At 65.7% G+C, this 55,649-nt stretch carries 55 protein-coding genes and 2 pseudogenes (2 of these 57 cut by a window edge); 19 read left to right on the top strand and 38 right to left on the bottom strand.

What is annotated here, in order from left to right:
* Both OH686_RS17370 and OH686_RS17365 read right to left on the bottom strand, forming a co-directional pair.
* On the bottom strand, positions 1-935 hold the 5' portion of the coding sequence (locus OH686_RS17370) for an amino acid ABC transporter permease (protein WP_289534151.1). It extends 250 nt beyond the left edge of the window; the window shows 935 of its 1,185 coding nt (coding positions 1-935); its start codon is at positions 933-935; the stop codon falls past the left edge of the window.
* Between the two features lie 97 nt (positions 936-1,032).
* On the bottom strand, positions 1,033-2,061 hold the full coding sequence (locus OH686_RS17365) for an amino acid ABC transporter substrate-binding protein (protein WP_137971158.1): 1,029 nt from the start codon (positions 2,059-2,061) through the stop codon (positions 1,033-1,035).
* 391 nt (positions 2,062-2,452) lie between these two features.
* Between OH686_RS17365 and OH686_RS17360 the strand changes: the two genes are divergently transcribed.
* The 4 genes from OH686_RS17360 to rhlB all read left to right on the top strand — a co-directional run bounded on the left by OH686_RS17360 (position 2,453) and on the right by rhlB (position 7,068).
* Entirely contained in the window at positions 2,453-3,115 is a 663-nt protein-coding gene (locus OH686_RS17360) for an alpha/beta hydrolase (protein WP_289534150.1), read from the top strand.
* Positions 3,116-3,354: 239 nt separating this feature from the next.
* A complete protein-coding gene (locus OH686_RS17355) occupies positions 3,355-4,293 on the top strand; it encodes a GGDEF domain-containing protein (RefSeq protein ID WP_137971156.1) in 939 nt (312 codons plus the stop codon).
* A 102-nt stretch (positions 4,294-4,395) separates the two neighbouring features.
* Positions 4,396-5,556, top strand: coding sequence for a dipeptidase (locus tag OH686_RS17350; protein WP_289534149.1), 1,161 nt, complete (start codon positions 4,396-4,398; stop codon positions 5,554-5,556).
* 87 nt (positions 5,557-5,643) lie between these two features.
* Positions 5,644-7,068, top strand: coding sequence for an ATP-dependent RNA helicase RhlB (rhlB, locus tag OH686_RS17345; RefSeq protein ID WP_289534148.1), 1,425 nt, complete (start codon positions 5,644-5,646; stop codon positions 7,066-7,068).
* Between the two features lie 54 nt (positions 7,069-7,122).
* On the opposite strand, the gene OH686_RS17340 is transcribed toward rhlB, so the two are convergent.
* The 12 genes from OH686_RS17340 to ffh all read right to left on the bottom strand — a co-directional run bounded on the left by OH686_RS17340 (position 7,123) and on the right by ffh (position 16,942).
* Positions 7,123-7,425, bottom strand: a complete 303-nt coding sequence (locus tag OH686_RS17340; protein ID WP_289534147.1) for a ribbon-helix-helix domain-containing protein — start codon at positions 7,423-7,425, stop codon at positions 7,123-7,125.
* A 16-nt stretch (positions 7,426-7,441) separates the two neighbouring features.
* Positions 7,442-8,008, bottom strand: a complete 567-nt coding sequence (locus OH686_RS17335; RefSeq protein ID WP_289534146.1) for a DJ-1/PfpI family protein — start codon at positions 8,006-8,008, stop codon at positions 7,442-7,444.
* A 141-nt stretch (positions 8,009-8,149) separates the two neighbouring features.
* Positions 8,150-9,559 (bottom strand): threonine synthase, encoded by a 1,410-nt coding sequence (gene thrC / locus OH686_RS17330; protein WP_289534145.1) that lies wholly within the window; start codon positions 9,557-9,559, stop codon positions 8,150-8,152.
* 11 nt (positions 9,560-9,570) lie between these two features.
* Complete coding sequence (locus OH686_RS17325; RefSeq protein WP_289534144.1) at positions 9,571-10,875, bottom strand: homoserine dehydrogenase; 1,305 nt, start codon at positions 10,873-10,875, stop codon at positions 9,571-9,573.
* A gap of 110 nt (positions 10,876-10,985) precedes the next feature.
* A complete protein-coding gene (locus OH686_RS17320; protein WP_289534143.1) occupies positions 10,986-11,714 on the bottom strand; it encodes a thioredoxin fold domain-containing protein in 729 nt (242 codons plus the stop codon).
* A 190-nt stretch (positions 11,715-11,904) separates the two neighbouring features.
* Complete coding sequence (gene xerD, locus OH686_RS17315) at positions 11,905-12,801, bottom strand: site-specific tyrosine recombinase XerD (protein ID WP_289534142.1); 897 nt, start codon at positions 12,799-12,801, stop codon at positions 11,905-11,907.
* Between the two features lie 106 nt (positions 12,802-12,907).
* Positions 12,908-13,318, bottom strand: coding sequence for an acyl-CoA thioesterase (locus OH686_RS17310; protein ID WP_137971132.1), 411 nt, complete (start codon positions 13,316-13,318; stop codon positions 12,908-12,910).
* Between the two features lie 162 nt (positions 13,319-13,480).
* Entirely contained in the window at positions 13,481-13,831 is a 351-nt protein-coding gene (gene rplS / locus OH686_RS17305; protein WP_137971131.1) for a 50S ribosomal protein L19, read from the bottom strand.
* Positions 13,832-13,871: 40 nt separating this feature from the next.
* Positions 13,872-14,615 (bottom strand): tRNA (guanosine(37)-N1)-methyltransferase TrmD, encoded by a 744-nt coding sequence (gene trmD / locus OH686_RS17300; protein ID WP_289534141.1) that lies wholly within the window; start codon positions 14,613-14,615, stop codon positions 13,872-13,874.
* 28 nt (positions 14,616-14,643) lie between these two features.
* On the bottom strand, positions 14,644-15,177 hold the full coding sequence (rimM, locus tag OH686_RS17295; protein WP_289534140.1) for a ribosome maturation factor RimM: 534 nt from the start codon (positions 15,175-15,177) through the stop codon (positions 14,644-14,646).
* A gap of 5 nt (positions 15,178-15,182) precedes the next feature.
* Complete coding sequence (gene rpsP, locus OH686_RS17290) at positions 15,183-15,434, bottom strand: 30S ribosomal protein S16 (protein WP_111263569.1); 252 nt, start codon at positions 15,432-15,434, stop codon at positions 15,183-15,185.
* Between the two features lie 134 nt (positions 15,435-15,568).
* Positions 15,569-16,942: a signal recognition particle protein gene (gene ffh, locus OH686_RS17285; RefSeq protein ID WP_289534139.1), complete on the bottom strand. Its 1,374-nt coding sequence runs from the start codon at positions 16,940-16,942 to the stop codon at positions 15,569-15,571.
* Between the two features lie 142 nt (positions 16,943-17,084).
* On the opposite strand from ffh, the gene OH686_RS17280 reads away from it, so the two are divergent.
* Both OH686_RS17280 and OH686_RS17275 read left to right on the top strand, forming a co-directional pair.
* On the top strand, positions 17,085-17,885 hold the full coding sequence (locus OH686_RS17280) for a cytochrome C assembly family protein (RefSeq protein WP_289534138.1): 801 nt from the start codon (positions 17,085-17,087) through the stop codon (positions 17,883-17,885).
* Positions 17,886-18,084: 199 nt separating this feature from the next.
* A pseudogene (locus OH686_RS17275) lies at positions 18,085-18,792 on the top strand (transporter associated domain-containing protein); the annotation flags it as partial.
* Here OH686_RS17275 and OH686_RS17270 read toward each other — a convergent pair.
* From OH686_RS17270 to OH686_RS17250, 5 genes are read right to left on the bottom strand one after another with little or no spacing between them, the layout of a single operon-like run.
* The gene (locus OH686_RS17270) at positions 18,776-19,504 is read right to left on the bottom strand and encodes an SGNH/GDSL hydrolase family protein (RefSeq protein ID WP_289534137.1); all 729 of its coding nucleotides are present in this window, start codon (positions 19,502-19,504) and stop codon (positions 18,776-18,778) included. The pseudogene OH686_RS17275 and the gene OH686_RS17270 overlap by 17 nt on opposite strands.
* Positions 19,501-20,682: a formate-dependent phosphoribosylglycinamide formyltransferase gene (gene purT / locus OH686_RS17265; RefSeq protein ID WP_289534136.1), complete on the bottom strand. Its 1,182-nt coding sequence runs from the start codon at positions 20,680-20,682 to the stop codon at positions 19,501-19,503. Before purT ends, OH686_RS17270 begins: the two co-directional genes overlap by 4 nt.
* Before the next feature lie 32 nt (positions 20,683-20,714).
* Positions 20,715-20,921, bottom strand: a complete 207-nt coding sequence (locus tag OH686_RS17260) for a DUF1289 domain-containing protein (protein ID WP_289534135.1) — start codon at positions 20,919-20,921, stop codon at positions 20,715-20,717.
* Positions 20,918-21,442 (bottom strand): gamma carbonic anhydrase family protein, encoded by a 525-nt coding sequence (locus OH686_RS17255; RefSeq protein WP_137971124.1) that lies wholly within the window; start codon positions 21,440-21,442, stop codon positions 20,918-20,920. Before OH686_RS17255 ends, OH686_RS17260 begins: the two co-directional genes overlap by 4 nt.
* Positions 21,443-21,452: 10 nt before the next feature.
* The gene (locus OH686_RS17250) at positions 21,453-22,061 is read right to left on the bottom strand and encodes a CoA pyrophosphatase (RefSeq protein WP_289534134.1); all 609 of its coding nucleotides are present in this window, start codon (positions 22,059-22,061) and stop codon (positions 21,453-21,455) included.
* A gap of 127 nt (positions 22,062-22,188) precedes the next feature.
* Here OH686_RS17250 and OH686_RS17245 point away from each other — a divergent pair, with 127 nt between their 5' ends.
* Positions 22,189-22,734, top strand: coding sequence for an NUDIX hydrolase (locus OH686_RS17245; protein ID WP_289534133.1), 546 nt, complete (start codon positions 22,189-22,191; stop codon positions 22,732-22,734).
* 25 nt (positions 22,735-22,759) lie between these two features.
* Positions 22,760-22,999, top strand: coding sequence for a DUF2789 domain-containing protein (locus OH686_RS17240; RefSeq protein ID WP_289534132.1), 240 nt, complete (start codon positions 22,760-22,762; stop codon positions 22,997-22,999).
* On the opposite strand, the gene OH686_RS17235 is transcribed toward OH686_RS17240, so the two are convergent.
* Positions 22,979-23,884: a DUF6929 family protein gene (locus OH686_RS17235; RefSeq protein WP_289534131.1), complete on the bottom strand. Its 906-nt coding sequence runs from the start codon at positions 23,882-23,884 to the stop codon at positions 22,979-22,981. The genes OH686_RS17240 and OH686_RS17235 overlap by 21 nt on opposite strands.
* Positions 23,885-24,038: 154 nt before the next feature.
* On the opposite strand from OH686_RS17235, the gene OH686_RS17230 reads away from it, so the two are divergent.
* The 5 genes from OH686_RS17230 (at position 24,039) to OH686_RS17210 (ending at position 27,117) form a co-directional block, all read left to right on the top strand.
* A complete protein-coding gene (locus tag OH686_RS17230; protein WP_289534130.1) occupies positions 24,039-24,542 on the top strand; it encodes a L,D-transpeptidase family protein in 504 nt (167 codons plus the stop codon).
* Positions 24,543-24,684: 142 nt separating this feature from the next.
* The gene (locus OH686_RS17225; protein WP_289534129.1) at positions 24,685-25,134 is read left to right on the top strand and encodes a MarR family winged helix-turn-helix transcriptional regulator; all 450 of its coding nucleotides are present in this window, start codon (positions 24,685-24,687) and stop codon (positions 25,132-25,134) included.
* A gap of 208 nt (positions 25,135-25,342) precedes the next feature.
* Positions 25,343-25,768: an organic hydroperoxide resistance protein gene (locus OH686_RS17220; RefSeq protein WP_289534128.1), complete on the top strand. Its 426-nt coding sequence runs from the start codon at positions 25,343-25,345 to the stop codon at positions 25,766-25,768.
* Positions 25,769-25,795: 27 nt separating this feature from the next.
* On the top strand, positions 25,796-26,056 hold the full coding sequence (locus OH686_RS17215; RefSeq protein WP_137971117.1) for a DUF2790 domain-containing protein: 261 nt from the start codon (positions 25,796-25,798) through the stop codon (positions 26,054-26,056).
* Between the two features lie 41 nt (positions 26,057-26,097).
* The gene (locus tag OH686_RS17210; protein WP_502942748.1) at positions 26,098-27,117 is read left to right on the top strand and encodes an alpha/beta hydrolase; all 1,020 of its coding nucleotides are present in this window, start codon (positions 26,098-26,100) and stop codon (positions 27,115-27,117) included.
* Positions 27,118-27,177: 60 nt separating this feature from the next.
* Here the strand turns inward: OH686_RS17210 and OH686_RS17205 are convergent, their stop codons facing one another.
* The 3 genes from OH686_RS17205 to purL form a co-directional block, all read right to left on the bottom strand.
* Positions 27,178-27,495: a YqfO family protein gene (locus tag OH686_RS17205; RefSeq protein WP_192399366.1), complete on the bottom strand. Its 318-nt coding sequence runs from the start codon at positions 27,493-27,495 to the stop codon at positions 27,178-27,180.
* A gap of 174 nt (positions 27,496-27,669) precedes the next feature.
* Positions 27,670-27,939 (bottom strand): CDGSH iron-sulfur domain-containing protein, encoded by a 270-nt coding sequence (locus OH686_RS17200; protein ID WP_289534126.1) that lies wholly within the window; start codon positions 27,937-27,939, stop codon positions 27,670-27,672.
* Between the two features lie 59 nt (positions 27,940-27,998).
* Positions 27,999-31,895 carry a phosphoribosylformylglycinamidine synthase gene (gene purL, locus OH686_RS17195; RefSeq protein WP_289534125.1) on the bottom strand — a complete coding sequence of 1,299 codons (3,897 nt, stop codon included), beginning with the start codon at positions 31,893-31,895 and terminating at the stop codon, positions 27,999-28,001.
* A 194-nt stretch (positions 31,896-32,089) separates the two neighbouring features.
* Between purL and mltF the strand changes: the two genes are divergently transcribed.
* The gene (gene mltF / locus OH686_RS17190; RefSeq protein WP_289534124.1) at positions 32,090-33,562 is read left to right on the top strand and encodes a membrane-bound lytic murein transglycosylase MltF; all 1,473 of its coding nucleotides are present in this window, start codon (positions 32,090-32,092) and stop codon (positions 33,560-33,562) included.
* Positions 33,563-33,654: 92 nt separating this feature from the next.
* On the opposite strand, the gene tadA is transcribed toward mltF, so the two are convergent.
* Both tadA and OH686_RS17180 read right to left on the bottom strand, forming a co-directional pair.
* Entirely contained in the window at positions 33,655-34,140 is a 486-nt protein-coding gene (gene tadA, locus OH686_RS17185) for a tRNA adenosine(34) deaminase TadA (protein ID WP_289534123.1), read from the bottom strand.
* On the bottom strand, positions 34,140-35,510 hold the full coding sequence (locus OH686_RS17180) for a multicopper oxidase family protein (protein ID WP_289534122.1): 1,371 nt from the start codon (positions 35,508-35,510) through the stop codon (positions 34,140-34,142). The genes tadA and OH686_RS17180 overlap by 1 nt, the downstream gene beginning before the upstream one ends.
* A gap of 170 nt (positions 35,511-35,680) precedes the next feature.
* Here OH686_RS17180 and OH686_RS17175 point away from each other — a divergent pair, with 170 nt between their 5' ends.
* Positions 35,681-36,412, top strand: a complete 732-nt coding sequence (locus OH686_RS17175) for a DNA-formamidopyrimidine glycosylase family protein (protein WP_289534121.1) — start codon at positions 35,681-35,683, stop codon at positions 36,410-36,412.
* On the opposite strand, the gene OH686_RS17170 is transcribed toward OH686_RS17175, so the two are convergent.
* From OH686_RS17170 to OH686_RS17150, 5 genes are all read right to left on the bottom strand, one after another.
* Positions 36,403-37,158: a DUF2182 domain-containing protein gene (locus tag OH686_RS17170; protein ID WP_289534120.1), complete on the bottom strand. Its 756-nt coding sequence runs from the start codon at positions 37,156-37,158 to the stop codon at positions 36,403-36,405. The two genes, OH686_RS17175 and OH686_RS17170, sit on opposite strands and share 10 nt — an antisense overlap.
* Positions 37,139-37,774, bottom strand: coding sequence for a DUF1326 domain-containing protein (locus OH686_RS17165; protein ID WP_289534119.1), 636 nt, complete (start codon positions 37,772-37,774; stop codon positions 37,139-37,141). The genes OH686_RS17170 and OH686_RS17165 overlap by 20 nt, the downstream gene beginning before the upstream one ends.
* A 155-nt stretch (positions 37,775-37,929) precedes the next feature.
* On the bottom strand, positions 37,930-39,507 hold the full coding sequence (gene guaA, locus OH686_RS17160; protein ID WP_289534118.1) for a glutamine-hydrolyzing GMP synthase: 1,578 nt from the start codon (positions 39,505-39,507) through the stop codon (positions 37,930-37,932).
* Positions 39,508-39,584: 77 nt separating this feature from the next.
* The gene (gene guaB / locus OH686_RS17155; RefSeq protein ID WP_289534117.1) at positions 39,585-41,054 is read right to left on the bottom strand and encodes an IMP dehydrogenase; all 1,470 of its coding nucleotides are present in this window, start codon (positions 41,052-41,054) and stop codon (positions 39,585-39,587) included.
* An 83-nt stretch (positions 41,055-41,137) separates the two neighbouring features.
* Entirely contained in the window at positions 41,138-41,686 is a 549-nt protein-coding gene (locus OH686_RS17150) for a sugar ABC transporter ATPase (protein WP_289534116.1), read from the bottom strand.
* Positions 41,687-41,785: 99 nt separating this feature from the next.
* On the opposite strand from OH686_RS17150, the gene xseA reads away from it, so the two are divergent.
* The 4 genes and pseudogenes from xseA to OH686_RS17130 form a co-directional block, all read left to right on the top strand.
* On the top strand, positions 41,786-43,165 hold the full coding sequence (gene xseA, locus OH686_RS17145) for an exodeoxyribonuclease VII large subunit (RefSeq protein ID WP_289534115.1): 1,380 nt from the start codon (positions 41,786-41,788) through the stop codon (positions 43,163-43,165).
* Between the two features lie 4 nt (positions 43,166-43,169).
* Positions 43,170-43,988 carry a M23 family metallopeptidase gene (locus tag OH686_RS17140; RefSeq protein WP_289534114.1) on the top strand — a complete coding sequence of 273 codons (819 nt, stop codon included), beginning with the start codon at positions 43,170-43,172 and terminating at the stop codon, positions 43,986-43,988.
* Between the two features lie 281 nt (positions 43,989-44,269).
* Complete coding sequence (leuA, locus tag OH686_RS17135; RefSeq protein WP_289534113.1) at positions 44,270-45,940, top strand: 2-isopropylmalate synthase; 1,671 nt, start codon at positions 44,270-44,272, stop codon at positions 45,938-45,940.
* Between the two features lie 76 nt (positions 45,941-46,016).
* Positions 46,017-46,700: pseudogene (locus OH686_RS17130) on the top strand (NAD(P)-dependent alcohol dehydrogenase); the annotation flags it as partial.
* 48 nt (positions 46,701-46,748) lie between these two features.
* Here OH686_RS17130 and OH686_RS17125 read toward each other — a convergent pair.
* The 8 genes from OH686_RS17125 to OH686_RS17090 all read right to left on the bottom strand — a co-directional run.
* Complete coding sequence (locus tag OH686_RS17125) at positions 46,749-47,540, bottom strand: amidohydrolase (RefSeq protein ID WP_289534112.1); 792 nt, start codon at positions 47,538-47,540, stop codon at positions 46,749-46,751.
* Complete coding sequence (locus OH686_RS17120) at positions 47,528-48,676, bottom strand: pyridoxal phosphate-dependent aminotransferase (protein WP_289534111.1); 1,149 nt, start codon at positions 48,674-48,676, stop codon at positions 47,528-47,530. The genes OH686_RS17125 and OH686_RS17120 overlap by 13 nt, the downstream gene beginning before the upstream one ends.
* 127 nt (positions 48,677-48,803) lie before the next feature.
* A complete protein-coding gene (der, locus tag OH686_RS17115) occupies positions 48,804-50,270 on the bottom strand; it encodes a ribosome biogenesis GTPase Der (RefSeq protein WP_289534110.1) in 1,467 nt (488 codons plus the stop codon).
* 79 nt (positions 50,271-50,349) lie between these two features.
* Complete coding sequence (gene bamB / locus OH686_RS17110) at positions 50,350-51,501, bottom strand: outer membrane protein assembly factor BamB (RefSeq protein WP_289534109.1); 1,152 nt, start codon at positions 51,499-51,501, stop codon at positions 50,350-50,352.
* Positions 51,494-52,135, bottom strand: coding sequence for a YfgM family protein (locus OH686_RS17105; protein WP_289534108.1), 642 nt, complete (start codon positions 52,133-52,135; stop codon positions 51,494-51,496). The genes bamB and OH686_RS17105 overlap by 8 nt, the downstream gene beginning before the upstream one ends.
* Before the next feature lie 28 nt (positions 52,136-52,163).
* The gene (gene hisS / locus OH686_RS17100; RefSeq protein ID WP_289534107.1) at positions 52,164-53,450 is read right to left on the bottom strand and encodes a histidine--tRNA ligase; all 1,287 of its coding nucleotides are present in this window, start codon (positions 53,448-53,450) and stop codon (positions 52,164-52,166) included.
* Between the two features lie 155 nt (positions 53,451-53,605).
* Positions 53,606-54,718 carry a flavodoxin-dependent (E)-4-hydroxy-3-methylbut-2-enyl-diphosphate synthase gene (gene ispG, locus OH686_RS17095; protein ID WP_289534106.1) on the bottom strand — a complete coding sequence of 371 codons (1,113 nt, stop codon included), beginning with the start codon at positions 54,716-54,718 and terminating at the stop codon, positions 53,606-53,608.
* An 8-nt stretch (positions 54,719-54,726) separates the two neighbouring features.
* Positions 54,727-55,649, bottom strand: the 3' portion of a protein-coding gene (locus OH686_RS17090) for a RodZ domain-containing protein (RefSeq protein ID WP_289534105.1). It continues 139 nt past the right edge of the window; 923 of the gene's 1,062 nt are visible here — the last part of the coding sequence; its start codon lies beyond the right edge, outside the window — the gene reads right to left on this strand; its stop codon occupies positions 54,727-54,729.

The following is a 55,649-nucleotide window of genomic DNA, read 5'->3' as shown; positions in this document are numbered from 1 at the left end:
ATGATCACCAGACGCAGGGTCTTGCCGGCCGGCAGGCCGAGGGAGCGGGCCGCCTCGGTCTGACCATGGCTCACTGCCTTGATCCCGGAGCGCACGATCTCGGCGATGAAGGCCGCGGTGTACACGGTCAGCGCCAGGGTCAGGGCCATCAGCTCGGGGATCAGCACCCAGCCACCACGGAAGTTGAAGCCCTTGAGCTCCGGCACTGTCCAGTGGAAGGGATCGCCGAACACCAGCGCGGCCAGACTCGGCAGCCCCACTATCAGCACCAGGCTGGTGATCAGGGTCGGGAAGCCCTGGCCGGTGGCCTCGAAGCGCTGGCGCGCCCAGCGGGCCAGGAACCAGATCGCGACGAGCGCCAGTACTACGGCGATAAGGAACGGCCAGAAGCCCTCGGCCATCGCGGGCGACGGCATGTTCAGACCGCGGTTGCTGAGGAAGAACGTATCGCCGAGGCTGACGCTCTGCCGCGGGCCGGGCAACGGCAGGAACACGGCGAAGTACCAGAAGAAGATCTGCAGCAGCGGCGGGATGTTACGGAAGGTCTCGATATAGATGGTGGCCAGCTTGCTGATCATCCAGTTGGGCGACAGTCGCGCCACGCCGAGGATGAAGCCGAGGATGGTGGCGAACACGATGCCGATGCCCGCCACCAGCAGGGTGTTGAGCAGGCCGATGACGAACACCCGCCCGTAGCTGTCGCTCTCCTGATAGTCGATCAGGTGCTGGGAGATGCCGAAGCCGGCGCTCTGCTCCAGGAAGCCGAAGCCCGAGATGATCCCGCGCTGGGCGAGGTTGTGCTGGGTGTTGTGGAACAGGTACCAGCCGATCGCCACGACGGCGATGACTGCGATGATCTGGAATAGCCAGCCGCGCACCTGCGGGTCGGTCCAGACCGAACCGCGCGGACGCGAAATATTGGCAGGATTTGGCATAACGGCCCTCATAGAAACTCCGCGCCCGTGGATTGCGGCGCGGAGTTCACGAAATCAGGAACACCATCGCCCCACGAAGGGGCGATGGCAAAGGGGATCAGCGCACCGGCGGTGCGTACTGCATGCCACCCTTGTTCCACAGGGCATTGAGACCACGCTCGATCTTCAGCTCGCTGCCGGCACCGACGTTGCGATCGAAGATTTCGGCGTAGTTACCGACTTGCTTGACGATCTGCACGGCCCAGTCCTTCGGCAGTTTCAGATCCTTGCCGAAATCACCCTCTGCACCCAGCAGGCGAGCGATGTCCGGGTTCTTGGTGGACTTGGCCATTTCTTCCACGTTGGCGGAAGTCACGCCCAGTTCCTCGGCGTTGAGCTGTGCGTACAGGCTCCAGCGCACGATGTCGAACCACTCCTCGTCACCCTGGCGTACGGACGGGCCGAGCGGCTCCTTGGAGATCACTTCCGGCAGTACGACATAGTCGTCCGGCGCGGCCAGCTTGATGCGCTGGGCGTACAGCTGCGACTGGTCGGAGGTCAGCACGTCGCAACGACCGGATTCCAGCGACTTGGCGCTCTCGTCGGAGGTGTCATAGGTGATGGGGGTGTACTTCAGGCCGTTGGCGCGGAAGTAGTCGGCCAGGTTCAGCTCGGTGGTGGTACCGGCCTGGATGCACACGGTGGCGCCGTCCAGTTCCTTGGCGCTGGAAACGCCGAGCTTCTTGTTCACCAGGAAGCCTTGACCGTCGTAGTAGGTCACGCCGGTGAAGTTCAGGCCCATGGCCGCATCACGCGAGCTGGTCCAGGTGGTGTTGCGCGACAGCACGTCGACTTCGCCGGATTGCAGCGCGGTGAAGCGCTCCTTGGCGGTCAGCGGGCTGAATTTCACTTTGGAGGCGTCACCGAATACGGCGGCAGCCACGGCACGGCAGATGTCCACGTCGATACCCAGGTAGTTACCCTTGGCGTCGGCGTAGGAGAAACCGGGCAAACCATCGCTGATACCGCACTGCACGTAGCCTTTCTTCTTCACCGCATCCAGGGTCGCACCTGCATGAGCGAAACCGCTCACACCGAGCACCGCAGCCGTGGTCAGTACTGCCAGGGTGGATTTCACCATCTTCATCAAAACCTCCAAGTGTTCTTGTTTGGTCGAGTCTCGGTCCTGCCGCCGTACCCTTGTGAGGCACGTTCGATCCCGCCACCATGGCAGGATCAACCGGGGTGCGAACCTGAAGGGAGTCTAGATGCCGATCCGCAGACCGGCGAATGACCCTTTCATCTCCGTAGGTCTTACGGGAAAGAGACGCAGCAGATTTGTCCGGCTTCCCGCTCTAGGGCGGCCCCCGCCGGACCCGCTTCTTACAGCAAGGTGCGTACCAATTTCGTGACCGGACGGTATTGATCGCAGGTCAAGAGGCAAACTTTTGCCGTTGCGACATCTTATTAAGTGATTCAACGAACCGAAAAAAGCATGACGCACTAAAAATGCTCATGCGCACCATAATGGAGCAACCATGCAAGAAGCCCTGCTACTCGAGCCCGCCAGCCCGGCCGACTCCTGCGTCATCTGGTTACACGGCCTGGGCGCCGACCGTTACGACTTCGAGCCGGTGGCCAAGATGCTGCAGCAGCATCTGCCCGCCACGCGCTTCGTGCTGCCACAGGCGCCGACGCGGCCGGTGACCATCAACGGCGGCTGGTCCATGCCCAGCTGGTACGACATCCTGGCCATGAGCCCGGCGCGGGCGATCGACAAGGCGCAGATGGAGACCTCGGCGCAGACGGTGATCGCGCTGATCGAAGCCCAGCGCGACAGCGGCATCGACCCGGCGCGTATCGTCCTGGCCGGCTTCTCCCAGGGCGGCGCGGTGGTCTATCACACCGCCTTCCTGCGCTGGCAGGGCCCGCTGGGCGGGTTGCTGGCTTTGTCCACCTATGCCCCGACCTTCCCCGAGGAGCTGCAGGTAGACGCTTCGCGCCGCCAGTTGCCGGTACTGTGCCTGCACGGTAGTCAGGACGACGTGGTGCCCTCGTTCATGGGCCGCGCCGCCCACGACGCACTGGCCGCCCAGGGCGTGCCGGTTGCCTGGCGGGAATATCCGATGGGGCACGAGGTGATGGCGGAGGAAATCCAGGACATCGGCACCTGGCTGAAACAGGTGCTGAAAGTGGGATAAGCGCGTCAAGGCTCCGTCGAGATGCTCCAGCAACTCGCTAAGTACGCGTCGAAAGGTCAAGCAGCCGGCGGGCGGGTAACCCCCGTCCTTCGCTTGCGACCGCTGGTCGGACCGCTCTAGTCCGAGCATTGCGCAGGTAATATTGCGGAGCATAAGGTCACTGCTAGGTGTTCGCCCTACGACAGGGAGTGTTTAGCGATGCCCACCCGCAGCAGCCAGACAGGTTATTCATTCTTGCGATGAAAAACGCCAACTGGCAGCAGGATCTCCAGCAGATCAGCCAATTACGACTGTTCCAGAACGTCGCCGCCAGCAGCCTGCAACAGCTGCTACAGGAATTTCGCGCCTGCGAGTTGGAGGCCAGCGAGATCCTGCTGTCGCCCTTCAACCGCAACCAGCACCTCTATCTGCTGCTCGAGGGCGAGCTGAAGGTCTATCTCGGCTCCCTCGACAACCAGCCCGTCAGTACCCTGACCCCGGGCGATTGCGCCGGCGAAATCAGCTTCATCGACAACGACCGCCCTTCCGCCTATGTGGTGGCCACCCAGCCCTCGCTGGTCCTGCGCCTGCACCGCGAGTCGCTGATCAAACTGTTCGACCAGTCGCCGGAACTGATGCAGAACCTGCTGGAACTGCTCTGCGACCGGGTGCGCAAGGGCAACCGAATCATTCTCGACAGCGAGCAGAACGCCAATGTCGACATCCTCACCGGCTGTTTCAACCGCCGCTGGCTGGAGCACGTGTTCGAACGCGAAAGCACCCGCTGCGCCTTCAGCCACCAGCCGATGAGCATGCTCATGCTGGATGTCGACCACTTCAAGGCCTACAACGACCAGCATGGCCACCTGGCCGGCGACTACGCCCTGTGTCTGGTGGCGCATACCCTGCGTAATCAGCTGCGACCGAAGGACAGCATGGTGCGTTATGGCGGCGAGGAGTTCGTCATCCTCCTGCCGGAGCTGGATGCCGACGAATCGCGCACCATCGGCGAGCGCCTGCGCCAGAGCCTGGAGCAGATCAGCTCGTTCTACTCGCCGGTAGGCATATTGCCGGGCGTCACCGTCTCCATCGGCATGGCCCAGATGCAGGACAAGGACGGCCTGGAAAGCCTGATCGCGCGGGCCGACGCGGCCCTATACAAGGCCAAGCAGCAAGGCCGCAATCGCCTGTTCGGCTGAGCAGGCTCCCGCCAGATCGCCCGGCGAAAACGCAAGCCCATCGCCAGCTGCCGGCGCGCCTTGTTAGAGTCCGGCGCATAACAACAATGCTCGGATGCCCCCATGCGCAAGCTACTGCTCACCCTGCTGATCCTCGTGCCGGTTGGCGCGGGAATCTTCTTCACCATCCCCACCCTGCTCGACCGCCAGGCGAACAGCGTGGCCACGCCCGCGCCCTACCCCGCCAGCGACTCCGCTGAAAAGCTGCACCAGACCCTGTTCGTCGCCGACCTGCACGACGACGCCCTACTCTGGCAGCGCGACCTGCTGGAGCGCCACGACTACGGTCACTCGGATCTGCCGCGCCTGCTCGAAGGCCGCGTCGGCCTGCAGGTGTTCTCCACCGTCACCAAGACCCCGCGTGGCATCAACTACGAGAGCAATGGCGCCGACAGCGACAACATCACCCTGCTGGCCATGGCCCAGCGCTGGCCGCGGGAAACCTGGAGCAGCCTGCTGGCCCGTGCCCTTTACCAGGCCGACAAACTGAAACAGGCAGCAGCCGCCAGCGAGGGCAGGATGGTACTGATCCGCAGCCGCAGCGAGCTGGCCGCCTACCTGCTGGCCTGGCAACGCGACCCGCAGCGCCTGGCCACGGTGCTGGCCACCGAGGGCCTGCAGCCCATCGAGGGCAAGCTGGAAAACGTCGACCGCCTGTACGACGCCGGTTTCCGCATCGCCGGCCTGACCCATTTCTTCGACAACGAGGTGGGCGGCTCGGCCCACGGCCTGGAAAAGGGCGGCCTGACCCCGCTGGGCCGCCAGGTGATCGCCCGCCTGGAGGAGAAGCGCATGCTGGTCGACCTGGCCCACGCCTCCAAATCGCTGATCGATGACGTGCTGGCCATCGCCAAGCGCCCCGTGCTGGTCTCCCACACGGGCGTCGCCGGCACCTGCCCCGGCCCGCGCAACCTCACCGATGACCACCTGCAACGCATCGCCGCCAACGGTGGGGTGATCGGCATCGGCTACTGGGACGCCGCCGTCTGCGAGACCTCGGTCGGCGCCATCGTCCGCGCCATCCGCTACACCGCAGACAAGGTCGGCGTCGCCCACGTGGCCCTGGGTTCGGACTTCAACGGCACGGTGCATGCGCCCTTCGACAGCACCGGCCTGGCACAGATCACCGAGGGCCTGCAGCGCGCCGGCTTCAGTGACGCCGATATCGCCGCGATCATGGGCGGCAACGTGCGCGACCTGCTGCTGGCCAACCTGCCCGATTGACCGGCCGCAGCCCGCGCAGCATTTCGCCGCGCGGGCTTCTTGCTTTACACTGGCGACCGTTCATTCCTTGACCAATACGAGACGGCCGTGCTCAAAGCACTCAAGAAAATTTTCAGCAAGGGCGAAGCCGAACAGCCCGCCAGCGTCACTCCCGCCAGCACTCCCAGCGCCCCCACCAAACCGAGCGCCCCGCGCCACCCGCAAGCAAAGGCGGATGCCGAAGCCAAAGCGCCGCGTGACGCCAAGAAGCCGCGCGCCGACAAGCCGCGCCGCGAGCGCCCGGCCAAGCCGGTGGACACCTGGAAACTGGAAGACTTCGTGGTCGAACCGCAGGAAGGCAAGACCCGCTTCCACGATTTCCGCCTGGCGCCGGAGCTGATGCACGCCATCCACGACCTCGGCTTCCCCTACTGCACACCGATCCAGGCCCAGGTCCTCGGCCACACCCTCAAGGGCAAGGACGCCATAGGCCGCGCCCAGACCGGCACCGGCAAGACCGCCGCCTTCCTCATTTCCACCATTACCCAGCTGCTGCAGACCCAGGTGCCGAAAGAGCGCTACATGGGCGAGCCGCGCGCGCTGATCATCGCGCCGACCCGCGAGCTGGTGGTGCAGATCGCCAAGGACGCCGAGGCCCTGACCAAGTACACCGGCCTCAACGTCATGCAATTCGTCGGCGGCATGGACTTCGACAAGCAGCTCAAGCAGCTCGAGTCGCGCTACTGCGACATCCTGGTCGCCACCCCGGGCCGCCTGCTGGACTTCAACCAGCGCGGCGAGGTGCACCTGGACATGGTCGAGGTGATGGTGTTGGACGAAGCCGACCGCATGCTCGACATGGGCTTCATCCCGCAAGTCCGTCAGATCATCCGCCAGACCCCGATGAAGGGCGACCGCCAGACCCTGCTGTTCTCCGCGACCTTCACCGAGGACGTGATGAACCTGGCACGCCAGTGGACGGTAAACCCGGCCATCGTCGAGATCGAGCCGGAAAACGTCGCCAGCGACACCGTCGAGCAGCACGTCTATGCCGTGTCCAGCAAGGACAAGTACAAGCTGCTGTACAACCTGGTGACGCAGAACGACTGGCAGCGGGTGATGGTGTTCGCCAACCGCCGCGACGAGGTGCGCCGCATCGAGGAGAAGCTGATCCGCGACGGCGTCAGCGCTGCGCAGATGTCCGGCGACGTGCCGCAGCACAAGCGGATCAAGACCCTGGAAGGCTTCCGCGAAGGCAAGATCCGCGTGATGGTCGCCACCGACGTGGCCGGCCGTGGCATCCACGTGGACGGCATCAGCCACGTGATCAACTTCACCCTGCCGGAAGTGCCGGACGATTACGTGCACCGCATCGGCCGCACCGGCCGCGCCGGCGCCAGCGGCACCTCGATCAGCTTCGCCGGCGAGGACGACGCCTTCGCCCTGCCGCCGATCGAAGAGCTGCTCGGGCGCAAGATCAATTGCGAGATGCCGCCGGAAGAACTGCTCAAGCCGGTGCCGCGCAAGCACTGATCGGCAACCCATAAAAAAAGCCCGCATGACGCGGGCTTTTTTGTGCGCGCTCGCCTAACGCGACTGCACCAGACTGAGCACCTCGGCACTCTGCTGCGGGCGCTGCGCCAGGAAGCGGGTGCAGCTGACGCGCAGGAAGGAGGCGAAGTTGACCACCTCGCCACGGTAGTCCATGACCTCCTCGTACAGCTTGGTGATCAACTGGTTGGTGGTCATGCCGTCGACCTCGGCGATCTCGCGCAGGATGTCCCAGAACTGGTTTTCCAGGCGCAGGGTGGTGACCACCCCGTGGATGCGCAGGGAGCGCGAGCGCGACTCGTAGAGGATCGGATCGGCCTTTACATACAGCTCGCACATGCCCTGCTCTCCTCTCTCAGCCCAGCACTTTCAGAAACGCCGCCAGCCAGGCCGGATGCGCCGGCCAGGCCGGGGCAGTGACCAGGTTGCCGTCGACGTGCACGCCATCCATCGGCACCTCCACGTACTCGCCACCGGCCAGGCGCACTTCCGGCGCGCAGGCCGGGTAGGCGCTGCAGCCGCGGCCCTTGAGCACGTCGGCGGCGGCCAGCAGCTGGGCGCCGTGGCACACGGCGGCGATCGGCTTGCCGGCCTTGGCGAAGGCCTGCACCAGGGCGATCACCTCGGCATTCAGGCGCAGGTATTCGGGGGCACGACCGCCGGGAATCAGCAGGCCGTCATAGGCGCTCTCGGAGGCCTTGGCGAAATCGAAGTTGAGGGCGAAGTTGTGCCCCGGCTTCTCGCTGTAGGTCTGGTCGCCCTCGAAGTCGTGGATCGCGGTGCGCACGGTCTGCCCGGCGCTCTTGCCGGGGCATACCGCATGCACGGTGTGACCGACCATCTGCAGGGCCTGGAACGGCACCATGGTCTCGTAGTCTTCGGCGTAGTCGCCGACCAGCATCAGGATCTTCTTCGCCGCCATGGTAGTTGCCTCCTCTGGGTGAATGTGGCGCCAGTCTGCGCCGCCTCGCCCACTTCAGGGTAACAGCTGGCTACTACAGAACCATGATTCCGCCCATGAAAAAGCCCCGCACTGGGCGGGGCTCTTCATTACAGCAGTGTCTTATAGCGGCTTGCCGCGATTACCGTGGACCGCGACAAACTGCTGTACGGTCTTCAGATCGTTGGCCAGCACTGTGCAGCGCTCGTCACGCTGGAACAGGTCGGCCAGGTGCGGCGGCAGTGCCGGGGCCTGGCCGATACCGGCCTTCTCCACCGCTTCCGGAAACTTGACCGGGTGCGCGGTACCCAAGACGACCATCGGGGTGGCCAGGCTGCGACGGCACTCGCGGGCGGCACGCACGCCGATGGCAGTGTGCGGGTCGAGCAGCTCGCCGCACTCCTTGTACACCTCGGCAATGGTCTCGCAGGTCTGCTCATCGCTGACGGCCAGGGAGTCGAACAGCTTGCGCGCCTCGGTCCAGCGGTCTTCCTCGACGCTGAAGCCGCCGCCCTGCTTGAAGGTGTCCATCAGGCCGGCGATGGCGGCGCCGTTGCGGCCGTGCAGGTCGAACAGCAGGCGCTCGAAGTTGGACGAGACCATGATGTCCATGGACGGCGACAGGGTCGGGTGCAGGTCGCCCTTGACGTACTGATTGCCGCTCATGAAGCGGTGCAGGATGTCGTTGCGGTTGGTCGCCACGATCAGTTGGCTGATCGGCAGGCCCATATTGCGCGCGAGATAGCCGGCGAAGATGTCGCCGAAGTTGCCGGTCGGCACCGAGAACGCGATGGAACGGGCCGGGCCGCCGAGCTGCAGGGCTGCGTGGAAGTAGTAGACAATCTGGGCCATGATCCGCGCCCAGTTGATCGAGTTGACCGCCACCAGACGGGTGCCCTTGAGGAAGCCCTGGTCGGCGAAGCTGGCCTTGACCATCTCCTGGCAGTCGTCGAAGTTGCCTTCGATGGCGATGTTGTGGATGTTCTCGCCGAGGATGGTGGTCATCTGCCGGCGCTGCACCTCGGACACGCGGTTATGCGGGTGCATGATGAAGATGTCGACGTGCTCGCAAGCCTTGCAGCCTTCGATGGCCGCCGAGCCGGTGTCACCGGAGGTGGCGCCCATGATCACCACGCGCTCGCCGCGCTTGCTCAGCACGTGATCGAGCAGGCGACCCAGCAGCTGCAGGGCGAAGTCCTTGAACGCCAAGGTCGGGCCGTGGAACAGCTCCAGCACCCACTCGTTGCCGTTGAGCTGGCGCAGCGGCGCCACGGCGTTGTGGGCGAACACACCGTAGGTTTCTTCGAGGATCTTCTTGAAGTCGGCATCGGCGATGGAGCCGGTGACGAACGGGCGCATCACGCGGAAGGCCAGCTCGTGGTATGGCAGGCCGGCCCAGGAGGCGATCTCTTCCTGGGTGAAGCGCGGCAGGTTTTCCGGCACGTAGAGGCCGCCGTCGCTGGCCAAACCGGCGAGCAGAACGTCTTCGAAATTGAGGGCCGGGGCCTGGCCGCGGGTGCTGATATAACGCATGACTTTCTACCTCAGACCAGTTGCTCGACGCGGATACGCACGACTTTGCCGACCACATCGGCCAACCCTTCGAGGGCGGCGATGGCGTCGTCGATGCGCGACTCGACGACCCGGTGGGTGACCAGGATCATCGGTACCAGACCGTCGTGCTCTTCGGCCTCTTTCTGCATGATCGATTCGATGTTGATGCCGCGCTCCGACAGGATGCTCGCCACCTGGGCCAGCACGCCCGGGTGGTCCTTGGCCTGGATGCGCAGGTAGTAGGCGCTCTCGCACTCGGCGATCGGCAGGATCGGGTGGTCGGACAGCGAGTCCGGCTGGAAGGCCAGGTGCGGCACGCGGTTGGTCGGGTCGCTGGTCATGGCGCGAACCACGTCCACCAGGTCGGCGACCACGGACGAGGCGGTCGGCTCCATGCCCGCACCGGCGCCGTAGAACAGGGTGCTGCCGGCGGCATCGCCATTGACCATCACCGCGTTCATCACGCCGTTGACGTTGGCGATCAGGCGATCGGCCGGGATCAGCGTCGGATGCACGCGCAGCTCGATGCCAGCCTCAGTGCGACGGGCCACCCCGAGGTGCTTGATGCGGTAGCCCAGGGCCTCGGCGTAATTCACGTCGGCGCTGGTCAGCTTGCTGATGCCCTCGGTGTAGGCCTTGTCGAACTGCAGCGGGATGCCGAAGGCGATGGACGCAAGGATGGTCAGCTTGTGGGCGGCGTCGATGCCTTCGACGTCGAAGGTCGGATCGGCCTCGGCGTAACCCAGGGCCTGGGCTTCCTTCAGCACATCGGCGAAGGCACGGCCTTTCTCGCGCATTTCGGTGAGGATGAAGTTGCCGGTGCCGTTGATGATGCCGGCCAGCCAGTTGATGCGGTTGGCGGCCAGGCCCTCGCGGATCGCCTTGATCACCGGGATGCCACCGGCCACGGCGGCCTCGAAGGCGACGATGACGCCCTTCTCGCGGGCCTTGGCGAAGATCTCGTTGCCGTGCACGGCGATCAGCGCCTTGTTGGCGGTGACCACGTGCTTGCCGTTCTCGATGGCCTTGAGCACCAGCTCGTGGGCCAGGGTGTAGCCACCGATCAGCTCGATGACCACGTCGATTTCCGGGTTGTTGGCCACGTCGAAGATGTCGGCGGTGATGGGGGTGGCACCGGTTTCACACTTCGGGTTGGGGCGACGAGCGGCAATCTGCGCGACTTCGATTCCACGCCCGGCACGGCGGGCAATCTCCTCGGCGTTGCGTTTGAGTACATTGAAGGTACCGCCACCGACGGTACCCAACCCACAGATGCCCACTTTCACCGGTTTCACGTTGTTTTCCCCATCTGCCTACACGAAACGGCCGGGGCGAGCCCCGGCCGCACAAAAGAGCCGCACTTTACGAAGCGCCAGACCCCAGGTCAATCGGGCCGAGGGCCAGATTACTTGGCCTCCAGGGCAGCTTTCGCCAGTTCTGGAGCCGGCTGGTAGCCCGGAATCAGCTCGCCGTTGCCCATGACGATGGCCGGAGTGCCATTGACGCCGATCATCTGACCCAGCTCGTACTGCTTGGCCACCGGGTTGTCACAGGTAGCCGCCGGCAGTTCCTGGCGGGACTTGGCCTGATTCATGGCCGACTGGCGGTCCTTGGCGCACCAGACACTGACCAGCGTGTTGTAGCCATGGCTGCCGAGACCCTGGCGCGGGAACGCCACGTAACGCACCTCGATGCCACGACGGTTGAGCTCCGGCACTTCGCTGTGCAGTTTCTGGCAGTAGCCGCAGTCGGTGTCGGTGAACACGGTGATATGCGCCTTGGCCGGCTCCTTGGGCGAGAACACCACCATCTCGCTGGTAGGAATGCCGTTGATTTCCTTGGCCACGCCCTTGCTCTCGGCCTGGCGGGTCAGGTTGACGGCATTGTCACCCTTGAACTGATAGAGGTTGCCCTGCATCAGGAACTGGCCGTCGGCACTGGCGTAGAGCAGGCGACCGCCTTTCAGATGCACCTGATACAGGCCGGTCATCGGGCTCTCGGCGATGGCCTCGATGGGCATATCGGGCTGCAGCTTGGTCAGAGTGGCGCGAATCGCCTGGTCGGGATCGGCGGCGAAAGCGATAGAAGCGGCGAGACCCAGAACGGCACCGCCCAGAACACGAATAACGGACATGGAACACTCCTATGACAGTGCTCCCAGCCTACCACAGCACACCCATGCAGCCGACCGCAGACGCCGGGCGGGCATGCACGATGGACGGACTGCGAAGTCGGTGCGACCTACAGCCGCCGCCCCTACCGGATAGAGGCGCTAACGCACCAGCCAGCGCACCCTCGGCTGGCCATTCGGCAGCCGTTCCAACTCACCCCCTGGGGTGATGCTGGGCATGCAGCTCCTGCAGGCGCGCACGAGCGATATGGGTGTAGATCTGCGTGGTCGACAGATCGCTATGCCCCAGCAGCATCTGCACCACCCGCAGATCGGCGCCGTGATTGAGCAGATGGGTGGCGAAGGCATGGCGCAGGGTGTGCGGCGACAACGGCTTGAGAATGCCGGCCACCTTGGCCTGGTGTTTGATGCGATACCAGAAGGTCTGACGGGTCATCTGCTCGCCACGCAGGCTGGGAAACAGCACGTCGCTGGGTCGGCCATCCAGCAGCAAAGGTCGCGCCTCACGCACATAGCGCTCGATCCAGACAATCGCCTCCTCGCCCAGCGGCACCAGGCGCTCCTTGCTGCCCTTGCCGAACACGCGCAGCACGCCCTGGCGCAGGTTGACCTGCTCCAGGGTCAACGACACCAGCTCGGTCACCCGCAAGCCACAGGCATACAGCACCTCGAGCATGGCGCGGTCGCGCAGCCCGATCGGGTCCTCCAGCTCCGGCGCCGCCAGCAACGCCTCCACATCGGCCTCGGACAGCGACTTGGGCAATGGCCGGCCGAGCTGAGGCAGATCCACCTGCAGAGTCGGGTCTTCGCCGATCAGCCCGTCGCGCAACAGGTAGCGATAGAAACCCCGCAGGCCGGAGAGCAGACGCGCAGTCGAGCGGGCCTTGTAACCCTGCTCCAGGCGCCAGGCCAGGTGATCGAGAATGACCTCCCGTGCGGCGCTTTCCAGCGCCAGCCCGCGCTCCTGCAGCCAGGCGTGGAAGTGACCTAGATCGCTGCGATAGGCGGAGCGGGTGTGCGGCGACAGGCCCTTCTCCAGCCACAGGGCGTCGAGGAAGCGGTCGATCAGGTGATGATCCAGAACGGGCATGGGACGGCAGAAAGTCTCGAAGACAGAACCAGGGCAGTCTTCCATATCCATCAACGCGGCGACCAGCCAGCCCGAAAAAGAAAAAGGCACCCGTAGGCGCCCTTTCTCATGCGAAGTCCGGCAACACCGGTATCGGCTTCTTGTCCTCGCCGATGGCGACGAAGCTGAACACGCCGGTGATGGCCTTCTCCCGACCGCCGCAGTACATGCCCTCGACGAATACCTCGACCTCGACCTTGAGGCTGGTGTTGCCGGCCTTGATCACCCGCCCGACCAGTTCGACGATGGAGCCGGCAGGAATCGCGTGTTTGAAGTCGATGCGGTCACTGGACACGGTCACCAGCGGCAGGCGGCAGAAGCGGGTGGCGGCGATGAACGACACCTCGTCCATCCAGGCCAGGGCGGTGCCGCCGAACAGGGTGTTGTGGTGGTTGGTACTCGGCGGGAACACCGCCTTGGTTACGCGGGTTTCCGACAGCTCGGTACGGCGCTGGATCTCTTGCTCTCTCGGGGTCATGCCACTACTGCTCTGCTGAAGAATGTGGCTGCCTCGTGCTGCGCTGTTGTGCTTGTTGTCACGCTGCCCGTGCGGCAGAAACGCTGAGCCCGTCGATCAACGAACCCATAAACGAAAAAAGCAGCCCGCAGGCTGCTTTCTTCAGGTCGGAAGACCGTCCGATCAGGACAGTTTTTCCTTGATGCGAGCTGCCTTGCCGGACAGGTCGCGGAGGTAGTACAGCTTGGCCTTGCGCACGTCGCCGCGGCGCTTGACGCTCAGGCTGTCGATCAGCGGGCTGTAAGTCTGGAAGGTACGCTCTACGCCAACGCCGTTGGAGATCTTGCGTACGGTGAAGGCGCTGTTCAGGCCGCGGTTACGCTTGCCGATCACTACGCCTTCGAAGGCCTGCAGACGGGAACGATCGCCTTCCTTCACTTTCACCTGAACGATGACAGTGTCACCCGGGGCGAAGGCCGGGATTTCTTTGTTCATCTGCTCGGCTTCGAGCATCTGGATAATTTTGTTGGTCATGCTGTGCTCCTAAGACAAACCTGGGTTTGCCATCGATACGTTAACTATCGTCCCGCTGGCGGATGTACTCCTCCAGCAGCTTCTTCTCTTCTCCAGAAAGCGAGCGGCTATCCAGAAGATCGACTCGGCGCTCCCAGGTCCGACCAAGGGACTGTTGGAGGCGCCAGCGCCGGATGTGTTCATGGTTGCCGCTAAGCAGCACGTCCGGAACACGTTTGCCCTCGTACACCTCGGGTCGGGTGTAGTGCGGGCAATCGAGGAGGCCATCGCTGAACGAGTCCTCCTCGGCGGAATCTGCATGCCCGAGCGCACCCGGCAGCAACCGCGTTACAGCATCGATCAGCACCATCGCCGGAAGCTCACCGCCGGAGAGGACGTAATCGCCAATCGACCATTCCTCATCGACATGCGCCTCGATGAAGCGCTCGTCGATGCCTTCGTAGCGACCGGCGATAAGAATCAGCGCCTGCTCGCTAGCCAGTTCACGCACCCCCTGCTGAGTCAGCTGGCGGCCCTGCGGCGACATGTAGATCACCTTCGCTGCATCCCCGGCATCGGCCTTGGCAGCAGCCAGGGCGTCTTCCAGGGGCTTGATCTTCATCACCATGCCAGGGCCGCCACCGAAGGGGCGATCATCCACGGTCTGATGACGGTCGTCGGTGTAGTCACGCAGCTGCCGGCAGTTCAACTGCAGCAGCCCCTGCTTCACCGCACGACTGGTAATGCCGTACTGACTGATGGCGGCGAACATCTCCGGGAAGATGCTGATGACTTCGACACGCATGGCACTCGCTCAGGCAAGAGCCAGGGGCTCAGAAATCCGCGTCCCAGTCCACCCGCATCTCGCCGGCGGCCAGGTCGATCTGCTGCACGCACTGCTCGGTATAGGGCAGCAGGCGCTCGCGATCATCCAGGCTGCCCGGACAGGGCTTGACCACCATCACATCGTTGGCGCCGGTCTCCAGCAGATGATCGAGGCGCCCGAGCAGTTGCCCTTGCAGATCGATCACGTTCAGCCCTTCCAGCTGGTGCCAGTAGAACTCGCCGTCATCCAGGTCGGGCAGCAGTGCGCGTGGCACGCAAATGTCGAAACCCGCGAAGGTACGTGCTACCTCGCGGTCATCGAGCCCCTTGAGCTTGGCCACCAGGACTTTGCCCTGGAGGCGACCGCTGACCAGCTCCACCTGCTTGACCTCACCCTCGCGCTTGAGCGTCCAGGGACTGTAATCGAGCAGGTTGTCGATCGGGTCGGTGAAGGAATAGATCTTCACTTCCCCACGCACGCCGTGCACCGAAGTGATCTTGCCGAGGACGATCAGGTCCTCAGCGGACGGCGTAGCGTTCATATTGCTTAGGCAGCAGCCTTGGCAGCTTCCTTCAGCAGCTGAGCAACGCGCTCAGACGGCTGGGCGCCCTGGCTCAGCCAGTAGGTAGCGCGCTCTTGGTTCACAGAGAGCTTCACTTCGGCACCGGTAGCGATCGGGTTGAAGAAACCGATGCGCTCAACAAAGCGACCATCGCGCGCATTGCGGCTGTTGGTCACGGTCAGGTGGTAGAAGGGGCGCTTCTTGGAGCCGCCACGAGCAAGACGGATGGTTACCATTGAACTTCGTTCCTGTAATCGGTGCTAACTAAAAGGCACACACTTTAATGGGCCTAGGCCCGAAAGGCCGCATATTCTAAGGATTATCCGGCTATTTGCAAATCTCTTTTTCGGGCCACCCATCGGCCCCAGGGTTACAACTTCGGCAGCCCGCCCGGCATCATGCCGCCGAGGCCACGCATCATCTTGGCCATGCCGCCCTTGGCGGTGAATTTCTTCATCATCTTCTGCATCTGCTTGTGCTGCTTGATCAAGCGGCCGACGTCCTGCACCTGAGTGCCGGAACCGAGGGCGATGCGGCGCTTGCGCGAGCCACTGATGATTTCCGGATCGCGACGCTCGGACGGCGTCATGGAGTCGATGATCGCCTCCATCTGCTTGAACTGCTTCTCCGCCGCGCCCTGGGCACCGCCCATTTGCGACAGGTTGACCCCGCCGATGGACGGCAGCTTGTCCATCAGGCCGCCGAGGCCACCCATGTTCTTCATCTGCTGCAGCTGGTCGCGGAAGTCTTCTAGATCGAAGCCCTTGCCCTTCTTCAGCTTCTTGGTGAGCTTCTCGGCCTTCTCGCGATCGAGAGTCTGCTCGGCCTGCTCGATCAGGCTGAGCACGTCGCCCATGCCGAGGATGCGCGAGGCGATACGGTCCGGGTGGAAAGGCTCCAGGGCCTCGCTCTTCTCACCCATACCGATGAACTTGATCGGCTTGCCGGTGATCTGCCGCACGGACAGCGCAGCACCACCACGGGCGTCGCCGTCGACCTTGGTCAGCACCACGCCGGTCAGCGGCAGCGCGTCGCCGAAGGCCTTGGCGGTGTTGGCGGCATCCTGACCGGTCATGGCGTCGACCACGAACAGGGTCTCTGCCGGGTTGATCGCGGCGTGCACGGCCTGGATCTCGGCCATCATCTCCGCATCGATGGCCAGGCGGCCGGCGGTGTCGACGATGACCACGTCGATGAACTTGAGCTTGGCCTCGGCGATCGCCGCCTGGGCGATGGCTACCGGCTTCTGGCTGATGTCGGAGGGGAAGAAGGTCACGCCGATGTCGCTGGCCAGGGTCTCCAGCTGCTTGATCGCCGCCGGGCGGTAGACGTCCGCGGACACCACCATCACGGTCTTCTTCTTGCGCTCCTTGAGGAAGCGCGCCAGCTTGCCGGCGGTGGTGGTCTTACCGGCGCCCTGCAGGCCGGCCATCAGCACCACGGCCGGAGGAGTCACAGCCAGGCTGAGATCTTCGTTGGCCGCACCCATCAGCTCTTCCAGCTCGGCGCGGACGATCTTCACGAAGGCCTGGCCCGGCGTCAGGCTCTTCGATACCTCGGTACCGACCGCACGTTCCTTGACCTTGTTGACGAAGTCCTTGACCACCGGCAGGGCCACGTCGGCCTCAAGCAGGGCCATGCGCACTTCGCGCAGGGTGTCCTTGATGTTGTCCTCGGTCAGCTTGGCCTTGCCGGTGACATGGCGCAGCGTCTGTGACAGGCGGTCGGTTAGGTTTTCGAACATGCGCTTTCCTTTGAGCCGGGGCTTGCAGCAAGCCGCGGAGTATAACCAAGAGGTGGGGCCGCCGACACCGCCGGCGGTCTTTCGTGAAATGCGTCTTGTGTGCCACACTCACGGCCTTTCGGGCCCAGCCATACACGGATTTATGCACCCTCTGCTGCCCAGTCTCGCCGCCGCCGGCCTGTATGCCGGTGCCACCCTTTATCACGGGTTGCGCTTCTCCCGCCGCCAGGCGCCGGACAAGCGCCTGCTCGGCCTGCTCGGCAGCCTCGCCCTGATCGCCCACATCTTCAGCCTGGGCATTCAGCTGCTGCCGGGCGCCGGCCTCAATCTGGACTTCTTCAACGCCTCCAGCCTGATCGCCTGCGCGGTCATCGCGCTGATCCTGATAGGCACGACGCGCATCCCGGTGGAGAACCTGCTGCTGCCGCTGTTCCCGCTGGGCGCGATGACCGTGCTGCTGGCGCAGTTCGCCCCGGCCGGCACCAGCCAGCCGATCAACGAGGAGCCGGGCATTCTCGCCCACATCCTGCTGTCGATCCTGGCCTACGGCCTGCTGACCATCGCCATGTTCCAGTCGCTGCTGCTGTCGTTGCAGGACCACCAGCTCAAGCACAAGCATCTGTCGGGGCTGATCCGCAACTTCCCGCCGCTGCAGACCATGGAGAGCCTGCTGTTCGGTTTCCTCTGGGCAGGCTGGCTGCTACTGTCGCTGTCGCTGCTGTCCGGCTGGGTGTTCGTCGACAACCTGCTGGCCCAGCACCTGGCGCACAAGACCCTGCTGTCGTGCCTGGCCTGGCTGGTGTTCGCCGTGCTGCTCTGGGGCCGCCACCAGCTCGGCTGGCGCGGGCACAAGGCGATCCGCTGGACCCTGGCCGGCTTCTGCCTGCTGATGCTGGCCTACTTCGGCAGCAAGCTGGTCCGCGAATTCATCCTGCATATCTGACCCCATGACTCTCGCCCCCTACGAGTGGTGGCTCGGCACGCTGATCCTGTTGATCGGCGGCCTGTTGCTGCTGCGCGAACGCAACCTGCTGCCCCTGCCCTTGCGCCGCACCAGCCGCGCAGCCCGTGCCGCCGGCGCGCCGCGCCACGAACGCCGGCGCACACCGCGCAATGGCGACGCCCAGGAAGAGCGCCAACAACGTCAGCGCGCCCTGCTGCAGCTGCTGGAACTGGAGAAGGTGACGGTCGACGACATCATGATCCCGCGCAGCGAGATCGTCGGCATCGACCTTGACGACGAGCTGCCACAGCTGGTCGAGCAGCTACGCAGCGTCGGCCACACCCGCCTGCCGGTGTACCGCGGCGACATCAACCAGATCGAAGGCATAGTCCATATGCGCCGCCTGGCTGCCCTGCTGACGCAGAACCGGCTGAGCCATGCGACCCTGCTGGAAAGCTGCGTACCGCCCTACTTCGTGCCCGAGGGCACGCCGCTGGCGACCCAACTGGTGAACTTCCAGAAGGAGAAGCGCCGCCTCGGCCTGGTCGTCGACGAGTACGGCGATGTGCAGGGCATAGTCACCCTGGAGGACCTGCTGGACGAGATCATCGGCGACTTCAGCCACATCGAGGGCGAGGAGAACCCGGACATCCATCCCCAGGCCGACGGCTCGCAGATCATCGACGGCGCGGCCAGTATCCGCGAGATCAACAAGGCCCTGGGCTGGCACTTGCCCAGCGAGGGCCCCAAGACCCTCAACGGCCTGGTCACCGAGGCGCTGGAAACCATTCCGGACAGCCCGGTGTGCCTGAAGATGGGGCCCTACCGCCTGGAAATCCTCGAATCCGGCGACAACCGGGTCAAACGCGTACGCCTGTGGCAGACACGCCTCAGGCCGCGCGAGTGAGCAGCTCCGCCAGCCCCTCGCCCCACACCCGATAACCCAGCGCCGACGGGTGATAGCCATCCCGCGCCAGATAGTCATCGGCGAACTTCAATTCCAGCCGCGCGTACTGCGCCCGCTCCTGCGCGCTGATGCGACGCAACGCGGCATCCAGCAGGCCGGCGCGCAGCCCGAGCAGGCGACGCAGCAGCCAGGGCAAGGCGCTGAAGTGCTGAATCGGCGGAACCCCGGTGAAGACCACGCGGCAGTCATGGGCCGTCATGCGCTGGCTCAGGGCTCGCAACGCGCTTTCCCAGCGACTCAACGAGCTGAGACGGGTGGTGTCGTTGACGCCGAACACCAGCAGCACAAGGTCCGCAGGCTCGCTCAGCGCCAGCGGCAGCAGGCGCTCGCAAGCCTCGCCCGCGGTGATGCCGTTCTCGCCGCAGGCACGCCAGGCCACCGGGCGCTGCAGGCGCGCAGACAACGCCTGCGCCAGTTGCCCGGCCAGGGCAGCCTCCTGGGCCTCGACGCCGACACCGGCCACCGTCGATTCACCGATAAGCAGCAGACGTAGCGGCTCACCCGCCCGCTCGACACCGACAACGCCACTCTGCGCGCCCGAGGCCTCCGGCAGGCGCAGCGCTGTGCGTCGGGTCCACAGGGCCTGCGGCAGGGCAATCGGCGCCAGGGCCAGCAGCAGCCCCCACCACAACCCCGCGCGCAGGCGGCTCACAGTTCGACCTTGACCGCCTCGGACGCGCGCACGGCCTTGGCTCGCGCGGCCTCGATACTCTCATCGCGGGCCAGGGTCACACCCATGCGCCGCTGGCCGCTGACCTCCGGCTTGCCGAACAGGCGCAGCGCGGTATCCGCCTCGGCCAGGGCCGCGCCGAGGTTGGCGAAGGCCACCTGACGCGACTCACCCTCGACCAGGATCACCGAGGAGGCGGACGGGCCGAACTGGCGAATGCTCGGAATCGGCAGGCCGAGGATGGCCCGCGCATGCAGGGCGAACTCGGACAAATCCTGGGAGATCAGGGTGACCAGGCCGGTGTCGTGCGGACGTGGCGACACCTCGCTGAACCACACCTGATCGCCTTTGACGAACAGCTCCACGCCGAACAGGCCGCGGCCACCGAGGGCCTCGGTCACTGCCAGCGCCACGCGCTCGGACTCGGCCAGGGCCTTGGCGCTCATTGCCTGGGGCTGCCAGGACTCGTGGTAGTCGCCCTTGACCTGACGGTGGCCGACCGGCGCGCAGAACGAGGTGCCGCCAATGTGGCGCACGGTGAGCAGGGTGATCTCGTAGTCGAAGTCGATAAAGCCCTCGACGATCACCCGGCCCTTGCCGGCGCGGCCGCCTTCCTGGGCGTAATCCCAGGCAGCTCGCAGGTCGGCGTCGCTCTTCAGCACGCTCTGGCCCTTGCCGGAGGAGCTCATGATCGGCTTGACCACGCAGGGATAGCCGACCGCCTGCACCGCCTCGGCGTAAGCCTCGTAGGTATCGGCAAAGTGGTAGGGCGAGGTCGGCAGGCCCAGCTCTTCGGCGGCCAGGCGGCGGATGCCCTCGCGGTTCATGGTCAGCTTGGCGGCGCGCGCGGTGGGCACCACGGTGAAGCCTTCGGCCTCCAGCTCGACCAGGGTATCGGTGGCGATCGCCTCGATCTCCGGCACGATGTAGTGCGGCTTTTCCGCCTCGATCACCGCGCGCAGGGCGGCGCCGTCGAGCATGCTGATCACATGGCTGCGATGCGCCACCTGCATGGCCGGGGCGTCGGCGTAGCGGTCGACGGCGATCACCTCGCAGCCCAGGCGCTGCAGCTCGATCACCACTTCCTTGCCCAGCTCGCCGGAGCCACAGAGCAGGACGCGGGTCGCGGTGGGCGACAAGGGGGTACCGATACGGGGCATGCGGATGTCCTCGGAGAAGGGAGAAAGGGAATTCAGGGGCGCGCGGGCTGCTGCAAAAACTGCCCGGCGGCGCGGGTGCGCTCGATGCAGCGCTGCAGCACTTCGCGGCGCTCGTCGTTGCTCATGCGGCCCCAGCGGGTGATCTCGTCCGCCGTGCGCTGGCAGCCGATGCAGATGTCGTGGTCGTCCAGCGCGCAGACACTGACGCAGGGCGACTTGACCGGGCGTTCGTCGCTCACGCGTCGTCCTCGACCAGGTCGCGGGCGTAGCGCTGGGCGTTGTGCACATAATGGGCGGCACTGCCTTCGAGCATCTTCTTCTGCTGCTCGGTGAGCTCGCGCACCACCTTGCCCGGGCTGCCCATCACCAGGCTGCCGTCGGGAATCACCTTGCCCTCGGGGATCAGGCTGTTGGCGCCGATGATGCAGTACTTGCCGATCTTGGCGCCGTTGAGAATCACCGCATTAATGCCGATCAGGCTGTAATCGTCCACCGTGCAGCCGTGCATCATCACGTTGTGACCGACGGTGACACCCGTGCCGAGGGTCAGCGGGAAGCCCATGTCGGTGTGCATCACGGTGCCGTCCTGCACGTTGCTGTTCTCGCCGATATGGATCAGTTCGTTGTCGCCGCGCAGCACGGCGCCGAACCAGACGCTGGCGCCTTTCTCCAGGCGCACCTTGCCGACCACTGCCGCAGTCGGGGCGATCCAGCTTTCCGGGTGGGCCTCCACGCGGGCATCGCCCAGGCGGTATTTCATGGGTAGCTCCTCACAGGCGGATGATCTTCACAGAGGGCTGCGGCGGCTGCTCCAGGTCGATGCCGGCGTCGAACGCGACATTCAGCAGCTCGACGATCATCACCGCCGTCAGACCCCAGATCTTGTAGCTCTCGTAGTGGTAGCAGGGCACGTACCAGCTGCGCCCTTCGTAATCGATGCGGTGGGTGACCTCGCGCGAGGTCTCGAGGAAGAAGCGCAACGGCACGGCGAACACCGCGGCGATCTCGCTGTCGTTGGGGCGGTACTCGACGTAGTCCGGCACCACGCCGACCCAGGGCGTGACGCGGATGCCGAAGCGCGACACCAACGGGCTGAGCGGGCCGACCATTTCCACCAGGCCGGGCGGCAGGCCGACTTCTTCCTCTGCCTCGCGCAGGGCGGTGAAGGCCAGGTCGGGATCGGTGGCGTCGCGGCGGCCGCCGGGGAAGGCGACTTCGCCACCGTGGGTGGACAGGCCGCTGGCGCGCAGGGTCAGCACCAGTTCCGGGTCGTCGCTGCGGGTCAGCGGCACCAGCACGGCCGCCTCGGGGTGGCGCTGGTCGGTCTCCAGGATGCGCGGACTGTGGTCGCGCACGCGCTGCAGGAGCTCGTCGAGCATGATTGTTCTCGGTTCTTCTCGTCTGCCGGGCATCATGGCATGAAGGCGTCTCCCGCGCATCATCGCACCGGCTTGCCGCCGCGATGCTTCTGGCGCCAACATGGGCGATGACCCAGGAGAGACCGGCATGAAATTCTGCAGCCAGTGCGGCGGTTCGGTGGAGCAGCGCATCCCCACGGGCGACAATCGCCTGCGCTTCGTCTGCCCACAGTGCGAGACCATCCACTACCAGAACCCGCGCATCGTCGCCGGCTGCCTGCCGGTATGGGGCGAGCAGGTGCTGCTGTGTCGTCGCGCCATCGAGCCGCGCCGTGGCTACTGGACGCTGCCGGCCGGCTTCATGGAGAACGGCGAGACCATGGCCGAGGCGGCCATGCGCGAGACCGACGAGGAGGCCTGCGCGCGAGTGCGTGACCTGCACCTCTATACCCTGTTCGACCTGCCGCACATCAGCCAGCTCTATGTGTTCTTCCGCGCCGAACTGGTCGACCTGGACTTCTGCGCCGGCGAAGAGAGCCTGGAAGTACAGCTGTTCCACGAGCGCGATATCCCCTGGAACGAGCTAGCCTTCCCTACGGTCGGACGTACTCTGGAATGCTATTTCGCCGACCGTCGCGATCAGCTTTTTCCGGTGCGCAACGAGGGGCTGGCCCCGCTCCGCCCTCGTCCGTAACCACTCACCCGAAGGGAGCATTGCCATGGATACCAGCAACCACCACAGCCTGCGCACCCTGTTCGAACAGCTCGGCCTGCCGTCCAGCAACGAGGAGATCGCGGCCTTCATCCGCGCCCATCAGCTGTCCAACGGCGAGAAGCTGGCCAAGGCGCCGTTCTGGACCGAGGCCCAGGCCAACTTCCTCGCCGAATCGCTCAAGGGCGACTCCGACTGGGCGATTCAGGTCGACGAGCTGGCCGTGTCACTGACCCAGAAGCCCTGACAGAGACAGGTGCAGCAGGCTGGCCGCCGTCGCCGGGTCATCCGCGTCGGTGACCAGCAGCAGGTCGCCCGCCTCGTCCAGCGCAATGCCTTCCACCTTCCAGCGCCCCTCCAGCTCGGCCAGGCGACGCATGCGGCCGTCACGCTCCACCAGCCCGATCACGACGCCCAGGCAGGCGCCGTCGTTGTAGCTGTCCGCCGTGTTCTCCGCCGCCGCGCTGAATAGCCAGCGACCGTCGGCCAGCGCCGCGCCATCGGTAAAACCCAGGGCCACGTCGCCCAGCTCGCCCAGTTCGACCGGCTGGATGATCGGCGGCGCGGGTAGCGGGCCCTCGCCCCGCAACCAGTCACGCAGCTCGGCCCAGCGATAGCGCACGGCGGCATTGGCCGCCTGGCCCTGGTTGCCGCGCTGCAGCAAAACGAATTCCTCGCCGAGCAGGAAGCCGCCCTCGATATTCAGGTCGCTGAAGTGCTGGTGCAGCGGCTGGTACAGCGGCGCCAGATCGATCTGCCGCGGCAGCGCGCCCTCCTCCAGCCCCAGCAGCACCGCACGCTGGCGATTGGCCTTGGAGCCGGAGCCCAGCGCCAGCAGAGCACCCCGGGCATGGCCGGGTAACGCCGGCAGCAGGGCCAGCGCCTCCAGGTCCGGCTTGGCCGCCTTGCGCTCGGCCTTCGGCGCCGGCAGCTCGCCCTCGAACAGACGGACCAGCCGGCCGGGGCCCTGGTCCGCGAGACTGAACAGGCCCAGTTGCAGCTCGTCGTCGGCCACCACATACAGACGCTCGCCGACCCGCACCAGCGCACTGGCGGCGCTGAGGTGCGCCTGGCCGAGGGGATGGTCGGCCGGATCGAGGACCAGGGCTCGCAGCAGCTTGGGTTGGGGCATTGCCTACTCCTGGGCGGATTTTTCCGAGGGGCCGATCCTACCCAGCCCACCATCCGGCTGGCGAGGATTGAACATCATCCTCGGCATAGGCAGACTCTCGCGCTATAACACCTGAATCATCAGGGCCAACACTGAAATACCTCGGAACATCGCAATGCGCTGGTTGCTCGCCTTACTCTGCATTACCTCCATCGGCCTCGCCCAAGCCTCCACCGCTCCGACTCTGCGCGGCAAGGCGATCGACAAGGTGTTGGTGGTCAAATCCGAGCGCAAGCTGCACCTGATGGGGCGCGGCGAGGTGCTCAAGTCCTATCGCATCTCGCTCGGCAAGGTGCCCGACGGCGCCAAGGTGCGCGAGGGCGACCTGAAGACCCCGGAAGGCTTCTACTGGATCGACTGGCGCAAGACCAGCGACAAGTACAACCTGTCCATGCACATCTCCTACCCCAACGCCCGCGATGCGGCCAACGCACGCAAGAACGGCGTCTCGGCCGGCGGCATGATCATGATCCACGGCACTCCGCTGGACGACGAGTACCCGGAGTGGTTCTTCAGCACGCTGGACTGGACCGAGGGCTGCATCGCCATGCGCAACGCCGACATCCGCGAGGTGTGGGATCTGGTGAAGGACGGCACGCTGATCGAGATCCGTCCCTGAGATTTGCTGCGCTAGTCCGCTAAAGACCTCGACCTCTGCAAGGCGCCCCCCCAGGCGCCTTTTTCATGCCCGCCGGCCAAAATTTGCTCAATGTTAATTTGCGCGATAAATTGTTGCGCAGATATCGAGTGGAGGTTCCACCATGAAACAGCCGCAATCCTGCGCCGCCCTGCAGCTGGACAACCAGCTGTGCTTCGCCCTGCATTCCACCTCGCTGTTGATGACCAAAGCCTACAAGCCGATGCTGCAGAGCATCGGCCTGACCTACCCGCAGTACCTGGCCATGCTGGTGCTGTGGGAAGGCGACGGCATCACCGTAGGGGACATCAGCGCGCGCCTGCTGACCGATCCCGGCTCGCTGACACCGCTGCTCAAGCGCCTGGAGGCCGAGGGCTTCATCACCCGCACCCGCAGCAGCGCCGACGAGCGCGTGGTAGAGCTGCGCCTGACCGAGCATGGCCGCGCCCTGCAGCAGCAGGCCGAGCAATTTCCCGCCTGCATCCTCGAAGCCAGCGGCCTGACCCTGGAACAGATCGGCGCCCTCAAGGACCAGATAGTCGCCCTGCGCGACCAGTTGCAGCAGTCGCTCTGACCTTTTTACGCCACCCGGCCCTGGGTGGAGCCCCCCATTTTCCTCGCTTCAGCCGCTCTAGTTCACACTTATTCCAGAAGAGCATATAGCTAAGACAGAAAACTTCTAAAAATTATCTTGCGCACAAAATTAAATGCGACTAACTTCTGCCTCACGCACTTACTTAGCGCGCAAAACTTTAGACAGCAAAACAACTGGAGACATCGCCATGCAAACCATCAAAGCCCTCTACACCGCCACCGTTACCGCCACCGGAGGCCGCGACGGCCGTGCCGTTTCTTCCGACGGTTTCCTCGACGTCAAGCTCACCACCCCGCGTGAACTGGGCGGCCAGGGTGGCGAAGCCACCAACCCGGAACAACTGTTCGCCGCCGGCTACTCGGCCTGCTTCATCGGCGCCCTGAAGTTCGTCGCCAGCCAGAAGAAGCAAGCCTTCCCGGCCGACGCCTCGATCACCGGCAAGGTCGGCATCGGCCAGATCCCTGGCGGCTTCGGTCTGGAAGTGGAACTGACCATCAGCCTGCCGGGCATCGAGCGCGCCGTCGCCGAAGAGCTGGTCGCCGCCGCCCACCAGGTCTGCCCTTACTCCAACGCCACCCGCGGCAACATCGACGTACGCCTGATCGTGGCCTGAGCCCAGCGAGACAAGAGGAGAAACCCGATGAAAACCCGCCGCATGTTTGCCAGCGCGCTTGCCGCGCTGGCCCTGATCACCACCTCGGCGAGCTTCGCCGAACAACCGGTCAGCCAGCAGTACCGCTACGGCCAGCAGCTGGATGTGGCGGAGGTGATCAGCCTGCAGGAAGCCACCAGCGCCGGCTGCAGCGTGGTCGAGGCACAGATGATCTACCGTGACTCGACGGGTGAATTGCAGTCCGTCACCTACCTCAAGCAAGCCGACAACTGCCACAACCAGGGCTGAGGCCCTGGTTGTCCCCAGCCCCCCGAATCGCCAGGAGAATCATGATGAACATCAAGCAACTCGTTGGAAGCGGCCTGCTCGCCCTGGCCGTTGGAAACGCCTTTGCCGCCGGCAGCCCCGGCGTGGAACACAACACCCAGGCCTTCCTCCAGGCCCTGGAAGCCGGCGGCGGCAAGCCGCTGGAAACCCTCAGCCCGCAAGACGCCCGCGCCGTGCTGGTCGGTGCCCAGGCCTCGGTCAAGGTCGATCTGTCCGGCGTGAGCGTGTCCGAGAAGACCATCCAGGCCGGCGGTCAGTCGATCCCGCTGACCATCGTCCGTCCCGAAGGCGCCAAGGGCGATCTGCCGGTATTCATGTTCTTCCACGGCGGCGGCTGGGTGCTCGGCGACTATCCGACCCATGCCCGTCTGATCCGCGACCTGGTGGTGAACTCCGGCGCCGTGGCCGTCTACGTCGGCTACACGCCGTCGCCGGAAGCCAAGTATCCGACCGCCATCGACCAGGCCTACGCGGCCACCCAGTGGGTCGGTGAGCACGGCAAGGACATCCAGGTCGACAGCTCGCGCCTGGCGGTGGCCGGCAACAGCGTCGGCGGCAATATGGCCGCGGTGGTCGCACTGAAGGCCAAGGAAGCGGGTACGCCCAAACTGCGCTTCCAGCTGCTGCTGTGGCCGGTGACCGATGCCAGCTTCGAGACGGCCTCCTACAACCAGTTCGCCCAAGGCCACTTCCTGACCAAGCCGATGATGCAGTGGTTCTGGGACAGCTACACCACCGACCCGAAGCAGCGCGCCGAACGCTTCGCCTCGCCGCTGCGCGCCTCTGCCGAACAGCTCAAAGGCCTGCCGCCGACGCTGATCCAGACCGCCGAGTTCGATGTGCTGCGTGACGAGGGTGAAGCCTATGCACGCAAGCTGGACGCCGCCGGCGTGACGGTCACCGCGGTGCGTTATAACGGCATGATCCACGACTATGGTCTGCTCAACCCGCTGGCCCATGTCCCGGCCGTGCAGGCCGCCATGCGCCAGGCCGGCGCCGAGCTGAAGCAGCACCTGCAGTAACGGCAGGCGGAAAAAAGAAGCCCCGGCAGTGCCGGGGCTTCTTCTATTTATACGCGCAGATCAGAACTGCAGGTCGGACAGGCGCCACACATCGAAGGCGGGGGTCTCGTAGGGATGGGCCTTCTTCATGGCCTTGACCACGTCGTGAATCAGCTCGTCGGCCACCACCATCTCCACCTTCCACTCCGCCACTTCCTCGCTATGGCCTGGCTGACCGATAAAGGGGTTGCTGCCCTCCAGCGGGCGGAACTGGCCCTTGCCCAGAGTCTGCCAGCAGCAGCTGTCGTACTGTCCAATGCGTCCTGCACCTGCCGCGAATGCCGCGACCTTCACTTCTTCCAGATGGCTTTCCGGCACATAGAAACAGAATTTGTACATCCAGCCCCTCCGAGCATCGACGAATACCGCGACCCGAGAGCCGCACTGCCAAGGCAATAATGGCATTTTGCCTCATCACCCGCACGCGGACTAGTTCGCAACTGTGCATTGGAGTCCGTCGCAGCCCAATCGTCCATTCACTGCCTAGAGCCTTTGGCCATAAAACGCAGCGACTTAATCACCCTTGGCGAAGCGTCGCCAGCGCGCCTTCAGGCCTTGCGCGGGCGGGCTGTGGCTGCCATCGCAATAGGGCATGCGCCGCGACTGCCCGCAGCGACAGAGCAGCACGAACTGCTGACGCACGGGTTCGAGCAGCAGCCCTTCGGCGCAGCCTGGAGAACAGTCGGGAAGCACGGGCGAGCGCCCGCAGCGGCACAGCAGATGAGTCTCGCCAGGGTTGACCTGACGCACTTCGGGGAGGGAGTTGTCTGCGGAGCCTGACATCGCAAGCCTCGTCGAGAAGCCCTCCCCCGCAGACGCGGGAGAGAGCACTCGGTGCGCTATCAGTCGACCCAGACGCGGGCGTTGCGGAACATGCGCATCCAGCCGCCGTCTTCCTGCCACTCGTCCGGGCGCCAGGAGTTCTGCACGGCGCGGAACACCCGCTCCGGGTGCGGCATCATGATGGTCACGCGGCCGTCGCGGCTGCACAGACCGGTGATACCGCGCGGCGAGCCGTTCGGGTTGGCCGGGTAGTTCTCGGTGACCTTGCCGTGGTTGTCGATAAAGCGCATCGCAACCGTTCCAGACAGATCGGCCTCCAGCAGCGCCTCCTCGCTCTCGAACTCGGCATGGCCTTCGCCGTGGGCGATGGCGATCGGCAGGCGCGAACCGGCCATGCCCTGCAGGAAGATCGACGCCGACTCCTGCACCTGGACCATGGCCACGCGGGCCTCGAACTGCTCCGAGCGGTTGCGCACGAAGTGCGGCCAGAACTCGGTGCCCGGGATCAGCTCGTGCAGGTTGCTCATCATCTGGCAGCCGTTGCACACGCCGAGGGCGAAGCTGTCCTTGCGCGCGAAGAAGGCGGCGAAGCCGTCACGGGCGCGGCTGTTGAACAGCGCCGACTTGGCCCAGCCCTCGCCGGCGCCGAGCACGTCGCCGTAGGAGAAGCCACCGCAGGCCACCAGGCCCTTGAACTGCTCCAGGCTGACGCGGCCGCTGAGGATGTCGCTCATATGCACGTCGACCGCGGCGAAGCCGGCGCGGTCGAAGGCCGCGGCCATTTCCACCTGGCCGTTGACACCCTGCTCGCGCAGCACCGCCACCTGCGGACGCACGCCCTTCTTGATGTAAGGCGCGGCGATGTCCTGGTTGACGTCGAATGACAGCTTGGTCGACAGGCCCGGGTTGTCCTCGTCGAGGATCAGATCGAATTCCTGCTCGGCACCCTGGGCGTTGTCGCGCAGGCGCTGGATCTGGTAGCTGGTCTCGGCCCACTGGCGCTGCAGCATGCGGCGCTCGCCGCCGAATACCGGCTCGCCGTTGAAGCTGATGGCCACGTCGCTGCCGTTGACCGGCTGGCCGATCACCGCCACGCAGTCGTCCAGGCCGGCGGCGCTGAACTGGGCGAGGACTTCCGGAGTGGCGTCCTGGCGCACCTGGATCACCGCACCCAGCTCCTCGTTGAACAGCACGGCGGCCAGTTCGGAGGCCTCGTCGGCAAGGCCGTCGAGGAACAGGTTGAGGCCGCAATGGCCGGCGAAGGCCATTTCCAGGGCGGTGGTCAGCAGGCCACCGTCGGAACGGTCGTGGTAGGCCAGGATATGGCCGTCGGCGTTGAGGCCCTGGATCACGGCGAAGAAGGCCTTGAGGTCTTCGGCGTCATCGACGTCCGGCACGGCCTGGCCGAGCTTGGCGTAGGTCTGCGCCAGGATCGAGCCGCCCATGCGGTTCTGTCCGCGGCCGAGGTCGATCAGGATCAGGTCGGTCTCGCCCTTGTCCAGGCGCAACTGCGGGGTCAGGGTCTGGCGAATGTCGGCGACCGGAGCGAAGCCGGTGATCACCAGCGACAGCGGCGAGGTCACGCTCTTGTCGACGCCCTCGTCCTGCCAGCGGGTCTTCATGGACATGGAGTCCTTGCCCACCGGGATGGTGATGCCCAGCGCCGGGCACAGCTCCATGCCGACCGCCTTCACGGTGTCGTACAGGCGCGCGTCCTCGCCCGGGTGGCCGGCGGCGGCCATCCAGTTGGCGGACAGCTTGATGTCGGAAATCTTCTCGATGCGCGAGGCCGCCAGGTTGGTGATGGTCTCGCCCACCGCCATACGGCCGGAGGCCGGGGCGTCGAGCAGCGCCAGCGGGGTGCGCTCGCCCATGGCCATGGCCTCGCCGGTATAGACGTCGAAGCTGGTGGCGGTCACGGCGCAGTCGGCCACCGGCACCTGCCACGGGCCGACCATCTGGTCGCGAGCGACCAGGCCGGTGATGGTGCGGTCGCCGATGGTGATCAGGAAACTCTTGCTGGCCACGGCCGGGTGGTGCAGCACGCGGTTCACGGCCTCGTCGATATCGACGCTGGAGGCGGCGAAGTCATCGCCCTGCTCGGCCTCGCGGGTCACGCTGCGGTGCATGCGCGGCGGCTTGCCGAGCAGTACTTCCAGCGGCATGTCCACCGGCTTGTTGCCGAAGTGGCTGTCGGACACGGTCAGGTGCGGCTCGGCAATGGCCTCGCCGACCACGGCGAACGGGCAGCGCTCGCGTTCGCAGATGGCCTTGAAGCGCTCGAAGTCGGCGGCGTCCACGCTCAGCACGTAGCGTTCCTGCGACTCGTTGCACCAGATTTCCAGCGGGGCCATGCCCGGCTCGTCGTTCGGCACGGCGCGCAGCTCGAAGCGACCGCCACGGCCGCCGTCGTTGATCAGTTCCGGCAGGGCGTTGGAGATGCCGCCGGCGCCGACGTCGTGGATGAACTTGATCGGGTTGTCGGCGCCCATCTGCCAGCAGCGGTCGATGACTTCCTGGCAGCGACGCTCCATTTCCGGGTTGTCGCGCTGCACCGAGGCGAAGTCCAGGTCGGCGGAGCTGGCACCGGTGGCCATGGACGAGGCCGCGCCGCCGCCCAGGCCGATCAGCATGGCCGGGCCGCCGAGCACGATCAGCTTGGCGCCGACCGAGATCTCGCCCTTCTGCACATGGTCTTCACGGATGTTGCCCATGCCGCCGGCGAGCATGATCGGCTTGTGGTAGCCACGTACTTCTTCGCCACGCGGCGAATTCACGGCCTGCTCGAAGGTGCGGAAGTAGCCGTTCAGGGCCGGACGGCCGAATTCGTTGTTGAACGCGGCGCCGCCCAGCGGGCCCTCGATCATGATGTCCAGGGCGGTGACGATGCGCTCGGGCTTGCCATAGGGCTTCTCCCAGGGCTGCACGAAACCGGGGATGTTCAGGTTGGAGACGGTGAAGCCGGTCAGGCCGGCCTTGGGCTTGGCGCCGCGACCGGTGGCGCCCTCGTCACGGATCTCGCCGCCGGAGCCGGTGGAGGCGCCGGGGAACGGGGCGATGGCGGTCGGGTGGTTGTGGGTTTCCACTTTCATCAGGATATGCACCGGCTCGACGGTGGCGCCGTACTCGCGGGTATCCGGATTGGGGAAGAAGCGCCCGGCCGTGTGGCCGACGATGACCGAGGCGTTGTCCTTGTAGGCGGACAGCACGCCGTCGCTGTGCATCTGGTAGGTGTTCTTGATCATGCCGAACAGCGACTTGTCCTGGCTCTCGCCGTCGATGTCCCAGCTGGCGTTGAAGATCTTGTGGCGGCAATGCTCGGAGTTGGCCTGGGCGAACATCATCAGTTCGACGTCGTGCGGGTTGCGGCCCAGCTCGGTGAAGCTCTTCACCAGGTAGTCGATCTCGTCTTCGGCCAGGGCCAGGCCCAGCTGGACGTTGGCCTGTTCCAGGGCGGCGCGGCCACCACCCAGGATGTCCACGGCGGTCAGCGGCTTGGGCTGGGCGTGGCTGAACAGGCCGGCGGCCTCTTCCAGGGTGCTCAGCACCAGTTGGGTCATGCGGTCGTGCAGCAGGGCGGCGGCGGCCTGGATATCGGCCTCGCTCAGCTCGCCGCTGACGTAGTAGGCCACGCCGCGCTCCAGGCGCTCGATCTTGGCCAGGCCGCAGTTGCGGGCGATGTCGCTGGCCTTGCTCGACCAGGGCGAGATGGTGCCGAAGCGCGGAATGGTCAGGAACAGCTTGCCGCTGGGCTCCTGCACCGGAACGCTCGGGCCGTACTTCAGCAGCCGGGCCAGCACCTGCTCTTCATCGGCGGTAAGTACTCCGGTGACTTCGGCAAAATGCGCGAACTCGGCGTACAACCCGGTCACGGCGGGAACTTTGGCGGTCAGTTGCGAAAGCAGTTTGCCGTGACGGAAGGCGGAAAGAGCGGGCGCGCCGCGCAGGATCAACATGGAGAACAGCCTCTGAGAAGGGGGTGTACTTCGAACCTGCCACGGGCCCCCGAGAGCAGGTTCTTTGAGGCCGTGCATTCTAGCCTAAAGCACCCGCCGACGGCACCCTGAGCGCACAGGGTGCGGCGCATCTAGCAGAGCGCCGAAATACTGTCGAGATATGGCACCCGTTGGGCTTTGCGTATACTGCGCCGATGTTTGCCCACATTGTGTTGCGCATCCGCACGACCGCCTGCTTGTTGGCGACCGCGATCCTCCTGCTGCTCGCGGGCTGCGACGGCTCTGCCGCCAAGCAGCCCAGCACCCTCGAGCGGGTACAGGAGGACGGCGTGCTTCGCGTGATCACCCGCAACAGCCCGACGACCTATTTCCAGGATCGTGCCGGCGAGACCGGTTTCGAGTACGAGCTGGCCAAGCGCTTCGCCGACAACCTGGGCGTCGAGCTGAAGGTCGAGACCGCCGACAACCTCGACGACCTCTTCACCCGCCTCAACCAGAGCAACGGCCCGGTCCTGGCCGCCGCCGGCCTGGTCGCCAGCGAAGGGCGCAAGGCCCAGGCCAACTTCTCCCGCGCCTACCTGGATGTCACCCCGCAGATCATCTATCGCGACGGCCAGCGCCGCCCCAGCCGCCCCGAGGAGCTGATCGGCCGGCGCATCCTGGTGCTCAAGGGCAGCAGCCACGCCGAACAGCTGGCAGAACTGAAGAAGACCCTGCCCGAGCTGCAGTACGAGGAGTCCGCCGATGTCGAGGTGGTCGACCTGCTGCGCATGGTCGACGAGGGCCAGGTCGACCTGACCCTGGTCGACTCCAACGAACTGGCGATGAACCAGGTGTACTTCCCCAACGTGCGCGTCGCCTTTGACCTCGGCCAGGCGCGTAGCCTGGGCTGGGCGGTGGCCGCCGGCGAGGACGACAGCCTGCTGCGCGAGGCCAACCACTTCCTCGCCCTGGTCGAGGAGAACGGCAGCCTGCAGCGCCTCAAGGAGCGCTACTACGGTCACGTCGACGTACTCGGCTATGTCGGCGCCTACACCTTCGCCAAGCACCTGCAACAGCGCCTGCCGCGCTACGAGCAGCAGTTCAAGCAGGCCGCCGAGAAGCACAGGGTGGACTGGCGCCTGCTGGCCGCCATCGGCTACCAGGAGTCCCTGTGGACCGCCGACGCCACCTCCAAGACCGGCGTGCGCGGCCTGATGATGCTGACCCAGGCCACCGCCCAGGCCATGGGCGTGGTCAATCGCCTGGATCCCAAGCAGAGCATCGCCGGCGGCGCCAAGTACTTCACCCTGGTGCACAGCGGCCTGACCGAAGAGATGAGCGAGCCGGACCGCACCTGGTTCGCCCTGGCCGCCTACAACATCGGTATCGCCCACCTGTCGGACGCCCGCAAGCTGGCCCAGGCCGAGGGCCTCAACCCGAACAAGTGGCTGGACGTGCAGAAGATGCTGCCGCGCCTGTCGCAGAAGCGCTGGTACAGCAAGACCCGCTACGGCTACGCCCGCGGCGGCGAGACCGTGCACTTCGTGCGCAACGTGCGGCGCTACTACGACATCCTCAACTGGGTGACCCAGCCGCAGCTGGAAGGCACCCGCGTCGCCGAGAGCGGCCTGCATGTGCCCGGCGTGAACAAGACCATTCCCAAGGAAGAGCCGACGCAGCTGTAGCCCGGATGCAATCCGGGGGGCGGGACTCGGGATCTGGCGTTACGGCCCGCGAGGTCGAAGCAGATCGCCGCGTTTCCCGGATTGCATCCGGGCTACCGATCGCCGCCGCGGCGTGCCTTGAAGAAGGCACTGAGCATTTCCCCGCATTCCTGCGCCAGCAGCCCGCCCTCGATCAGCACACGATGGTTGAGGAAGTCCTGGGTGAAGAACTGCCCGCGACTGACCGCCACCCCGGCCTTGGGCTCGGTGGTGCCGTAGACCACCCGGGCGATACGCGAATGCACGATCAGCCCGGCGCACATGCTGCAGGGTTCCAGGGTGACGTACAGGGTGCTGCCGGGCAGGCGGTAGTTCTGCACGGCCCGGGCGGCGGCGCGGATCGCCACCATCTCGGCGTGGGCGCTGGGGTCGGAGGTGCTGATCGGGCAGTTGAAACCGCTGCCGATCACTTCGCCGTCCTGCACCAGCACCGCGCCCACCGGTACCTCGCCTCTTTCCGCTCCCTCTGCGGCCAACGCCAATGCCTCGCGCATAAAGCGCTCGTCCTGGCTGCGGTCGATGATCTTCGGTTGGCGCATCAGGCCACCTCGATGGCGGCCATCAGGCCGGTTTCCATGTGATCGATCACATGGCAGTGGAACATCCACACCCCTGGATTATCGGCGACGAAGGCGATGCGCGCCGTCTCGTTCTTGCCCAGCAGGTAGGTGTCGGTGAAGTACGGCACGATGTCCTTGCGGTCCGAATCCAGCACCTTGAAGCTCATGCCGTGCAGGTGGATCGGGTGCTGGTACTGGGCCATGTTGCGCAGCACGAAGATGTAATGGCCGCCCTTCTTCAGGCTGGCGATGGGGCGGTCGGCGCAGGCCTTGTCACTTATATCCCAGGCCTGGCCGTTGATCTGCCAGTAGCGATAGCTGCCGCCGCGCTGCACATCGCCGGAGAGCATGGCCGCCCACTCGAAGTTGAAGCGCAGGGTCTCGGCGCGGCTCAGGTCCGGCTCGCGCACCGGGTTGGCCGGCAGCGCCGGCGGCCAGTTGCCGGGCGCCTCGCCGCTGGCGCTGCTCCTGATGGTCGCCAGGCGCAGCGGCCCGTTGCGCAGCGGCAACTCCTGACCCGCGGCCGGCACCTTGAGCGCCAGATCGATGCGCATTCCCGGCCCCAGCCAGTAGTCCTTGCCCAGTGGCCGCGGCTCGATCGGGTTGCCGTCCAGCGCATAGATGCGCGCCTCGCCGCCCGGCAGGTTGAGGCGATAGGTGATGGTGCTGTCGACGTTGATCAGGCGCAGGCGCACCACCTGCCCGGCCGGCAGCTCGATGGTCGGATTCGGCTTGCCGTTGACGGTCGACAGGCGCCCACGAGTGCCCTCGCGGGCAGCCTGGCGCGGCACCAGGAAGTCGGTGAAGGCGCCCTGCTCATCCACATGCCAGGTCTTCAGGCACAGCGTGCGCTCATGAACGAAACCGCTCGGCTCGCGCTCCTCGACGATCAGCGGGCCGACCAGACCGCGACCCAGCTGCTCGGTGCTGGAAGTGTGCGGGTGATACCAGTAGCTGCCGGCATCCGGGCAGATGAAGTCGTAGTCGAAGTACTCGCCCGGCTTGACCGGCAGTTGCGAGACATAGGGCACGCCATCCATGTCCAGCGGCAAGCGGATGCCGTGCCAGTGAATAGTGGTGTCGACGTCCAGCCTGTTGATGAAGCGCACGCGCAGGCGCTCGCCCTGTTTGCAGCGCAGCTCCAGCCCGGGGGCCTGGCCGCCATAGGCCCAGGCCGGGGTCTGGTGGCCCGGCACCAGCTCCAGGTCAAGCGGCGCGGCGATCAGCTCGTAGTCGTGGGTCGCCACGTTCTCCGGGCGCCCCAGCCAGTAGCGCACGCCACCGGCGCCAAGGCCGGCGACGCCCAGCCCCGCCATGCCGGCCAGTATCTGTCTGCGGGTAAACGACATGCGCCGACGACTCCTGAGAATGCGGGCCGACTACCGGGCCCTGAAACGACATAGTTTCTCATTAACTGCAGGCGCTGTGTGCGGGCAACGTTACGGGACGCGCGGCCGATTGCCGCAACTCTCGGCGCAGGCCACGGGTCTACCGGCAAACCCCGACAGGAGCGCACCGCATGCCCGAAGGCCCCAGCATCCTGATTCTGCGCGAGGAGACCGAGCGTTTCGCCGACCAGCGCATCCTGCGCGTGGAGGGCAACAGCAAGGTCGATCTGCAGCGTCTGCAAGGCCAGCGGGTAAAGGCCCTGCGCAGCTGGGGCAAGCACTTCCTGATCGAGCTGGAAGACGTCGTGGTGCGCATCCATCTGCTGCTGTTCGGCAGCTACCGCATCGACGAGCGCAAGGACGCGGCGCCGCGTCTGAGCCTGGGCTTCGCCAATGGCGAGCTGAACTTCTATGGCTGTTCGGTGCAGCTCCTGCAGCCGCCGCTCAGTGAACATTACGACTGGCGCTGCGACACCCTTGCCGATGACTGGGATGCCGAGCTGGCCCTGACCAAGCTGCAGGCGATGCCCGCCACCCTGGCCTGCGACGCGATCCTCGATCAGCAGGTGTTCGCCGGCGCCGGCAATATCTTCAAGAACGAGGTGCTGTTTCGTATCCGGGTGCACCCGTTGAGTCCGCTGGGCGCGCTGCCTGCCGACAAGCTGAAGGAACTGGTGAGCGAGGTGCGCCAGTACGCCTTCGACTTCCTCGCCTGGAAGAAGGCCTTCGTGCTCAAGCAGCATTGGCAGGCCCACCGTCAGAGTCGCTGCCCGCGCTGCGCCATTCCCCTGAGCAAGGCCAAGCTGGGGCGCACCCAGCGACAGAGCTATTACTGCGAGCAGTGCCAGTGGCGCTACGCCTGAACCAGCAACCACACTCCGCTACCGATCAGCAGCGCGCCGCTGACACGACGCCAGCCGGCGCCCAGCGGCAGCAGCTTCTCCGCCAGCACCAGCAGACTGAGCAGCGCCATGCCCCACAGGCTCATGGCGCCGAGCACCAGCAGGATCAGCATCAGCGCCCAGCAGCAGCCCAGGCAGTAGAGGCCATGGTGCAGGCCGGTCAGCCAGGCGCCGCTCAGCCCGGGACGGGCATGGTGCTGGAGGAACTGCAGCGGACTCTGGCAATGCTCGAGGCAGGCGGCCTTGGCCCGACTCAGCTGGTACAGGCCGGCCACCAGCAGCATCAGGCCGCCGAGCGTCGGCGGCAGGCGCAGGTTCATCGGCTCGAGCACGCCGGCACGCTCGCCGAGGGCCTGCAGGCCGGTCAGCAGCAGGGCGAAGCCGCACCACATAAGCCCGTACGCCGCGCAGAACAGCCAGAGCTTGGCCACGCGCCGGCGATCCCGCTGCAGGCAGCGGCGATACAGCATGATCATCGGCAGGGCCGCCGGCAGCATCATCGCCTGCATCATCACCAGCCACATGAGCAGGGCCAGCAGCCCCTCCCGGGACAGCCACCGGGTCGGCGGCATGCGCATGTCGCCCATCGCCGCCACCAGTTCCGCCTGGCGTACCTGCCAATACCAGGCCAGCGCGCTGAGCAGCAGCACACTGGCCGCGGCGACCAGCGCGCCCCAGTCCGGCCGGCTAGCCGCGGATGATGCCATTCGGCCCCATGTGCAGGTCGTAGAGCATGGCGTTACTGCCGGAGTGCTGCAGGGCGATGGCGCCCATCGTGCGGAAGGTGGCGCTGGCGCAGTCGGTCTCGGTGAACTCGAAGCCCTCGGGCAGCACCACCCGGGCGCGATGCACCGAGCCATCCACCGGGTTGCGGATCGGCTCGGCACGGCCATCGATCAGGCCGGGCACGCGGATGCTGGCGGTCAGGGCGACGCGGTCGGTGCGCACCTCGACCGGCAGGAACTGCGGCTCGTGCATGGTCTCCACCGTGCTGGCGAAGATGGCGAAGAAGGCCGTGGGTTCCTGCTCCTGGCCGCTGAGGATGGTCAGCAGCGCCTGGCGCTGAGCCTCGCTGGCCCTCTCGTCGATGAACGCCTGGCACTGGCCGTGGCCCTCGTGGATGGGGCCGGGCCAGGCGAAGGTGCAGGCCACGTGCAGGTCATCCAGCGAAACGTCGCCGAAGTGCCCCTCGAGAATATGGAAACCCACCGCCGCCTCGCAGGTGCCGTGGGTCGGCAGCGCGTTGAACTGGCAGGGGCAGCCGTACGCGCAGTTGCACAGGTCGACACCCGCGCCGCGCAATCGCCAATCGACATGGGCCATGACTCCATCCTCGCGAATGAGCGCATCACCCCTTCAGCTTGGTCCGGGTGCGCCGCCTCGTTAGATGGAATCGGCATCGCGCCGGGGGCTCTGAGCGACAGGCCCTATAAGCGAAAGGACAGCAACGAAAAGGGCAGCTTGCGCTGCCCTCCCGGTCACTCCCACTCGATGGTGGCAGGCGGCTTGCTCGACACGTCGTAGGTGACGCGGGAGATGCCGGATATCTCGTTGATGATGCGGTTGGACACCTTCTCCAGCAGCTCGTAGGGCAGGTGCGCCCAGCGCGCGGTCATGAAGTCGATGGTTTCCACGGCGCGCAGGGCCACGACCCAGGCGTAGCGACGGCCGTCGCCGACCACGCCGACCGATTTCACCGGCTGGAACACCACGAAGGCCTGGCTGGTCTTGTGGTACCAGTCGAAGTTGCGCAGCTCCTCGATGAAGATGTGGTCGGCCAGACGCAGCAGGTCGGCGTATTCCTTCTTAACCTCGCCGAGGATGCGCACGCCCAGGCCCGGGCCCGGGAACGGGTGGCGGTAGACCATGTCGTAGGGCAGGCCCAGCTCCAGACCGATCTTGCGCACCTCGTCCTTGAACAGCTCGCGCAGCGGCTCGACCAGGGAGAACTGCATGTCCTCCGGCAGGCCGCCGACGTTGTGGTGGCTCTTGATTACGTGGGCCTTGCCGGTCTTGGCGCCGGCCGACTCGATCACGTCAGGGTAGATGGTGCCCTGGGCGAGGAACTTCACGTCCTTGAGCTTGGTGGCTTCCTCATCGAACACTTCGATGAAGCTGCGACCGATGATCTTGCGCTTCTCTTCCGGATCGCTGACGCCGGCCAGGCGACCGAGGAACAGCTCTTCGGCGTTGGCGCGGATCACCTTGACGCCCATGTTCTCGGCGAACATGGCCATCACCTGGTCGCCTTCCTTGTGACGCAGCAGGCCGTTGTCGACGAACACGCAGGTCAGCTGGTCGCCGATGGCCTTGTGCAGCAGCGCCGCGACCACCGAGGAGTCGACACCGCCGGACAGGCCCAGCAGCACCTTGTTCGAGCCCACCTGGGCACGCACGGTGGCGATGGCGTCTTCGACGATGTTGGCCGGGGTCCACAGGGCTTCGCAGCCGCAGATGTCGAGGATGAAACGGGAGAGGATGCGACCGCCCTGCTTGGTGTGGGTCACTTCTGGGTGGAACTGCACGCCGTAGTAGGCGCGGCTGTCGTCGGCCATGGCGGCGATCGGGCAGCTCGGGGTGCTGGCCAGGATGTGGAAGCCGGCGGGCATGGCGGTGACCTTGTCGCCGTGGCTCATCCACACGTCCAGACCCAGCACACCGTCGGTGTCCACGTGGTCTTCGATGCCGTCGAGCAGGCGGGCCTTGCCGACCACGTCGACGCGGGCGTAGCCGAACTCGCGCAGGTCGGAACCCTCGACCTTGCCGCCGAGCTGCTCGGCCATGGTCTGCATGCCGTAGCAGATGCCGAACAGCGGCACGTTCAGATCGAACACCGCTTGCGGCGCGCGCGGGCTGCCCGCCTCATGCACCGACTCTGGACCGCCGGCGAGGATGATGCCGCGCGGGGCGAAGGCGCGGATGTCGGCGTCGGCCATGTCGAACGGGTGGATCTCGCAGTACACGCCGATCTCGCGCACGCGGCGGGCGATCAGCTGGGTGTACTGGGAGCCGAAGTCGAGGATGAGGATGCGGTGGGCGTGAATGTCGTGGGCCATGGCCGTCTCTCGTAGCGGAAGTCACAAATGACACGGGGCTGGTTAGTCAGCCCCGTGTGTACATCGTCTTGCTGCAATCAGCCCACGCGGTAGTTCGGGGCTTCCTTGGTGATCTGCACGTCGTGCACGTGCGACTCAGCCATGCCGGCGCCGGTGATGCGCACGAACTGCGGCTTGGTGCGCATTTCCTCGACGGTGGCGCAGCCGGTGTAGCCCATGGAGGCGCGCAGGCCGCCCATCAGCTGGTGCACGATGGCGCTCATCGCACCCTTGTACGGCACGCGGCCTTCGATACCTTCCGGCACCAGCTTCTCGGCACCGGCCGAGGAGTCCTGGAAGTAGCGGTCGGACGAGCCCTGGGCTTGGGCCATGGCGCCCAGCGAGCCCATGCCGCGGTAGGCCTTGTAGGAGCGACCCTGGAACAGTTCGACTTCGCCCGGGGCTTCTTCGGTACCGGCCAGCATCGAGCCGATCATCACGGCGGAGGCGCCGGCGACTATGGCCTTGGACAGGTCGCCGGAGAAGCGGATGCCACCGTCGGCGATGAGCGGCACGCCGGTGCCGGCCAGGGCGGCGGCAACGTTGGCCACGGCGCTGATCTGCGGCACGCCGACGCCGGCGACGATACGGGTGGTGCAGATGGAGCCCGGGCCGATGCCGACCTTGACGCCATCGGCGCCAGCGGCGACCAGGGCCTTGGCGGCATCACCGGTGGCGATGTTGCCGCCGATGACCTGGACTTCAGGGAAGTTCTCTTTGACCCAGCGCACGCGGTCGATCACGCCCTTGGAGTGGCCGTGGGCGGTGTCGACGATGATCACGTCGACACCGGCGGCGACCAGTGCGCCGACGCGGTCACCGGTGTCGGCACCGGTACCGACGGCGGCGCCGACGCGCAGGCGAGCCTGGTCGTCCTTGCTGGCCAGCGGGTAGGCCTTGGCCTTCTCGATGTCCTTGACGGTCATCATGCCCTTGAGGTTGAAGGCGTCGTCGACGATCAGGACTTTCTCGATACGGTGCTTGTGCAGCAACTCGCGCACGGTTTCCTTGGTGGCGCCTTCCTTGACGGTGACCAGGCGCTCTTTCGGCGTCATCACGTCGCGCACCAGGGCGTCCAGGCGGTTCTCGAAGCGTACGTCGCGGGAAGTGACGATGCCGACCAGGTCGCCGTTGGAGAGCACCGGCACACCGGAGATGTTGTGCTGGCGGGTCAGTTCGAACAGATCGCGTACGGTGGCGTCGGCCTCGATGGTGATCGGGTCCTTGACCACGCCGGCCTCGAATTTCTTGACCTTGCGCACCTCGGCAGCCTGCTGCTCGATGGTCATGTTCTTGTGGATGATGCCGATGCCGCCTTCCTGGGCCATGGCGATGGCCAGGCGCGCTTCGGTGACGGTATCCATCGCGGCGGACAGCAGCGGGATGTTCAGCTCGATGCCACGGGTCAGGCGGGTCTTCAGGCTGACGTCCTTGGGCAGGACTTCGGAATAACCGGGGATGAGCAGAACGTCGTCGAAGGTCAGTGCTTCTTGGCTGATGCGCAGCATGGCGGGGCTCCCGGGAGGGAAAAATAAGAAGCGCGGCATTATACCTAGCCACCCGCCATCACTCAATGCGCGGTTTCGCCCACTCAGCTTTTTACCTGAACCTGGGCCAACGGTTGTCCCAGGCGCTCGGTCAGCTCCTCGAGAAAGGCCTGGCGAAAACCCGCGGGGCCCCAGCCATTGAAGATCAGGCCGAGGTTGGAGAAGGCGCAGGGCTGCAGGAACAGGAAGCCATTGATGTCGTCCTCATGGCCGCATTCGGGACAGGTGAAGTTGTCGGTCTGCCCCGGCATCCACTCCTCCAGGCTGGCGAACAGCGCCTCGCCGATCTCCTGGCGGCACTCCGGACAACCCGCCTCCTCGAGGAAATCCTCGCTAGGCGTATAGATGCAGCGCTTGGTGACTATCTCCAGGCCGTTGAGCGGCTGACCATAGGGCAGCAGCTCGGGACGCTGGACGATCTGCCGCGCCCCCGGCGCGATGGCGTGGGCCATGCCGCGCGCGCCACGGCCGCAGGTGGTCGGCAGCTGCTCGACGATGTCACGTTTGACCAGCCAGCGCAGGATGCCCCAGGCCTTGGCCTCATGGCCGGGCAGGCTGGAGATGCGCGGGACGAGAATGATCTGATCGCTCATGACTACACCGCAAGGCGAAAAACGGCTGCGCAGCTTAATGACCACGCGGCGCCGGTCAAGCGCCTATGGCTGTTTCAGTAAAGCCTTTATCATGCCGCCATGCTCAACGATCCCTTCCAGCGCCTCGGTCTCGACCGCGACACCCTCAGCGTCAGCCAGCTCAACAACCGCGCACGGCTGTTGCTGGAGGATGTGTTCGCCCAGGTCTGGGTCGAGGGCGAAATCTCCAACCTGGCCAAGCCCGCCTCCGGACACCTCTACTTCACCCTGAAGGACAGCCAGGCCCAGGTGCGCTGCGCACTGTTCCGGCAGAACGCCAGCCGCGTACGCCAGGCGCTGCGCGACGGCCTGGCGGTGAAGGTGCGCGGCAAGGTCTCGCTGTTCGAGGGCCGCGGCGACTATCAGCTGATCCTCGACACGGTGGAGCCGGCCGGCGACGGCGCCCTGCGCCTGGCCTTCGAGGCGCTGAAAGAGAAGCTGTCCGCCGAGGGTCTGTTCGCCAGCGAGCGCAAGCGCGCCCTGCCCCCCCATCCGCAGCGCATTGGCATCGTCAGCTCGCCGACCGGCGCGGTGATCCGCGACATCATCAGCGTGTTCCGCCGCCGTGCGCCGCAGGTGGCATTGACCCTGATCCCCACCGCCGTGCAGGGTCGCGAGGCCACCGCGCAGATCGTCCGGGGCCTGCAGCTGGCCGACCGCGCCGGCTTCGACGCGATCATCCTGGCGCGCGGCGGCGGCTCGCTGGAAGACCTGTGGTGCTTCAACGAGGAAGCGGTGGCGCGCGCCGTGGCCGCCTGCGTCACGCCCATCGTCAGCGCCGTCGGTCATGAGACCGATGTGTCGATCAGCGACTTCGTTGCCGACGTGCGCGCCCCCACCCCATCCGCCGCCGCCGAACTGCTGGCACCGGACAGCTCCGACCTGCAGCGCCGCCTGGACGGCCTCAGCCGCCGCCTGGCCCTGACCCTGCAGACCCGCCTGAGCCGCGAACAGCTGCGCCTGGAAAGCCTGACCCGGCGCCTGCGCCATCCCGGCGAACGTCTGCGCCAGCAGGCCCAACGCTTGGACGACCTGGACATGCGTCTGCGCCGCGCCTTCACCCAGCAGTCCACCAGCCGCCATGAGCGCCTGGCGCGTCTTGAGGGCCGCCTGAACGCGCAGCACCCGGGACGCGCCCTGGCCCTGCTGCGCCAGCGCCTGGACAGCCTGGCCGAGCGCCTGCCACGCGCCACCCAGGCGCGCCTGCGCGAGCAGCGGCAGCAGCTGCAGAGCCTGGCGCAGACCCTGCACATCGTTAGCCCGCTGGCCACCCTCGGCCGCGGCTACAGCATCCTGCTCGACGAGCGCGGCCAGGCCGTGCGCGCCGCCAGCCAGACCCGCCCCGGCCAACGCCTCAAGGCCCGACTGGGTGAAGGCCAGCTCGATGTACGGGTCGAGGACAACCACCTCACCCCAGTCACCCTCTCGCTTCTGGACTGATTACGTGCGCTCGCTTATCGCCCTGCTGCTCTGCCTCACACTTCCTGCTCATGCCGATGGCTTTATCACCCGCCTGCTGAACAAGCCGGTGCCCGGTGGCGTGGCTGTGCTCGACCTGGGCGATGGTTCCACTGCACCCCAGGCGCGCTACCAGGGCAAGTCGGTGCTGGTGGTGAAGGAGGAAGGCAAGCGCTGGATCGCCATCGTCGGCATCCCGCTGACGGTCAAGCCCGGCCCGCAGGAGATAGAGGCAAACGGTCAGGCCCTGAGCTTCCAGGTCGGCGCCAAGCACTACCGCGAGCAGCGCATCACCCTGAAGAACAAGGAACAGGTCAATCCGAGCCCGGCCAACCTCAAACGCATCGAGCGCGAGCTGGCCGAGCAGACCCGCGCCTACCAGCAATTCAGCGCCCGTCAGCCGAGCAACCTACTGTTCGACAAACCGGTCAACGGCCCGCTGTCCTCGCCCTTCGGCCTGCGCCGCTTCTTCAATGGCGAGGAGCGCAACCCGCACTCTGGGCTGGACTTCGCTGTCGGCGCCGGCACGCCGATCAAGGCCCCCGCCGCCGGCAAGGTGACGCTGATCGGCGATTACTTCTTCAACGGCAAGACGGTGTTCGTCGACCACGGCCAGGGCCTGATCAGCATGTTCTGCCACCTGTCCAAGATCGACGTGCAACTGGGCCAGGAACTGCCGCGCGGCGGCGTGGTCGGCAAGGTTGGCGCTACCGGCCGCGCCACCGGGCCGCACATGCACTGGAACGTCAGCCTCAACGACGCCCGCGTCGACCCGGCGATCTTTATCGGCGCCTTCAAGCCCTGATTTCTCGCGCAATAAAATCCAGCCGCACAACTAATTTCAGCAATTTTTCTTTCAGCCAGAAAAATCAGCGCAAGCAATCCGCGTTTTTCGCACAAGCCTTGCCAGCTTTAACCTCCAGCAGTAGGGTTATCAGCATGAACACGGCCCATACCCTCATTCTTCTGCGTCAACACGCCTGCCAGCGCCTGGTCAGCCCACGACTGCGTGGCTGAATCCGCCTCCGACGCACACTCTCGATTTCGCGATTCGCCCGGCCTGCCGCCGACCCAAGGATTACCCCGATGACCATGCTCAAAGACCCTTCGAAGAAGTACCGCCCGTTTACCCAGGTGCAGCTCCCTGACCGCACCTGGCCGGACCAGATCATCGACAAGGCGCCGATCTGGCTGTCCACCGACCTGCGCGACGGCAACCAGTCGCTGATCGAGCCGATGGACGCCGAGAAGAAGATGCGCTTCTTCAAGTGCCTGGTCGCCGTGGGCCTGAAGGAAATCGAGGTGGGCTTCCCGTCCGCCTCGCAGACCGACTTCGACTTCGTCCGTGAGCTGATCGAAGGCGGCCATATCCCCGATGACGTGACCATCCAGGTGCTGACCCAGGCCCGCGAGGACCTGATCACCCGCACCTTCGAGTCGCTCAAGGGCGCCAAGAAGGCCATCGTCCACTACTACAACGCCACCGCGCCGAGCTTCCGCCGCATCGTCTTCAACCAGGACAAGGCCGGCGTGGTCGACATCGCCACCAGCGCCGCGCGGATCATCAAGTGCCTGGCCGCCGCGCAGCCGGAAACCCAGTGGGGCTTCGAGTACTCGCCTGAGGTGTTCAGCTCCACCGAAATCGACTTCGCCGTCGAGGTGTGCAACGCGGTGATCGGCGTGTTCGAGCCGACTCCCGCGCAGAAGCTGATCCTCAATCTGCCGGCCACCATCGAGTGCGCCACGCCGAACAACTACGCCGACCAGATCGAGTGGTTCGGCCGCCATGTCGCCCGCCGCAACAGCGTGCTGATCAGCGTGCACACCCACAACGACCGCGGCACCGGCGTGGCCGCCTCGGAACTGGCCGTGATGGCCGGTGCAGACCGCGTCGAAGGCTGCTTGTTCGGCAACGGCGAGCGCACCGGCAACGTCTGCCTGGTGACCCTGGCGCTCAACCTCTACACCCAGGGCGTCGACCCCGAACTGGACTTCTCCGACATCGATGCCGTGCGCAAGGTGGTGGAAGAGTGCAACCAGCTGCCGGTGCACCCGCGCCATCCGTATGTCGGCGACCTGGTCCACACCGCCTTCTCCGGCTCGCACCAGGATGCCATCCGCAAGGGCTTCGCCCAGCAGGATCCGGAAGGCGTCTGGGAAGTGCCGTACCTGCCGATCGACCCGGCCGACATCGGTCGCGACTACGAGGCGGTGATCCGCGTCAACAGCCAGTCCGGCAAGGGCGGCATCACCTTCCTGCTCGAGCAGGAATACGGCATCAGCCTGCCGCGCCGCATGCAGATCGAGTTCAGCCAGGTGGTGCAGCGCGAGACCGACCGACTCGGCCTGGAAATGACCGCCGCGCAGATCTACGGCCTGCTGCAGAGCGAGTACCTGCAAGCCGACAGCCCCTACGTGCTGAAGGGCCACCGCCTGCAGGAAGAGAACGGCATCTGCACCGTCGACGTGGAAGTCGCCTACGAAGGCGAAGCCCGACGCAAGCACGGCACCGGCAAGGGCCCGCTGGAGGCGCTGGTCGCCGCCCTGCCGCAGAACATCGAGATCATGGACTACCACGAGCACGCCATCAGCGCCGGCACCAACGCCCAGGCGGTGGCCTATATCGAGGTACGCCTGAACGGTGGCCGCCCGCTGCACGGCATCGGCATCGACGAGAACCTGACCACCGCGACCTTCCGCGCCCTGTTCAGCGCGCTCAACCGTGCGCTGGCGCAGACCGAGGTCCAGGCGGCCTGAGCAAGGCACGCTTGAGCGAGGGGGCTGCGGCCCCCTTTTTCATGCCCGCATCTCCGGGTATGGAGTTCGGTGGCGAAACAGCTTCGGCGGCTACTCCCAGCACATAGCGGTGGAGCAGCGCTTCGTCCTGCGTATCAGCCATACCGACCGCGCCCAGCTGGTCGTAGAAGCGCCGCTGCTGTGCGCCGGCATCACCACCTGCTCGCCGCTGCGCCAGTGGAAGGTCGGTCCGGGACAGAAGGTCGGCATCGTCGGGCTAGGCGGCCTAGGCCATATGGGGGTGAAGATCGCCGCCGCCATGGGCGCCCGCGTGGTGCTGTTCACCACCTCGCCGAACAAGCGTGAAGACGCCCTGCGCCTGGGCGCCAGCGAAGTAGTGGTGTCGAAGAACGCCGAGGAGATGGCCGCCCATGCGGGCAGCTTCGACTTCATCCTCAACACCGTGGCCGCCCCGCACGACCTCAATCCCTTCCTCAACCTGCTCAAGCGCGACGCCACCCTGTGCCTGGTCGGCGTCCCGGATTCGCCGCACCCGCCGGCAGACGTGTTCGGCCTGATCTTCAAGCGCCGCCGCATCGCCGGCTCGCTGATCGGCGGAGTCGCCGAGACCCAGGAGATGCTCGACTTCTGCGCCGCGCACAACATCGTCTCGGACATCGAGATGATCCCCATCCAGTCGATCAACCAGGCCTACGAGCGCATGCTTAGGAGCGATGTGAAGTACCGCTTCGTGATCGACATGGCCAGCCTGCAGGCCTGAGAAAAGACCACGCCGGGCTCGAACCCGGCGTTGTCACTCTGCAGCCGCTCAATCCAGGCTGAAGCCATCGGCGTCCAGGTAGGCCGGGAAGCGCTGCCGATAGGCGGCCAGCTCGGCGGCCGACAGGCGCACACGGAACACGCCGGCGGCATCGCCCGGGGCCAGTAGGCTCTCGCCCTGGAAGTCCAGTACCTGGCTATCGCCACTGTAGGGATGACCATTGCCGTCGCTGCCGATGCGATTCACCGCGGCCACGTAGCACAGGTTCTCGATGGCCCGCGCCGGCAGCAGGCGGTTCCAGTGGTGGCGCCGTGCGCCCGGCCAGTTGGCGGTATAGAGCAGCAGGTCGGTGTCGTGCGGGTCGCGGCTCCACACCGGGAAGCGCAGGTCGTAGCAGATCAGCGGGCGTATCTGCCAACCCTTCAGCTCCAGCAGCAGCTGCTCTTCGCCGGCGCTGTAGTGCTTGTGCTCGCCGGCCATGCGGAACAGGTGGCGCTTGTCGTAATGCGCCAGTGAGCCGTCCGGGCGCGCCCACAGCAGGCGGTTACGGTAGCTGCCGTCGGCGGCCTGGATGATCAGGCTGCCGGTGACCACGGCGCCGATGCATTGGGCTTGCTCACGCAGCCAGGCGGTGGTCGGTCCGTCTTCCGCCTCGGCCAGCTCGGCCGAATGCATGGAGAAGCCGGTGCTGAACATCTCCGGCAGCACCACCAGGTCGGCGCCACGCGCCTGTTCCAGCAGCGGTTCGAAGCGCGTACGGTTGGCGGCGGCGTCGTGCCAGTCCAGTTCACTCTGGATCAACGCCAGTTCGAGGTCGGGCAGCTGGCTCAGATCGCGCATAGTTTTTCCGCTGCCAGGCGCAGCGTCTCCTCGCGTTTGGCGAAGCAGAAGCGCACCAGGCGCATCTCGCTCGGGGCCTGCTGGTAGAACACCGACACCGGGATGGCCGCCACGCCATGTTCGCGGGTCAGCCATTCGGCCATGGCCACGTCGTCCAGGTCCGGGCGGATCGCCGAATAGTCGGCCAGCTGGAAGTAGGTGCCCGGCGCGCGGGTGAAGCGGAAGCGCGAGCCGGCCAGCAGGTCGCAGAACAGATCGCGCTTGGCCTGGTAGAAGGCCGGCAGTTCCTCGACATGCTCGGGCCTGACCGCCATGAAATCGGCCAGGGCGTGCTGCAGCGGGGTCACACCGCAGAAGTTGACGTACTGGTGGATCTTGCGCAGCTCGGCGGTCAACAGAGGCGGGGCCACTACGTAGCCGGTTTTCCAGCCGGTGACGTGGTAGGTCTTGCCGAACGAGCTGACCACGAAGGCACGGGCGTAAAGCTCCTCGTGGGCCAGCACGCTGGCGTGGCGGGCGCCGTCGAAGATCAGGTGCTCGTAGACCTCGTCGCTGATGATGTGAATATCGCGGCCGCGGATCAGCACGGCCAGGCGGTCCAGATCGTCACGGGTGAGCAACGCGCCGCTGGGGTTGTGCGGCGAATTGAGGAAGATCAGGCGGGTGCGCGGAGTGATGGCGTCACTCAGGCGCTGCCAATCCACGGCGAAATCCGGCAGGGCCAGCGGCACATGCACGCAGCGGCCGCCGGCCAGTTCCACCGAGGGCTCGTAGCTGTCGTAGCAGGGGTCGAGAACGATGGCCTCGTCGCCCGGATGGATCAGCGCCTGCACCGCGCAGAAGATCGCTTCGGTGGCACCGGGGGTGATGGTGATCTCGCTGTCGGCATCGCGCTGCACGCCATAGCTGCGCGCGATCTTGGCCGCCACCTGCTGGCGCAGGGCCGGCAGGCCGGTCATCGGGCTGTACTGGTTGCGCCCCTCCAGCACATGGCGCGCCACGGCTTCGCGCAGAGCCTGGGGGCCGTCGAAGTCGGGAAAGCCCTGGGACAGGTTGATGGCGCCGACTTCCGCGGCGAGCTGGGACATGCGGGTGAAGATGGTGGTGCCGACATTGGGCAGCTTGCTGGCGAGCATCGGGACTTCCTGCTGGCGTGAGGCGAGCCGCGAGGATAGCCGATGGCCCACTCGAGATGCAGCAGCGGCACCAATGAAAAAGGCGCAGGAGCCGAAGCTACTGCGCCTTTGTCTGAAAGCTGGTGAATCAGCGTTTCTTGTCCTTGCGCTTCTTCTCGGCCTTCTTGTGGTGGCTCATCAGGCGGCGCTTCTTGTTCACCTGGCGGTCGGTGAGAGTGTTTTTCTTGCCCTCGTAGGGGTTGTCGCCACCCTTGTACTCGATGCGGATCGGCGTGCCGACCAGCTTGAGCACGCGGCGGAAGGTGTTTTCCAGGTAGCGCGTGTAGGACTTCGGTACCGCATCGACCTGGTTGCCATGGATCACGATCAGCGGCGGGTTGGCACCACCGAGGTGGGCATAGCGCAGCTTGATGCGGCGGCCGCTGACCATCGGCGGCTGGTGCTCCTGCACCGCGTCCTCGAGGATCTGCGTCAGGCGGCTGGTCGGCCAGCGGGTGATCGCCGACTTGAAAGAGGCCTGCACCGACTTGTACAGGTTGCCCACGCCGGTGCCGTGCAGGGCGGAGATGAAGTGGATGTCGGCGTAGTCGACGAAGAACAGCCGGCGCTCCAGCTCGGTCTTCACGTAGTCACGCTCGCCGGGCTCCATGCCGTCCCACTTGTTCAACGCGATCACCAGTGCGCGGCCGGACTCGATGGCGAAGCCGAGCAGGTTGAGGTCGTGGTCGACCACACCTTCGCGGGCGTCCATGACGAAGATCACCACGTTGGCGTCCTTGATCGCCTGCAGGGTCTTCACCACCGAGAACTTTTCCACTTCCTCGTGGATCTTGCCGCGCTTGCGCACGCCGGCGGTGTCGATCAGCGTGTACTTCTCGTCGTTGCGCTCGAACGGGATGTAGATGCTGTCGCGGGTGGTGCCGGGCTGGTCATAGACCACCACGCGCTCCTCGCCGAGCATGCGGTTGACCAGGGTCGACTTGCCGACGTTGGGCCGGCCGATGATGGCGATCTTTATGCCATCCTTCTCGCTCGGCCCAGGAATGCGCTTGGCTTCCTCGCCCTCGGCGACGTTCTCGTCGTAGGCGTCGTGGTCCTCGTCACGCGGGTACTCACCGAGTGTCGTTTCCAGCAGCTGGGTGATGCCACGACCATGGGCGCCGGCGATCGGCAGGGCTTCGCCCATGCCCATCGGGGCGAATTCGGCGCGGGCGATGTCCGGATCGATGTTGTCGATCTTGTTCACCACCAGGTAGCTGCGCTTGTTGCGCTTGCGCAGGTGCTCGCCAATCATCTGGTCGCTGGCGGTCAGGCCGGCACGGGCGTCGACCAGGAACAGCACCACGTCGGCCTCTTCGATGGCCAGCAGCGACTGCTCGGCCATCTTCTCGTCGATGCCCTCCTCGTCGCCGGTGATGCCGCCGGTGTCGACCAGGATGTAGCTGCGCCCTTCCCACTTGGCATCGCCATACTGGCGATCGCGGGTCAGGCCGGCCAGGTCACCGACAATGGCATCGCGGCTGCGGGTCAGGCGGTTGAACAGAGTCGACTTGCCCACATTGGGACGGCCCACCAGGGCGATTACCGGAACCATTGGGCTCCTCCACAGCTAAATCCAGAAAACACAAAGGCCGCTGCCGTAGAACGGCAGCGGCCGGACATTGCAAAACAGCTTAGCGGATGGTCAGGCCGACCAGCTTGCCGCTATTGCCGTAGGCGTAGATCCAGTCACCGACCACCAGCGGACGGGCACGCAGGCCATCGCCGTCGATCTTCTTGCGGCCAACGAAATGGCCGTCCACCTGGCTCAGCAGGTGCAGGTAGCCTTCGAAGTCACCGACCGCCACGTAGCTGGAGAACACTTCCGGCGACGACAGCTGGCGGCGCTGCAGGGCGTCGTTGTTCCACAGTGCGGAATTGGAGCCCTCGTCGACGCCTTCCACGGCACCGCTGGCCAGGCTAACGTAGACGCTGCCGAAGCCCTGGGCCAGGCCCACGTAGCTGGAGGCTTCGCGGTTCCACAGCGGGCGACCGCTTTCCACGTCGATGGCCGCGACATTGCCCTGGTAGGTCACCACGTACAGGGTGCCGCCGGACAGCAGCAGATTGCCGTCGATGTCGACCACGCGCTCCAGTTCGGAACGGCCTTGCGGTACGGCCACGCGCTGCTCCCAGACCGGGATGCCGCGGTTGGCGTCGAGGGCCAGGACCTTGCCGGTGGACAGGCCGGCCATCACCAGGCGATTGGTCATCACCGGGCTGCTGGTGCCACGCAGGGTCAGCACGGCCGGGCTGTTCTCGTAGATCCAGCGCTGTTCGCCGGTGCTGGCGTCGAAGGCGATCAGGCGATCGTCCTGGGTCTGCACCACGACGACATCGCCGTTGGTGGCCGGCGCGGACAGCACTTCGCTGGTCACGCGGGCACGCCATTTTTCTTCGCCGTTGCTGGAGTCCAGCGCGACCACTTCCCCCTTGAGGGTGCCGATCAGCACCAGGCCGTAGCCGGCGCCGACACCGCCGGAGATCGGCAGGTCCAGCTCGACTTCCCAGAACTTGTCGCCGGTCAGACGATCCAGGGCGACCACTTCGCCATCGGCAGAGGCGGCGTAGAGACGCTCACCATCGGCGGCGGGGGTCAGCTGGTTGTACAGCTCGCCCTGGCCATCACCGATGGAGCGGCTCCACTGGGCGTCCAGGCGTACTTCTTCCTGGATGTCGGGCAGCTCGGCCGGCGGCAGTTCCTTCTTGCTGTTGCTGCTGCAACCCACGGCCACTACGGCCAGAGCCAGCACTGCGGCATTCTTCCAACGCATCACGTCAGGCATCCCCTTTCGCCAGGTCGTCGAGCTTCATCTGCAGGCCGCCGACAGCGGCGTCCTCGGACAGAGAATCCTTGGCCTTTTGGTAGGCCACATGGGCTTCGTCGCTGCGACCGAGCTGCACCAGCAGGTCGCCCTTGAGTTCTTCGCGGCTGGCCTGCCAGGCCTTGTCAGCCTCGCCTTCGAGCAGCTTGAGGCCTTCTTCGGTCTTGCCCTGGGCAGCCAGCACACGAGCCAGGCGCTGACGCGCCAGTTCGCCGATGGTGGCATCGGCCGGCTTGTCGACCAGCGGCTTGAGCTCGGCCACGGCGTCATCCAGCTTGGCGTTGTCCACCGCCACCTTGGCGACGAACAGGCCAGCGTACTGGGCGTATGCGCTGCCGCCGTATTCGGACTTCAGCTTGTCGGCCAGTTCGGTGACCTTGCCGGCGTCCGGCTGGCCGGTAGGAGTCAGGGTGGTTTCCAGCAGTTGCTGATACAGCGCACCGCCACCCTGGGCCTGGTTGGTCTGGTACTGCTGCCAGGCCTGCCAGCCGACCACGACGGCCAGGGCCAGGGCGCCACCAGTCAGCAGGGGTTTGCCATTGCGCTGCCACCAGTCCTTCATCTGCGCAATTTGTTCTTCTTCGGTCATGCTCACCCCAATAACTCCTTGATTCTCTTTATTCTCAGGCCTGCAGGCAGGCGGCCAGATGCGGTGCCAACGCATCCCAGCCAATGTTCTGTTGTTCTGCGTCGTCGCGCAGGGGCTTGCAACCTACCACGCGGGCGGTCAGTTCGTCCTCACCCAGAATCAGGGCGAAGCGCGCGCCGCTCTTGTCGGCCTTCTTGAACTGGCTCTTGAAGCTGCCAGCGCCGCTGTTGACCAGCAGACGCAGACCGGGAATGGCATCGCGCAGGCGCTCGGCCAGGCCCAGGCCGGCGAGCTCGGCGGCCTCGCCGAAGGCGCACAGGTAGACATCCGCAGGGCTGTTCAGCTCGGCCGGCAGCAGCTCCAGGGTCTCCAGCAGCAGCACCAGGCGCTCGACACCCATGGCGAAGCCGACACCCGGCGTGGCCTTGCCACCCAGCTGGGTGACCAGGCCGTCGTAGCGACCACCGGCGCACACGGTGCCCTGGGCGCCGAGCTTGTCGGTGACCCACTCGAACACGGTGCGGTTGTAGTAGTCGAGACCGCGGACCAGTTTGTTGTTGATCTCGTAGCGAATGCCGACCGCATCCAGGCGCGCCTTGACGCCCTCGAAGTGCAGGCGCGACTCCTCGTCGAGATAGTCGGCCAGGGTCGGCGCACCGACCAGCAGAGCCTGGGTCTGGGCGTTCTTGCTGTCGAGGATGCGCAGCGGGTTGGTGGTCAGGCGGCGCTGGCTGTCTTCGTCGAGCTGTTCGAAGCGCTCGTTGAGGTAGGCCACCAGGGCATCGCGGTAGGCCGCGCGAGCCTCGCTGGAACCCAGGCTGTTGAGCTGCAGGGTCACCGCATCGGCCAGGCCGAGCTGCTGCCACAGGCGCGCGGTGAGCACGATCAGCTCGGCATCGACGTCCGGCCCCGGCAGATTGAAGGCTTCCACGCCGATCTGGTGGAACTGGCGATAGCGGCCCTTCTGCGGCTTCTCGTAGCGGAACATCGGGCCGGCGTACCACAGCTTCTGCACCTGGCCGCCACCGGACAGACCGTGCTCGAGCACGGCGCGCACGCAGCCGGCGGTACCTTCCGGACGCAGGGTCAGGGACTCCTCGTTACGGTCGAGGAAGGTGTACATCTCCTTGTCCACCACGTCGGTGCCCTCGCCGATACCGCGGGCGAACAGCTCGGTGAACTCGAGGATGGGCAGGCGGATTTCCTTGTAGCCGTAGCCATCGAGCAGGCCGGCCAGGGTGCCTTCCAGGTAGCGCCAGGCAGGCGTCTGCTCTGGCAGGATGTCGTTCATGCCACGGATGGCTTGTAAGGTCTTGCTCACGAATCTTCCTTAAACCTGTTCTCAACACTGCTGCGCTTGCTTATGCAGCGTCAAAAACAGGCTCAAAATGCTCATCTACAGTTGTAAACTGCGCTTTTTCGCCTGTTTCTTCCTTGCCTAACCTGCGCCCGCGACGTGTTGAGAGCAGGTTTGAATCAGCCGCGGGCGATGACGGCCGCGTCGGCCTCGGCCTTCTCGGCCGCCTTGCGGCGGATCAGCTTCTCCAGCTCATCCACCAGATTGTCGTTGTTCAGCTTCGAGGCCGGCGCGCCGTCGATGTACACCAGGTTGTTCGGCGTACCGCCGGTGAGGCCGATATGGGCCTCCTTGGCCTCGCCCGGACCGTTTACCACGCAGCCGATCACGGCGACGTCGAGCGGCACCAGCAGGTCTTCGACCCGCTGCTCCAGCTCGTTCATGGTCTTGACCACGTCGAAGTTCTGCCGCGAGCAGCTAGGGCAGGCGATGAAGTTGATGCCACGCGAGCGCAGGCGCAGGGACTTGAGGATGTCGTAGCCGACCTTGATCTCCTCCACCGGATCGGCGGCCAGGGAGATGCGGATGGTGTCGCCAATGCCCTCGGCCAGCAGCATGCCCAGGCCGACCGCGGACTTCACGGTGCCAGAGCGCAGACCGCCGGCCTCGGTGATGCCCAGGTGCAGCGGCTGCTCGATCTGCTTGGCCAGCAGGCGGTAGGCGGCGACGGCCATGAATACGTCGGAGGCCTTCACGCTGACCTTGAAGTCGGGGAAGTTCAGGCGATCCAGGTGCTCGACATGGCGCAGCGCGGACTCGACCAGCGCCTCGGGCGTCGGCTCGCCGTACTTCTTCTGCAGGTCCTTTTCCAGCGAGCCGGCGTTGACGCCGATGCGAATCGGGATGCCCTTGTCGCGCGCGGCCTCGACCACAGCCCTGACCCGGTCTTCGCGACCGATGTTGCCGGGGTTGATGCGCAGGCAATCGACGCCCAGCTCGGCCACACGCAGGGCGATCTGGTAATCGAAGTGGATGTCGGCCACCAGTGGCACTTTCACCTGCTGCTTGATCTTGCCAAAGGCCTCGGCCGCCTCCATGGACGGCACCGAGACGCGCACGATATCGGCGCCGGCATCTTCGAGACGACGGATCTGGCCGACCGTGGCCTCGACGTCACAGGTCTCGGTGTTGGTCATGCTCTGCACGGCGATCGGCGCATCGCCGCCGACCGGTACCGAGCCGACCCAGATCTTGTGGGACAGGCGACGCTTGATGGGGGATTCGCAATGCATGGTCTGGCTCACTGCCCCAGTTTGAGGCGGGCGGTTTCACCGTGGGTGGAGGAAGCAACATCGACCGGCTGGCCATTGACCAGGACCACGGCGCCGCGGGCGTAACCCAGGCGCAGCTCCAGCGGGGCCTTGCCGACCAGCTCGACGCTGTCGCCACGACGCTTGAGGGCACTGAGCAGCACCTTGCCATTGGCATCGGTGAGCTGGGTCCAGCAGTCGGCGGTGAACTGCAGATTGACCAAGGCCTCACCGGCAGCGGCCGTCACCGGAGCGCTGGCGACCGGAGCCGTCGGCTCGGCAGCGGGCATGGTCGGAGCAGCAACCTGCCCTGTCACAGCCGGCTCGCTCGATTGCGGCGCAGCGACGGCAGCAGCCTGTTGCTGAGCATTGACCGACGCCTGAGGCGCGGCAGGCACAACCGGCACTGGCTGAGCGGCCGACTCTGCCGGAACGGTAGGATTGGTCTCGGCACTTGGCGGCGCTTCGGCGGCCGCCGGGTCAACCGCAGGCGGCATATCGGCGATGGGCGCTTCGGCCTGAGCTTCGGCTACCGCCTGGTCCTCCGGCTCGTCCAGCGGATGGATCTCGGTGGTGCCGTCGGCGGCCTCCACTTCGACATGCTCGATGGGAGCCTTGACCGAGCCGGCGCCAAGGCGTGCGGTCTCGCCCTGCCACCAGAAGAAGCCAACACCACCCAGAGCTGCCAGCGCCACGATGCTGAAGACCTTCACCAGACTCTGCGATACCCGGGCAGGCTCTTCAATACGAGCCAGGCTGGCGACGCTACTGCCATTGGCATCGGTGCCGGTGTACTGGTCAAAATCGCTGACAAGACGGCTGGGATCCATGCCCATCAATTTGGCGTAGGCACGGATATAGCCACGCGCGAAGGTATGCCCTGGCAACTGATCGAAAGCCCCGGACTCCACGT

The sequence above is a fragment of the Pseudomonas sp. SO81 genome (assembly GCF_030374125.1).
Taxonomy (GTDB): Bacteria; Pseudomonadota; Gammaproteobacteria; order Pseudomonadales; family Pseudomonadaceae; genus Aquipseudomonas.
Note: the sequence above shows the minus strand (reverse complement) of the source record. Positions and strands in the feature narration are given on the sequence as shown.

What these genes read in the sequence shown, in the direction of transcription:
- xerD (WP_289534142.1), bottom strand. Translation starts at nt 12,801, where the DNA reads ATGCCCGTTCTGGATCATCACCTGATCGACCGCTTCCTCGACGCCCTG.
- guaA (WP_289534118.1), bottom strand. Translation starts at nt 39,507, where the DNA reads ATGGCCCACGACATTCACGCCCACCGCATCCTCATCCTCGACTTCGGC.
- OH686_RS17235 (WP_289534131.1), bottom strand. Translation starts at nt 23,884, where the DNA reads ATGCCCCAACCCAAGCTGCTGCGAGCCCTGGTCCTCGATCCGGCCGAC.
- OH686_RS17120 (WP_289534111.1), bottom strand. Translation starts at nt 48,676, where the DNA reads ATGCTCGCCAGCAAGCTGCCCAATGTCGGCACCACCATCTTCACCCGC.
- purT (WP_289534136.1), bottom strand. Translation starts at nt 20,682, where the DNA reads ATGCCCCGTATCGGTACCCCCTTGTCGCCCACCGCGACCCGCGTCCTG.
- OH686_RS17240 (WP_289534132.1), top strand. Translation starts at nt 22,760, where the DNA reads ATGGATACCAGCAACCACCACAGCCTGCGCACCCTGTTCGAACAGCTC.
- OH686_RS17215 (WP_137971117.1), top strand. Translation starts at nt 25,796, where the DNA reads ATGAAAACCCGCCGCATGTTTGCCAGCGCGCTTGCCGCGCTGGCCCTG.
- bamB (WP_289534109.1), bottom strand. Translation starts at nt 51,501, where the DNA reads ATGCCTGACGTGATGCGTTGGAAGAATGCCGCAGTGCTGGCTCTGGCC.
- OH686_RS17210 (WP_502942748.1), top strand. Translation starts at nt 26,098, where the DNA reads ATGATGAACATCAAGCAACTCGTTGGAAGCGGCCTGCTCGCCCTGGCC.
- OH686_RS17310 (WP_137971132.1), bottom strand. Translation starts at nt 13,318, where the DNA reads ATGACCCCGAGAGAGCAAGAGATCCAGCGCCGTACCGAGCTGTCGGAA.
- OH686_RS17180 (WP_289534122.1), bottom strand. Translation starts at nt 35,510, where the DNA reads ATGTCGTTTACCCGCAGACAGATACTGGCCGGCATGGCGGGGCTGGGC.
- OH686_RS17150 (WP_289534116.1), bottom strand. Translation starts at nt 41,686, where the DNA reads ATGAGCGATCAGATCATTCTCGTCCCGCGCATCTCCAGCCTGCCCGGC.
- OH686_RS17360 (WP_289534150.1), top strand. Translation starts at nt 2,453, where the DNA reads ATGCAAGAAGCCCTGCTACTCGAGCCCGCCAGCCCGGCCGACTCCTGC.
- OH686_RS17320 (WP_289534143.1), bottom strand. Translation starts at nt 11,714, where the DNA reads ATGTCCGTTATTCGTGTTCTGGGCGGTGCCGTTCTGGGTCTCGCCGCT.
- OH686_RS17175 (WP_289534121.1), top strand. Translation starts at nt 35,681, where the DNA reads ATGCCCGAAGGCCCCAGCATCCTGATTCTGCGCGAGGAGACCGAGCGT.
- OH686_RS17125 (WP_289534112.1), bottom strand. Translation starts at nt 47,540, where the DNA reads ATGCGCGATCTGAGCCAGCTGCCCGACCTCGAACTGGCGTTGATCCAG.
- OH686_RS17165 (WP_289534119.1), bottom strand. Translation starts at nt 37,774, where the DNA reads ATGGCCCATGTCGATTGGCGATTGCGCGGCGCGGGTGTCGACCTGTGC.
- OH686_RS17250 (WP_289534134.1), bottom strand. Translation starts at nt 22,061, where the DNA reads ATGCTCGACGAGCTCCTGCAGCGCGTGCGCGACCACAGTCCGCGCATC.
- purL (WP_289534125.1), bottom strand. Translation starts at nt 31,895, where the DNA reads ATGTTGATCCTGCGCGGCGCGCCCGCTCTTTCCGCCTTCCGTCACGGC.
- OH686_RS17365 (WP_137971158.1), bottom strand. Translation starts at nt 2,061, where the DNA reads ATGAAGATGGTGAAATCCACCCTGGCAGTACTGACCACGGCTGCGGTG.
- OH686_RS17200 (WP_289534126.1), bottom strand. Translation starts at nt 27,939, where the DNA reads ATGTCAGGCTCCGCAGACAACTCCCTCCCCGAAGTGCGTCAGGTCAAC.
- OH686_RS17255 (WP_137971124.1), bottom strand. Translation starts at nt 21,442, where the DNA reads ATGAAATACCGCCTGGGCGATGCCCGCGTGGAGGCCCACCCGGAAAGC.
- thrC (WP_289534145.1), bottom strand. Translation starts at nt 9,559, where the DNA reads ATGCGTTATATCAGCACCCGCGGCCAGGCCCCGGCCCTCAATTTCGAA.
- OH686_RS17220 (WP_289534128.1), top strand. Translation starts at nt 25,343, where the DNA reads ATGCAAACCATCAAAGCCCTCTACACCGCCACCGTTACCGCCACCGGA.
- leuA (WP_289534113.1), top strand. Translation starts at nt 44,270, where the DNA reads ATGACCATGCTCAAAGACCCTTCGAAGAAGTACCGCCCGTTTACCCAG.
- xseA (WP_289534115.1), top strand. Translation starts at nt 41,786, where the DNA reads ATGCTCAACGATCCCTTCCAGCGCCTCGGTCTCGACCGCGACACCCTC.
- rpsP (WP_111263569.1), bottom strand. Translation starts at nt 15,434, where the DNA reads ATGGTAACCATCCGTCTTGCTCGTGGCGGCTCCAAGAAGCGCCCCTTC.
- OH686_RS17340 (WP_289534147.1), bottom strand. Translation starts at nt 7,425, where the DNA reads ATGTGCGAGCTGTATGTAAAGGCCGATCCGATCCTCTACGAGTCGCGC.
- rplS (WP_137971131.1), bottom strand. Translation starts at nt 13,831, where the DNA reads ATGACCAACAAAATTATCCAGATGCTCGAAGCCGAGCAGATGAACAAA.
- der (WP_289534110.1), bottom strand. Translation starts at nt 50,270, where the DNA reads ATGGTTCCGGTAATCGCCCTGGTGGGCCGTCCCAATGTGGGCAAGTCG.
- OH686_RS17170 (WP_289534120.1), bottom strand. Translation starts at nt 37,158, where the DNA reads ATGGCATCATCCGCGGCTAGCCGGCCGGACTGGGGCGCGCTGGTCGCC.
- OH686_RS17280 (WP_289534138.1), top strand. Translation starts at nt 17,085, where the DNA reads ATGCACCCTCTGCTGCCCAGTCTCGCCGCCGCCGGCCTGTATGCCGGT.
- OH686_RS17225 (WP_289534129.1), top strand. Translation starts at nt 24,685, where the DNA reads ATGAAACAGCCGCAATCCTGCGCCGCCCTGCAGCTGGACAACCAGCTG.
- OH686_RS17355 (WP_137971156.1), top strand. Translation starts at nt 3,355, where the DNA reads ATGAAAAACGCCAACTGGCAGCAGGATCTCCAGCAGATCAGCCAATTA.
- tadA (WP_289534123.1), bottom strand. Translation starts at nt 34,140, where the DNA reads ATGCGCCAACCGAAGATCATCGACCGCAGCCAGGACGAGCGCTTTATG.
- trmD (WP_289534141.1), bottom strand. Translation starts at nt 14,615, where the DNA reads ATGCGTGTCGAAGTCATCAGCATCTTCCCGGAGATGTTCGCCGCCATC.
- ispG (WP_289534106.1), bottom strand. Translation starts at nt 54,718, where the DNA reads ATGCATTGCGAATCCCCCATCAAGCGTCGCCTGTCCCACAAGATCTGG.
- OH686_RS17245 (WP_289534133.1), top strand. Translation starts at nt 22,189, where the DNA reads ATGAAATTCTGCAGCCAGTGCGGCGGTTCGGTGGAGCAGCGCATCCCC.
- OH686_RS17350 (WP_289534149.1), top strand. Translation starts at nt 4,396, where the DNA reads ATGCGCAAGCTACTGCTCACCCTGCTGATCCTCGTGCCGGTTGGCGCG.
- OH686_RS17230 (WP_289534130.1), top strand. Translation starts at nt 24,039, where the DNA reads ATGCGCTGGTTGCTCGCCTTACTCTGCATTACCTCCATCGGCCTCGCC.
- mltF (WP_289534124.1), top strand. Translation starts at nt 32,090, where the DNA reads ATGTTTGCCCACATTGTGTTGCGCATCCGCACGACCGCCTGCTTGTTG.
- OH686_RS17205 (WP_192399366.1), bottom strand. Translation starts at nt 27,495, where the DNA reads ATGTACAAATTCTGTTTCTATGTGCCGGAAAGCCATCTGGAAGAAGTG.
- OH686_RS17335 (WP_289534146.1), bottom strand. Translation starts at nt 8,008, where the DNA reads ATGGCGGCGAAGAAGATCCTGATGCTGGTCGGCGACTACGCCGAAGAC.
- rimM (WP_289534140.1), bottom strand. Translation starts at nt 15,177, where the DNA reads ATGAACGCTACGCCGTCCGCTGAGGACCTGATCGTCCTCGGCAAGATC.
- guaB (WP_289534117.1), bottom strand. Translation starts at nt 41,054, where the DNA reads ATGCTGCGCATCAGCCAAGAAGCACTGACCTTCGACGACGTTCTGCTC.
- ffh (WP_289534139.1), bottom strand. Translation starts at nt 16,942, where the DNA reads ATGTTCGAAAACCTAACCGACCGCCTGTCACAGACGCTGCGCCATGTC.